Genomic DNA, 48,086 nt, shown 5'->3' on the forward strand with positions numbered 1-48,086 from the left:
ATTGGAGCCTGCCCGGAAGACCGATCTCCCGCTACTCCCATCAAGGGAGGCCGCCGGAGCCCCAATCATCCGATCTTTTTCTTTGGCACGGGCGGTAGGGATGGCGTTCTTCGTCAGGAATTGGCGTCGAGCGGTTCAGCGCTGATAGCAACCGGTTGCTCCTGGTCCTGCCGAAACGGGCGGAAGCTCATGCGATGCAACGAACAGGGTCCGTGGCTGTCGATGGCGTTTCGGTGCCGGACGGTGGCATAGCCTGCGTGCATGGCAAAGCCATAGGCGGGAAAGGTCGCGTCGGCGCGCGCCATCATCCGGTCGCGGGTGACCTTTGCGACGATGGAAGCGGCAGCGATCGACACGGAGCGGGAATCGCCCTTGATGATCGCCTTCGCGTGGCAGGCGAGGCCCTGCGGAACGTCGCGGCCATCGATGAGCGCGAAGCGCGCCGCAACCGAGAGGCCGTCGATCGCGCGGCGCATGGCGTCGAGGCTCGCCTTGAGGATGTCGGTTGCGTCGATATGTGCGGCCGAGGACGAGGCGATCGACACGGTCGCCGTCGCCATGATCTCGTTGAACAACACCTCGCGCTGCTCGGCCGTCAGCAGTTTGCTGTCGTTGAGGCCGGCCGGCACGGCATTGGAATCGAGGATGACGGCTGCGGCCACCACCGGGCCGGCAAGCGGCCCGCGGCCGGCCTCGTCGGCGCCGGCGACCGGCCAAAAACCATCCCGCTTGGCGGCGATTTCGAAGCTGAAGTCCGGAAACACCGGCTCGAGTTGAAAAAGCGGGGAATCGGGCGACTTGCGACGTGACATGCGGGGGACCCTCGCATATTCGCCCGATTCCCTTCAAGCCCCCCGGTACGTGTGCGGCGGTAAACCGGGAGGAAAGCCAGCGCCATCCTGAGGCAAGGGTGGCGCCGGAACTGAATTTGAGATGAAACGATCCTTGCGCTCACCCCATTCGCGCGGATCGTCCTCCTAAAGCAGCGACAGCTGCACACCCATTCCCAGCGGCGGTACGAAAAGATCGTGCCGCAATTGGCGACGGGTAAGGTTGAGCTCCAGACGCTTGGCGGCAAGTTCGAATCGGCGGCCGATCTGCCAGGCATAGGGGCCGGCGCCCTTCATCCGCTTGCCGAACTCGGCGTCATAATCCTTGCCGCCGCGCATCGAGCGGACGAGCGACATCACGTGTCTGTAACGATCCGGATAGTTCCTGAGCAGCCAGTCACGGAAGAGCGGGCTGACTTCGAGCGGCAGGCGCAGGAGCACGTAACTTGCTTCCGTAGCGCCTGCCGTTTTCGCGGCATCGAGCACGCGCTCGATCTCGTGATCGTTGAGAGCCGGGATGATCGGCGCCACCATCACGCCGGCTGGAATGCCTGCTTCGGAGATTGCGCGAATGGCTTCGAGCCGCTTCGGCGGTGTCGATGCCCGCGGCTCCATGGCCCGCGCCAGCTTGCGGTCGAGCGTCGTAACCGAAATGCCGACGCGCGCCAGACCCCTCTCCGCCATCGGAGCGAGGAGATCGATGTCGCGCGTCACCAGCGCCGACTTGGTGACGATCATCACCGGATGATTGGCGGCCCTCAGCACCTCGAGGATCTGGCGCATGATGCGCCACTCCTTCTCGATCGGCTGATAGGGATCCGTGTTGGTGCCGATCGCGATCGGCCGCACCTTGTAGTCCGGCCTCGCCAGTTCGCGTTCCAGCAAGCGGGGAGCGTCCGGTTTGGCGAAGAGCTTCGATTCGAAGTCGAGCCCTGCCGAGAGCCCCATATAGGCGTGCGTCGGCCGCGCGAAACAATAGATGCAGCCGTGCTCGCAGCCCCTATAGGGATTGATGGATCGATCGAAGGATATGTCCGGCGACTCGTTGCGCGTGATGACGTTGCGGGGTTTTTCGACCTGAACTTCCGTCTTGAACGGCGGCAATTCCTCAAGGCTCTGCCAGCCGTCGTCGAACACTTCGCGCGTCCGCGGCTCGAAACGCCCGCCCATGTTGAGCGCGGCACCGCGTCCCCGCCGGCGATCGACGTCCATTCTGGCACCCGTACCGGTGACGATCGCTTCGGCCAGCTCTGCGCTATTGCCGGGCGCAAAGGCGCCCTGCCTAAGTTGAGACAGCTCGGTCATGGAAATCTCCTCGGAACCGATTTGCGACTTCGTTCCGCTCTGATTATTTTCCTAGCCCACAAAGGAGAACATAGCAAGAACAAAATTCTGCTGCAGCGCGGGAATCGCCGAGACAGACCGCTAACCTCCCTTAAGAATTATGGTATCTGATGCAACGATACGCTAGGAGACGGTATGCTGACGATCATAATGGAGACACGCGACAACGAGGCGGAACTCGCGCAGACCTTGTCGGTGCTTGTTGCCGGGGCCGTCGAGGGGCTCGTCAGCGACGTGATCATCCTGGATCACGGCTCGAGGGATGGCTCCGTACACGTCGCCGATGCCGCTGGCTGCCGCTTCTGCGCCGAATGGGACCTCGCCGACGTCGTCCGTTCCGCGCGCGGTGACTGGCTGATGCTGCTTGAGCCGGGAGCCCGTCCGATAGGGCGGTGGGTGGACGAGCTCATCGAATATGTGGCGCTCAACAGGGAGCCGGCCCGGTTTTCGCCATCGCGCATGTACAGGCGGCCGCTCTTCAAGCGTTTGTCGCAGAAGGCGGCGCCGTTGGAAGCCGGGTTTCTGCTGCGCAAGCAGGATGCCGTGGCTGTCGCGCGTGCCGATATGCAGCTCAGCGACATCGCCAATGCGCGGGCGGTTCGCAAGCTGACGACTGAAATCGTTCCGGCATGGGTCGCTCTCGGCAATCGATCTCGGTCCGCGCCTATTTGAAACGGCTCTGCTGCGGCGTCCTTTGCGCTTCTGAAAAGACACGCGGCGCTGGGCACAAGAGGGAAGTGCCTTGCGGCACCCCCTGAAGCAACTCTCAAATGACCTTGTCTAGGAAAAGGGCTTGCCATGCTGCTCCATCTCCTTTGGTGGGGCATCATGTCGTATGACTCTATAGCTCTTTCCACGGGGAAAAGGGAAAGAGGCGTCTTCGCTTCGCCTGGTACGGATGCTCGCTAGGTGCATTGTTTCTGGTCGGCTGACGAGTAGTAATTTAGCGGGTTCAACCATGCGTGGCTGTTCCAAACGGAACAGGTGGTCAACCGCGTTTCAGGTGCTCATCCAGCCGCGGCATGATCTCAACGAAGTTGCAGGGCATGTGCCGGTAGTCGAGCTGCTGCTTCAGGATTCCGTCCCAGGCGTCCTTGCAGGCGCCGGGCGACCCGGGCAATACGAAGATGAAGGTGGCGTTGGCGACGCCGGCCGTTGCCCGCGACTGGATCGTCGAGGTGCCGATCTTGTCGTAGGAGATCCGGTGAAAGACTTCGGAGAAGCCGTCCATGCGTTTCTCGAATAGCGGCTCCAGGGCTTCGGGCGTCACGTCTCGGCCGGTGAAGCCGGTCCCCCCTGTGGTGATGACAACGTCGATCGCCGCATCCAGCGTCCAGGCCCTTACCTGATCGTAGATCTTCTGGCGGTCGTCGGACACGATTTCGCGCGCCTCGAGCCGATGGCCGGCGTCGCTTATGCGTGCCTCGAGCGTGTCGCCCGATTTATCGTCGGCGCGCGTGCGAGTATCGGAAACCGTGAGGACGGCGACCCCGACCGGAATGAAGGGACGTGTTTCGTCGATGCCAGCCATTGCCTATCCTCGCTCCCCCGCGGTTCGGGTGGCTAGAACGTACCACTCAGGATGATCGGCGGAAATGCGTTGCGCCGCCGCAGCCGCCCTTTCGTCGCTGTCGAAGAGGCCGAAGCTGGTGGCGCCTGAACCGGACATCCGCACCAGTTTGGCTTCCACGGTTTGCAACGCAGCCGACACCGCGTCTATCGTCGGCTCCAGCGCGCGCGCCGGCCGCTCCAGATCGTTACGCATTCCGGCAAGCGCCGTCAGCCAGTCCGCCGCCGTGCGGGCGACCGGTGGAAGGGTGAGGGGAGGGTTGCACTTCTCGGCTAGCATCCGGAAGATGACCGGGGTCGAGACGGCGACGAGCGGATTGACGAGGACGATCGCGAAGGACGGCAGATCGGCAACCGGGGCAATCTCTTCGCCGATCCCCTTCGCAAGCAACGGCCTGCCGTCGAGACACATGGGCACATCGGCACCAAGTGCAAGTGCGAGCTCCCCGAGCTTTTCCGGGGCGATCTCTGCTCTCCACAGTGAAAGCAGGCCCCGAAGCGTTGCAGCCGCATCCGCCGAACCTCCGCCGATGCCCGAGGCGATCGGCAGGTTCTTCTCCAGATGCAGATGGACGGGTCCCGCCGCATCGCCGCGCTCGATCAGTTCCCTTCGCAAGAGGTCGCGAGCCCGCAGCACCAGATTGCCGCTCTTGCCTTCCGCCGAAAGCGGCAGATCGCGCCCGAAAGGGCCAGACAGGGTGAAGCGGTCGGCCTCCGCCGGCGAGAGTGCGACCCGATCGCCGCACTCCGCAAAAGTGACGAGGCTTTCCAGAAGATGATGTCCGTCGGCGCGCTGTCCGACGACATGCAGAGCGAGATTGATCTTGGCCGGCGCCGCACGGGTCAGCGCGAAGCCGGCGATGCCGTCCGGCCGCATGCTGTCACGATTTCTTGTCCGGCGCGGCAACCTCGGGGCCCGGCTTCTTCGGCAGCGTCTCCTTGGCGTCCGCCGCGGCTGGAACGTTCTGCTTGAGCGGCGGCAGGCCCTTCTCGATCTTCGCCTTGATCTTCGGAACTTCCGCTTCCTCGGGCTTCATTTCGAGGGCCTGGTTCCACTGGAAAACGGCCTCAAGCTTGCGTCCGACCCGCCAATAGGCATCGCCGAGATGGTCGTTGATCGTCGGGTCGCCGGCCATCAGCTCGGCGGCGCGCTCCAATTCCGTCACCGCCTCGTCGAAGCGATTCATGCGGAAATAGGCCCAGCCGAGCGAGTCGACGATGTAGCCGTCGTCGGGTTTGAGCTCGACCGCCTTGCGGATCATATCCAGGCCTTTGCCGAGGTTGATGTTCATGTCGACCCACGAATAGCCGAGATAGTTCAGGACCTGCGGCTGATTCGGATTGAGCTCGAGCGCCTTCAGGAAATTCGGCTCCGCCTTCGCCCAGACCTTCTGCCGCTCATAGGCGATCCCCCGCTGGAAGAATACCGTCCAGTCGCTACGCTTCGGCACCGGGCCGATCGCCTCGACGGCGCGGTCGTAAAGCTCGCCCATCTCCTTGTACGCCTTGGCGTCGGAAAGGACGCTGCCATAGGCGAGATAGTTGCGGATGTTCTTCGGATCGACTTCGATTAGCGCCTGCAGGTGTTTCTTCGCCTCGTCGACCTTGCCGACGTCGGCCAGCGCCAGACCGAGCTGAAGCTCGGAGACGCGGCGCATTGGCGAATCTGCCGGCACACTCTTGTAAAGCGCGATCGCCTCTTCCTGCTTCTTCAGATTTTCCGCGATGCCGCCGAGCATCACCAGGATATCGGCGCTTTGCGGATCGAGGTGACGGGCGGTCTGCAGATAGAGCGTGACGATGTCTTCCGCTCCCTCGCGGTTGAGAGCGCCGCCGATCGAAAAGAGGACTGCGGCAGCCCCTTGTGCGGCGTTGCCCACCTGCTGCTCTTGCGCCTCGTCCTTTGCGATGCTCTCCCTGAGCGCCTCAAGCGGCGTGTAGTTGTTGACCATGCTCTCGCCGACGGCAACCGTATCCAGCGCCTTCTGCTTGTTGCCCTCGCGGGCTTCGAAGCGAGCCAGCGCCTCGACCGCGCGCATGAACGTGTCCGGCGCGGCACTGCCGCCCTCCCGGTCGAGAATGGCGTCGTTCAGCCGGGCCCGTGCTGTCGCCTTGTCGCCGGCCGCAAGCGCGATCGCGCCGGCGTGATAGTTCTTGAACACTCGGAACCATTCCGGCCCTTCGAGCGCCTTGATCTGGGCGACGGCCTCCTTGGGCCTGCCCTGGCCGGCCTTCGCCCAGGAGGAGAGCAGCGTGCTCATCAGCCGGTCGAGATCGTTCGGTCCCTGATAGTTCAGAAGCTTCTGGGCGCTGCGATATTCGCGCTTGCGGATCGCCTCGATGGCCCGGACGGTGGTGGTGATCCGCTCGACGGCCGGGTCTGCTTTCAGCGCCTCGGCAATCTTGACGCCTTCATCGAACTTGCCGCTCATCAGCAGCGTGATCATCAGCCGCTGTTTGACCTCGGTATTGTCCGGTTCGAACCTGAGGGCAATGCGGTAGAGTTCCGTCGCCGTTGCGAAGTCGCGATCGACGTCGGCCGTCCGCGCCGCCAGGAAGGCGCCGGCGAAGGTGTTGACGCTCCTGACGTCGAAAGGCCGGGCATCCTCGACGGCCGCCTTGTCTTCAGCAAATGCCTGATGGCTTCCGGTCACACACAGAAGAGCCAGCATTGCCGCTCCGCCGAGAAGGCGAAGGAATGTATTATGCCGCATGTCAAACCTTTCGTTGCCGATCGTCTCGGCTCGCCGCGTCTCTGCTGGTTCTTCCGGAGTCGATCGCAAGTTGCCGAACGCAAGTCTTGAAGAATAGAATGGCTTTTTTGGCGCAACGCGGCAAGAAATTCCTCCCGCGGAGAATATTGCTCCTCGCCCGGCGCTCAGCTCACCCGATCGATGCAGAAGTCGATCACCTCGATCAGAGCCGACTTCCAGGAAGACGACGGCAACGGCGCCAGAGCGTCGCGCGCAATCGTCCCATAGTGCTGGGCGCGGGCGATCGTGTCGGCCAGTCCGCCGTAGCGGCGAATGAGGCCGAGGGCCTTGTCGAGATTGGCCGCGTCGCTGGCGCCGCCTTCGATGGCTTCGCGCCAGAAAGCCCGATCCTCCGGCGTGCCGCGCCGGTAGGAAAGGATGACCGGGAGGGTGATCTTGCCCTCGCGGAAGTCGTCGCCGATATTCTTACCGAGATCGCTCGACGAGCCGCCATAGTCAAGAACGTCGTCGACGAGTTGGAAGGCGAGGCCGAGGTTCATGCCGTAGGATTTCAACGCATTGCGATCGGCGCGGCTGGCGCTCGCGACGATCGGCCCGACCTCCGCGGCGGCGGCAAAGAGCGCCGCGGTCTTGGCCCGGATGACCTGCAGGTAGTCGTCCTCGGTCGTCTCCATGTTCTTGGCGACCGAGAGCTGCAGCACTTCGCCCTCGGCGATCACCGAGGCGGCGGTGGACAGCACATCGAGCGCGTCGAGCGAGCCGACATCGACCATCATGCGGAACGCCTGCCCCAGCAGGAAATCGCCGACCAGCACGCTCGCCTGGTTGCCCCAGATCGTCCGCGCCGTCGACTTGCCGCGCCTGAGGTCGCTCTCATCGACGACGTCGTCGTGGAGCAGTGTCGCCGTATGCATGAATTCGACGCTGGTTGCGAGCTTGACATGGGCGTCGCCTTCGTGGCCGAACATCGAAGCGGCAGCGAGCGTCAGCATTGGCCGCAACCGCTTTCCGCCGGACGAAATCAGGTGGTTGGCGACCTCCGGGATCATCTGCACGTCGGAACCGGCTTTGGAGAGGATGAGCTGATTGACGCGCTCCATGTCGGACGCCGTCAGGTCGACGAGCGGCTTCACGGAAGCCTGTTTGTTTTTATTGTCTTCCAGCGGTATCACTACGCCCAACGCCCCGGACTCCTGCTTCGTTGTCGGGTTTGACAATAGAAAGCGGGGCTTCGGGCGGCAAGAGGCGAATTGCCTCGCCCGCTGCAATTTAAGACGGGATCACTGAGGCGAATGAAGGAACTGATCCGCACCAACGACGCCGTGCTGCTCTCCTTTGCGGAAAGCCTGATGAAGGATGCCGGCATTGTATGCCTGATTGCCGATCGGGACATGAGCATCCTCGAAGGCTCGCTCGGCCTCTTGCCGCGCCGCTTTCTGGTGGCAGATGAGGACGCCGATAGAGCACGGCGTATTCTCATCGATGCCGGCCTGGAAAAGGAACTGCGGCAATGACGCCTGCCCTGCCGACAAGCGGGCGCCGGTTCGCGACGCCGTTGCTGAAATGACGACAATGACGACAACGGCGGAAACCGTGGACGCGTTTCACCGCGGGAAATTTCATTTGATCCAGCCGCTCGGCCAGGGCCATCGCTCCGGCATGGACGCGATGCTGCTTGCCGCGCTCGTTTCGTGCGAGCGGCCTTGCCGCGTCGCCGATCTCGGTGCTGGCGCGGGGGCGGCCGGCATGGCGGTCGCCTCAAGGCTCGAAGAAGCAGAGGTCTTGCTCGTCGAGCGCTCGCCGATCATGACCGACTTTGCCCGCCGCAGCCTTGCGCTGCCAGAAAACGCGCGCTTCGCCGCGCGGGTCGCCGTACTCGAGGCGGATGTTTCGCTGAACGGCAAGGCGCGTGCCGCCGCCGGCCTTCCGGATGATGCCTTCGATCACGTGATCATGAACCCGCCGTTCAACGATGCCGCCGACCGCAGGACGCCGGATCGCCTCAAGGCGGAGGCGCATGCGATGAGCGACAATCTCTTCGAGACCTGGATCAAGACCGCCGGGGCGATCATGAAACCCGGCGGGCAGCTTTCGCTGATCGCGCGGCCGGAATCGATCGCCGAGATCATTGCCGCCTGTGGCCGCCGTGTCGGCGGCATCGAGATCACGCCGATCCTGCCGCGTGCCGGCGAGAATGCGGTGAGAATCCTGGTGACGGCCATCAAGCAGAGTCGCAAGCGTCTGGTGCTCCGGGCGCCGCTGATCATGCACGCCGAAGGGGCGCACCGTTTCTCGCCGCAGGTCGATGATTTCAACAATGGCCGCGCCGCCTATCGCCGCCGATGATTAACGGTAAGCGTGCCATTGCGTTTGTGGCGCCAATGCATACATGCAGGGTCGGGTTCGTATCGGGCAGGAGTTGAAATGGCCGGATTCTTCAGAAAACTGATGCCGAGGCGTTTTCGCAGGGATGGGGTTGCGATCCCGGCGATCCGGCTTCACGGCACCATCATGTCCGGAGGCGGACAGTTCCGCCCGGTCCTCAATCTCGCGACCGTCGCACCCCTTCTCGAAAAGGCATTCTCCGTCAAGGAGGCGCCGGCCGTTGCCATTTCCGTCAATTCGCCCGGCGGCTCGCCAGTGCAGTCCCGGCTGATCTATCAGCGCATCCGCGATCTGGCGGAGGAGAAGAAGAAGCGCGTGTTGATCTTTGTCGAGGACGTCGCTGCCTCGGGCGGCTATATGATCGCGCTCGCCGGCGACGAGATCATCGCCGATCCGAGTTCGATCGTTGGCTCGATCGGCGTCGTGTCCGGCGGCTTCGGCTTTCCGGAGCTCCTGAAGAAGGTCGGCGTCGAGCGGCGCGTCTATACCGCGGGTGAGAACAAGGTCGTTCTCGATCCCTTCCAACCGGAAAAGGAGCGCGACGTCGAGTTCCTCAAGAGCCTTCAGCTAGACATCCACGATACCTTCATCCAAATGGTCAAGGCCCGCAGGGGATCGCTGCTTGCCGATCATCCCGATATATTTTCGGGTCTGTTCTGGACCGGACGGCGCGGCCAGGAACTGGGCCTCGTCGATGGTCTCGGCGACATGCGCGGCGAGGTGAGGCGGCGCTATGGTGAAAAAGCCCGCCTCGAACTCATTCAGCCGAGCCGTAGTCTCTTCGGACGCCGCCAGCCTGGCGCGGCGGTGGACGGATCGATCGCCGCGCCCTTGGCGGCTTCGGCCGCTGCCGGCCTTATCGAAGCAATCGAGGACAGGGCGCTTTGGGCACGCTTCGGCCTATGAGACAATGGCAGTCGTGGGGGGGGCAGTCGTCGCGGGCAGCCGTGGGTCGGTCCGGGCATCTGGTCAGGCGTGTGAGGCCGCTTTAACAAAGGCTGCTGCATCTTCCGTCCGACATTCCTGATTCAAGGAGGAGCAGAGGAGAGACCATGCCGCAGATCATTCTGCTCTTGATCATTGTCTTCATCGCCTGGATCGGCTACCGCAAGTTCATAGCGGATGCCAAAAAAGTGACGCGTCAACAGGAACGCTTGCGCCGGGAGCGCCAGACCGGGGCCAACGGGACGCTCGTCAAGGATCCGAAGACCGGCGAATACCGCCTGAAGCGCGAGGACGAGTGACGTCTGCCGCGCTGGTCGGTCCGTCGGCGGGTCGGCCAAGGCGCTTGACCCTTGCCCTGTGGCATGGCACCTGTCCCGGCAAGATTTCGAAGAATTCGGACGTGATCCATGACCACTGCCTCCCTGCCGGACCATATGAACCCGAAGCGCTCCTTTCAGGCCCTGATCCTGACGTTGCACAATTATTGGGCCGACAAGGGCTGCGCCGTGCTTCAGCCCTATGACATGGAGGTTGGGGCCGGTACCTTCCATCCGGCGACGACGCTGAGGGCGCTCGGGCCGAAACCGTGGCGTGCGGCCTATGTCCAGCCGTCGCGCCGCCCGACCGACGGACGCTATGGCGAGAACCCCAACCGGCTCCAGCATTACTACCAATATCAGGTTCTCCTGAAGCCGAATCCGTCCAACCTTCAGGAGCTCTACCTCGGCTCGTTGGAAGCGATCGGCCTCGATCCGCTGCTGCACGACATCCGCTTCGTCGAGGATGACTGGGAAAGCCCGACGCTCGGCGCTTGGGGGCTTGGCTGGGAGTGCTGGTGCGATGGCATGGAAGTCTCGCAGTTCACCTATTTCCAGCAGGTCTGCGGCATCGAGTGCTCGCCGGTTTCCGGCGAGTTGACCTACGGCCTCGAGCGCCTGGCGATGTATGTTCAGGGCGTCGATAATGTCTACGACCTGAACTTCAACGGCCGCGAGGGTGCCGAGAAGATTACCTATGGCGACGTGTTCCTGCAGGCTGAGCAGGAATATTCGCGGCACAATTTCGAATATGCCAACACGGCGATGCTGCATCAGCACTTCATCGACGCCGAGAAGGAGTGCGTGGCGCTGCTCGCCGCCGGCGCGCCCGGCGATGCCAGCAACAACCGCCTGCACAAATGCGTCCTTCCCGCCTATGACCAATGCATCAAGGCGAGCCACGTCTTCAACCTTCTGGATGCGCGCGGCGTCATCTCCGTGACCGAACGGCAGAGCTATATCCTGCGGGTGCGCACGCTTGCCAAAGCCTGCGGCGAGGCCTTCCTGCTGACCGACGCTGGTGGTGCGAACGTGGCGAAAGACGCGGCCTGATCAGGCCAGGCGGAGCTTTCGTCCACACGGCATGGTGGCGTGCCTCTTCGCGGTCGACGCGCCGGAAGCCAGCATATGCTGCAGGCAGAAGAACTCGCTGCCATCGAGCCGCCACATCGGCTCTAGCCTCATCGAGGCGCTGTTCGTCAATTCGCCGGCATAGATCTGCAGTGCGCGACGAACACCGGCCGGTCTCTCGACCGGGGCTGCGCTCGCATGGGCAGCGAAGAGGGCTGTAAAGGCGACAGCGTTGATGAAAGTAGCGAGCGAGCTCATGGTCCTGTCTGCGTGCTGTGGTTGCTGGTGATCTGAGTATCGGCCATCGGCGGCCATCGTGCCGTTACCGGCGGAACAACTCGGCCCTGACGAGGTCGCTACATCGAAACTGGGCAAGGCAGCGCTTTTGACAGGCCCCTGCGGGTGGTCGGCAATCGTGCGGACGGGCCGGTTCGGCTGCCGAAAATCATTGGAATTGGAGCGGGGAAATCTGCGCTTTTTGCCTGCGCGTCCAGTATCTCGCAGGCGAAGTCGGTGTTAACCTCCGGCGGGTTTCGAAGGAGGGCATTCATGATCGGGCTGGCAATCGGGGTCGCCGTGATCCTGTACCTGGTGTTCGTCTACAACGGCCTCGTCAAGGCGCGGCAGATGGCCGAAGAGGCTTGGTCAGGGATCGACGTACAGTTGAAGCGCCGCGCCGACCTCATCCCCAACCTGATCGAGACGGTGAAGGGCTATGCGGCACACGAGAAATCGACCCTCGAGGAAGTCGTCGCCCTGCGCAATCGGGCCCAGTCTGTCCCCGAGGGCGATGTCGCCGCGCGAGCGGTAGCCGAGGGGGCGCTCTCGCAGGCGCTCGGCCGTGTCTTTGCGCTCGCCGAAGCCTATCCGGATCTGAAGGCGAACGAGAACTTTGCCGAGCTCCAGGGCTCGCTGGAGACGATCGAAGGCGAGATCCAGATGTCGCGCCGCTATTACAATGGTGCTGCCAGGGACCTGAACGTCAAGGTCGAAAGCTTCCCGTCCAACCTGATCGCCAACGCCTTCCGCTTTGCCAAGGCCAGTTATTTCGAGATCACCAACGAAGCGGATCGCGCTGTGCCGTCGGTCAAGTTCTGAGGCGGCAGGCAAGAGGAATTCCTGATGAAGCGGCTTCTGGCGGCGCTTGCATTCGTGCTTATTGTCCTTGCCGCACCATGTTCGGCCGTGGCGGAAGAGATCGTCTTCTCTTATCATTCGGTCATCGACGTCGCCAAGGACGGCACCCTCACGGTGACCGAAACGATCACCGCGAATGTCGAGGGCAAACAGATTCGCCGCGGCATCTATCGTGATTTTCCCCTGACTTTTATCGATCCGAACGGCCGGCGCGTCCGGGCAGATTTCAAGCTCGTTTCCGTCGAACGCGATGGCGAGCAGGAGGAGTACCGGACCGAAACGATCAGCGACGGCATCCGCATCTATACCGGAAACGCTGAGGTCTTCCTGCCGCGTGGCGAGCATATATTTCAGATCACCTATGAGACCGGCCGCCAGATACGCTTCTTCAACGATCACGACGAGCTTTATTGGAACGTCACCGGGACCGGATGGGCCTTCCCGATCGAGGAGGCGACCGCGACCGTCACCCTGCCGGATGGCGTCGTGGCGCAGGCGCTCGACGTCTTTACCGGCGGCTACGGCGCCACCGGCAAGGACGCGCGCGCGGTCGAGGAGGGAGGCGAGGTCTTCTTTGCCACCACGCGCAGGCTGCGCCCGCAGGAGGGCCTGACCATCGCGATCAAGCTGCCGAAGGGAAGCATTGACCGGCCGAGTGCCTCGCAGCAGAACATCTGGTGGCTGCGCGATCACCTGGCGCTGGTCATCGCCGGCGCCGGCCTTGTCGTCGTGAGCCTTTATTACGGGCGCGCCTGGCTGCGCGTCGGCCGCGATCCCGCTCGCGGCGTGATGGTGCCGCGCTGGGATCCGCCGGAGGGCATATCGCCGGCGCTCGTGAACTACATCGACAACAAGGGATTTTCCGGCGAGGGCTGGACGGCGCTCTCGGCTGGGGTGCTCCACTTGGCGGTAAAGGGATATGTCGTCCTCGACGACCTGAAGAGCGCCATCGTCGTCTCGGCGACGGGCAAGGGCGGCGACGGAAAGCTCCCAGCGGGCGAGGCGGCGCTGATGAAGGCGGTCGTGACGGCCGGCGGTACGCTCAAGATCGATCGGGCGAACGGCAAGGCGGTGGCAGCCGCCGGTTCCAGCTTTCGCAGCGCCATGGAGCGCGAACATCGCGGCAAATACTACCGGGCCAATATCGGCTATATCATCGGCGGCGTGGTGCTTTCGATCGTTGCGCTGGCGGCGCTCTTCATCTTCGGCGAACTCAGCGAAGAGACCATCCCTTTCCTCGTCGTTCCGGTCTTCGTCGCCGTATTCGTTTCCGCCTTCGCCGTTTCCGTCGGTAAGTCCATGAGGCGGGGAGCGAGCCTCATGCGACGCATCCTGTCGATTGTCGCGCTGGCCTCTATCGGCTTCGTCCTGTTCGCCGTCTTTTCGAGCATTCTGGCGGTCCTCTTCATTTCGGCAACCGAGCCGGACGACCTGCCGCTGTTCTTCGCGGTTGGCGGCATCGTGCTCGTCAACGGCCTCTTCTACTATCTAATGGGCGCGCCGACGCCGCTCGGCAGCCGGATGATGGACGGCATTGACGGGCTACGGCAATATATGACGCTTGCCGAGCAGGACCGGCTGAACATGCAGGGCGCGCCCGAAATGTCGCCGCGGCATTTTGAGACTCTCTTGCCCTATGCCGTGGCGCTCGGCGTCGAAAAGCCGTGGACCGAGACATTCGATCGCTGGCTGCTGGCGGCAGCCGGAGGGACGGCAGCCGCCGCCTACCAGCCGGGTTGGTATCACGGCGATTCTTTCGGGCCTGGATCTTTCACCGACACGATCGGCGGCTTCGCCGGCTCGATGGCCGATACCATGACGTCATCGCTGCCGCCTCCGCCCAAGAGTTCGTCCTCCGGCTTTTCTTCCGGCGGCGGCTTTTCCGGCGGCGGTGGCGGTGGCGGTGGCGGCGGCGGCTGGTAGAGCCGGCCAATTTCCTCGCCGCACTTGATGACATTCTCGCCCGGGCTTGCTAAGTCGAGGCCACCCACCGGAACAGAACAAAGTCTCGATTGATGCCCGATCTTCTTATTGAACTGCGCTCAGAAGAAATCCCTGCCCGCATGCAGCGCAAGGCGGCCGGCGACCTGAAGAAGCTCGTGACGGACGCACTGGTCGAGGCGGGCCTCACTTATGAAGGGGCGCGCGAATATTGGACGCCGCGGCGGCTGACGCTCGACATCCGCGGCCTCAATGCCCGCTCCGCCGATGTCCGCGAAGAGCGCAAGGGGCCGCGCACCGACGCCAACGAGAAGGCGATCGAAGGCTTTTTGCGCGCCGCGGGCCTCTCCTCGATCAGCGACGCCCATGTCCACAGCGATCCGAAAAAGGGGGAATTCTACGTCGCCCACATCGTCAAGCCGGGCCGCGACGCCGAGGACATCATCGCCGAGGTGATGCCGATGATCGTTCGCGACTTTCCCTGGCCGAAGTCCATGCGCTCCGGTGCCGCCTCCGCCAGGCCGGGCAGCTTGCGCTGGGTCCGCCCGCTGCAATCGATCGTCTGCACCTTCGGCGCAGAAACCGAGGAGACGCGGGTTATCTCCTTCGAGGTCGACGGCATTGTCGCCTCGAACGTCACCTATGGCCACCGCTTTCACGCGCCCGAGGCGATCACCGTGCGCCGCTTCGCCGACTATGCCGACAAGCTCGAAAAGGCGAAGGTCGTGCTCGACGCCGAGCGCCGCGAGGAGATCATCGGCGCTGACGCACGCAACGTCGCCTTCGCCAACGGTCTTGAATTGGTCGAGGACGAGGGCCTGCTCGAGGAAGTTGCGGGTCTCGTCGAATGGCCGCGGGTGCTGATGGGAAGCTTCGAGGAGAGCTATCTCGAGATTCCCTCCGAGATCATCCGCCTGACGATCAAGACCAACCAGAAATGTTTTGTGACACGACAGCCGGGCGCGGAAAGGCTGTCGAACCGGTTCATCCTCGTTTCAAATATCGAGGCGAAGGACGGCGGCAGGGAGATCGTCCACGGCAACGGCAAGGTCGTGCGCGCGCGTCTCTCCGACGCGGCGCATTTCTGGAAACGCGACCAGGGCGACCTGCCGGATCCCGACACGCTGAAGCCGTCCGCCGAGAAATTCGGGCTCGATCTGAAGAAGCCCCTCGACCAGCGCATGGCGAAGCTCGACGCGCTGAACGTCACCTTCCATGCCAAGCTCGGAACGCAGGGCGAGCGCGTCCTCCGCATCCGCTCGATCGGGTTGGCGCTTGCCGAGGTCACCGGCGCCGACCAGGCTCTGGTGGCGCGGGCTGCGGTGCTTGCCAAGGCGGATCTGCGCACCGAGGCCGTCGGCGAGTTTCCCGAGTTGCAGGGCATCATGGGCCACAAATACGCGGTTCTGCAGGGCGAGGACGCGGCGGTCGCCAATGCGATCGAGGACCATTACAAGCCGCAAGGTCCCTCCGACCGGGTGCCGACCGATCCCGTGTCGGTGGCGGTTGCGCTCGCCGACAAGCTCGATACGCTCGTCGGCTTCTGGGCAATCGACGAGAAGCCGACCGGCTCGAAGGATCCCTATGCCCTGCGTCGTGCCGCACTCGGGGTTATCCGGCTCATTCTGGAGGGCAAGGCGCGTCTGCCGCTGTTGCCGTTCTTCGACGTCGCGCTGAAAGCCCTGAGGACACAGCGCCCCGATCTGGCCGGCAATATTGCCACGGACCTTCTCGCCTTCTTCCATGATCGCCTGAAAGTCTATCTGCGTGATCTCGGAGCGCGTTACGATCTGATCGACGCGGTCTTGACGTCGGACGCCGACGACCTGTTGATGATCGCGCGCCGTGTCGAAGCACTCACCGCTTTCATCACGGCCGAAGAGGGCAGGAACCTGCTTGCCGGCACGAAGCGGGCCACGCAGATCCTCGCAGCCGAAGAGAAGAAGGGCACCGAAGTCGCGGACACCGTGGACGAGAAACTCTTCAGCCTCGATGCGGAGCGGACACTGCACGCCTCGATCCAGCTTGCCTCCGGCGATGCGCGCGAAGCGATCGTCAAGGAGGATTTTCGCTCCGCCATGGCAGCGCTCTCCAAATTACGCGAGCCGGTCGATGTGTTCTTCAACGACGTGCTCGTGAATGACGAGGACAAGGCGATCCGTGCCAACCGGCTGGCACTCCTGGGGCTGATCCGCTCGGCGACCGGTGAGGTCGCGGACTTTTCGAAGATTTCCGGATAAGTCCGTTCGGCTCACTGAAGAGCCCGTCGACAACCGGCGGGCGCCTTCCTATCTGTGCAGGATGACGAACCATCATCCGAGCGCAGGTGCAGGTGCCATCGAGCCTCCGGGCTCGAAGCGGCGCGGCGACTGGATCGCCCTCGCCGAGGATGCGATTCCCTTCGAGCGCATCGAAGCCTTCTTTGCCGGGCGGGCCTACGAGCCGCACCGACACGATACCTATGGCGTCGGCCAGACGCTTTCCGGCGTTCAGAGTTTTCGTTATCGCGGCGCCGAGCGCACGAGCCTTCCCGGGGCGACGATGGTGCTGCATCCGGACGAGTTGCATGACGGTCAGGCCGGCGCCGAGGAAGGATTCCGCTACCGGATGATCTATATCGAGCCAGCCGCCATTCAGACGGTGCTCGGCGGCCGGCCGTTGCCGTTCATCAAAGGCGGCATCTCGTCCGACCCGCGCCTGTTCGCCGCGGTTCACGCTCTCTTGCCGGGGACCGACACCCGCATCGATGCCCTGGAGTTCGAGGACGGCGTCTTCGAGCTTGCCCATGCGCTCGAGGCGGCTGCAGGCGGCCATGCGAAGGCGGGAGGGGCGCTCGACTATCGCGCCGCCGAACGCGCGCGCCTTTACCTCCATGAGCTGCCCGAAGGCACAGTGACGCTTGAGCGTCTGGAGGCGGTCAGCGGCCGGGATCGCTGGGGTCTCAGCCGTGACTTCCGCCGGCTGTTCGGGACGAGCCCCTATCGTTATCTGGTGCAGCGGCGGCTCGAGGCGGTGAAGGCCGATCTCCGACTAGGTGTCGGGGCAGCAGAAGCCGCCCTTGCTGCCGGATTCGCCGATCAGGCGCATATGAGCCGCCACTTCAAGAAGGCCTTTGGCGTCTCGCCGGGCCGATGGCTGCGCATGGCGGGGCCGGCTCCTTCTGAAATCCCGCCGCGCCCCTAAGTCCTGCACGATCGTTCAAGACCCCGGTCACCTAGACTGCTGTAGTCCTTGCCGAACAGCCAGAGGACGCAGTCAAATGAACCTATCCAGCCGCACCTACGCGCCAATCAATTTTGCCGAGAAGCTCACTAAGTTCGCCGATCAGTGGCAACCGCGCGTGATCGCCGAACTCAACGATTATCAATTGAAGATCGTCCGAATCGAGGGCGATTTCACCTGGCACGATCATCCCGAAACCGACGAGGCCTTCATCGTCATCGAGGGAACGCTTCGGATCGACTTTCGCGATGGTTCGGTCACGCTCGGCCCTGGCGAAATGTACGTCGTCCCGAAGGGGGTCGAACACAAACCCTATGCGGCAAGTGAGGTGAAGATGCTGCTCATCGAGCCGCGAGGCACGGTGAACACCGGGCAGTCGGGCGGCGACCGCACCGCTGCGAATGACATGTGGATCTGATGCAATGGTCCGTGACCTCGCGCTTCTCGCACTTGCAGCCTTGCCGCTGATGGGCAGCCCCGGCCCGGCGACGCTCAGCCTAGCCGGCATGGCGGCCGCCCACCCGCCGGCATCAATAGCGGCACGATCGTTGTCGTTCTGCTGATCGCGACGGGAACGACTGCGATCGTCCTCGGGCGGCCGGGAATGAAGACGGCAACGATGGTCCTTGCCGGGCTCTACATGCTTTACCTTGCCTGGCGCATTGCCACTGCGCGGCCGATCGGCTCCGGTGAGCAAGGATCGCACCGTCCCTCGTTCCTCGGCGGCTTTGCACTGGCGATCGCCAACCCCAAGGCCTATGCGGCGATCGGCTCGCTCTATGTGGGAAGCCTTGTCGAAGCAGAGCAAGGGGCATACACGACCGCTGCAAAAGTCCTGGTCCTGGCGATCGTCGCGGTAACGGTGAACACGACCTGGCTTGCCTTCGGCGCGGCCATTGCAGCGGTGTTGCGGGATCCGAGGAAGGCACGGATAGCCAACATCGTTTTTGCACTTCTGCTGCTTCTATCGCTTGCGCCGCTGCTGATCAGCTCGCCCCTTGAGCGTTAGCACCCGGAGGTCTATGAACGCGCCATGACCGCCAAGATCCTCGTCAGCGCCTGTCTCATGGGCCATGCGGTGCGCTATGATGGCGCAGCGAAACCGCTCCGTCATCCGGCGATCGAGCGATGGCGCGCGGAGGGGCGGCTCGTGACCCTCTGTCCGGAGTTGTCGGCAGGCATGCCGGTTCCGCGGCCGCCGGCGGAGATCGAGGGAGGCAGGACCGGTGCGGACATCCTTTCCGGCGCCGGGCGGGTTGTCGAAAAGACGGGCCAAGATGTCACCGAGGCGTTTCGCCATGCTGCGGAAAACGCGCTTGCCCTGGCGCTTGCCACCAACTGTCGTTTCGCACTGCTGATCGACGGCAGCCCGTCCTGCGGCTCCGGCTTCGTCTATGACGGCAGCTTCAGCGGCGAGCGCGTCAAGGGCGAGGGGGTGACCGCCGCGATTCTTCGCGCGAACGGCGTCGAGGTCTTTTCCGACCGCGAAGTCGAGATGCTTGTCGAGAGACTTGCTGGCGAGGATGACGGGGCCGCATAAAAGATTACGCCCCTGCTTCTCTCAGGGGCGCAACCTTTCGCCATTGCAGCGAAACGCCCGTCAGCCTGAATATTCCGGCCGATGGGGCAGGGAACTCTATGTATATGGTGTCAATCTAATCTAAGTTCGAAGGCCGACGGATCAAATTCTTGTGAACCGCTTGCCGCCATCGAGGCGCTGACCGGTTTGGCGTGCGACACGATTCCGACCGCGGCGGTCTTTGCCGTCCGATCGATGTCGGCGACTGCGGCGACTGTCGGCGCTGGGGCCGTCTTCATGGACGCGGCCCTGATGACGTCCTCGGAGGCCTTGTTGACGAAGACGACCGGCGATCCTCCGAGCCACGCTTCGGTGCGGAGCGCCTTCATTTCGCCGTCGATCTCCTTGAGCTCGAGCTTTGCGGTACCGGGTGCCAGTTCCGGCACGACATAGGAGGCTTTCTTCTTCGGCTGCAGCGGCGGGCACTGCGAGCAGGAAATCGTCGCGACGCTGGAATTGACGGCCGCCCCGGCGGTTACGTCCTCGACCGACGACGCTGCCGCTGTGCCGGCGGCAAAAGTCAAGGCGGCGGTGATCAGCAGGGAACGCATCGGTCTCTCCTCGAAAGTCTCGAGGAGGAGAATACGAGTTCTCCCTTACCTACCCGTCAGGAGAATTGGTAAAAATTGAATGACGCCGCGATTCCGGGCGATCACGCCTTCTCGCGTGCGAGCGCCCGCCACCCGATGTCGCGGCGGTAGAAGCCGTTGTCCCAGGATACGCTGTTCACGCCTGCATAGGCGGCGTCCTTTGCGTCGCTGACGGTCCGTCCCAGGGCCGTGACGTTCAGCACGCGGCCCCCCGTCGCGACGAGGCGGCCGTCCTTGAGCGCCGTCCCGGCATGAAACACTCTGGTCGTGGCGGATGCCTCGGGCAGGGCCGCGATCGGCGTGTTCTTTTCATAGGCCCCCGGATAGCCGCGCGAGGCCATCACGACCGTCAATGCCGCCTCGTCGTGCCATTCGATCTTCTTCCCGGCGAGCGTTCCCGTCGCTGCGGCGTAGAGCAGGGGCAACAGGTCGCTCTTCATGCGCATCATCAGCACCTGGCATTCCGGGTCGCCGAAGCGGACATTGTATTCGATAAGTTCCGGCCCCTTTGCAGTGATCATCAGGCCGGCGAAGAACACGCCGGTGAATGGATGCCCGCTTTCGGCCATGCCGCGTACGGTCGGCTCGATGATCGCCTTCATCGTCCGCTCGACCATTTCCGCCGTCATCACCGGGGCAGGCGAATAGGCGCCCATCCCGCCGGTGTTCGGTCCCGTATCGCCATCGCTGACACGCTTGTGATCCTGTGCCGAGGCAAGCGGCAGCACGGTCTTGCCGTCCGACAGGCAGAAGAAGCTTGCCTCCTCGCCATCGAGATAGGCTTCGACGACGACCTCTGCGCCGGCGGAGCCGAAGGCGCCGGAGAAACACTCGTCGATGGCGGCGAGTGCCTCGTCGAGGGTCATCGCCACCGTCACACCCTTGCCGGCGGCGAGCCCATCCGCCTTGATGACGATCGGGGCGCCCTGTTCGCGGACATAGGCCTTCGCCGGTTCGGCTTTGGTAAAGCGCCTATAGGCGCCCGTCGGGATCCCATACTTGGCGCAAAGATCCTTGGTGAAGCCCTTGGAGCCTTCGAGTTGGGCGGCAGCGGCAGAGGGGCCGAAGACGCCAATCTCGGCGGCGCGGAGTACGTCCGCGAGGCCGGCGACGAGGGGGGCCTCGGGACCGACCACGACGAAATCGATCGTCTTCTCGCGGCAGAAGTCGACCACGGCCGCGTGGTCGTCGATGTCGAGCGCGACGATCGTCGCCTCTTCGGCAATGCCGGGATTGCCTGGTGCCGCGTAGAGCGCGGTAAGCTGTGGCGACTGCGCGATTTTCCATGCAAGCGCGTGCTCGCGTCCGCCCGATCCGATCAGAAGAACCTTCATTGCCATCCTTGCCGTCAGCGCCTTGATGCGCTGCGGTTAGGACGCCGGGCGGGGCAAGGTCAAGGAAAAACCGGCTCGGCGCTCAAGATTCACCGGCGCGCTTCGCGGCTTGAGATCCGGCGCGCGCTGCCGGATCGCTCGTCGACGGGCCGGTCCTTGACGTGCTGCGCCGTCCGGGTCAGGGCCCAGATGGCCAGGTCGTCGAGCGAGAGCGGCTTGCTGATCAGATAGCCCTGGAAGCGGTCGCAGCCGGCCGCGGTGAGCATGGCGAGCTTTTCCGGCGTATCGACGCCTTCGCCGATCACCGCCATGTCCTTCGCATGGCAGAGTGCGACCACCGCCTTGAGGACGGAAAGGGAGTGCGAGGCCGTGAGGTTGGTCACCAGCGCCCGGTCCAGTTTGATCGTATCCGCGGCGTAGTCGATGATTTGCTGGATCGACGTATAGCCGGCGCCGAAGTCGTCGATCGACAGGCGGAAGCCCTTGTGGCGCAATTCGTCGATGTTCTGTCGGAGCTGATCGCTGATCTTGACCGCGAATGTCTCGGTGAGCTCGATGTCGATTGAGCGCGTTTCCAGTTGGTGGCGGGTTGCGCATTCCGACAGATAGTCGCCGAGCGCATGCGAATGTAGCTCTGCCGAAGAAATGTTGATTGCCACCACCGTGTCTTGCCCGAAGAGGGCCTTCAACTGGCGGCAGTCCGACATTGCCCTGTTGATGACCCACCAATCGATCTTCGTGAAAAGACCGGAGCTTTCGGCGATCGGGACGAATTCGTCGGGCGTCACGGCACCGAGCACGGGCGAGTTCCAGCGCAGCAGCGCCTCACAGCCGGTGACCTGGCCGCGTGCGTTCACGATCGGCATATAGACGAGATGGAATTGCTCGTCGGGATCGAGCCCCCGCAGTTCCTCCTGGATCTGGCGGAGCCGCGTGCGTTTATCGTGGAGCGCACGCGAGAAACGGGAGGAGCGATTCCTGCCGCCGGACTTCGCCTGGTACATGGCGGCATCTGCATTGGAGATCAGTTCGGCGATGTTCGTCGCATCGTCCGGGCAGATCGCCACGCCGATGCTTGCCGTCACCGGATAACGCTTGCCGGAAACTTCGAAGCCGCCGTCAAACAGGGCCAGGATCGCATCCGAGATCTCCCGGACGGTGCCTTTGCCGGGGTTCGACCGCACCAGAACCGCAAATTCATCACCGGAAAGGCGGGCGAGCACGGCAGGCTCCAGCTGTCTCCGCCGGGTGATCGCCTCCACCGTTTGCCCAATTCGTCCAGCAAGCGTCTTGAGCAGGTCGTCGCCGACATCGTGGCCGTGCTTGTCGTTGACGAATTTGAAATTGTCGATGTCGATGAACAGCAGGCAGCACTTCTCGCCGGAGGCGATGGCCTGCTCGACGACGCCGGCCGCAAGTGCGTTGAAGCGACCCCGGTTGTTGATACCGGTGAGCGTGTCGGCCCAGGAGCTTTGCTGCACGAGACGCAGGGAATGGGCGGACTGGCTGTGAAGCTCGCGGATATTATGTGTCAGCCGGCCGATCTCACCCGCCTCGTCCATGTCCCTGATGTCGTCACGCTCGCCGGCCATGACCGCCGTGACATCCGCATCGAGGCTGGCGATCGGTCCCGTGATAAAACGCCTGATCAACAGCACGATCAGGATGATGGAGATCAGGCTCATGGCGAGAGCGCCGCAAGCAAGCAGCACCTTTCGGCGCCACACTTGAGCCTCGAAATAGGCATCCGGGACGACGATCGTGGCATAAAGCTGCGTCCCGAGGGGCGTGCTTGCCGAAAGCGTGTCGGTGACGGCGAGCGGCCATGGCTGGAGAACGATGTCGGCCCCGTACTCCTTCTTCAGAGCGGCCTGCATTGCCAGGAATCGGTCGGGCAGGACGGCGATCTGCATCAGCAATGCATTGGCCTTGTTGCTCGGCATGGGACGGCCGAACGTGACGGGATCGACAAAGAGGGAATAGACGATCCGCGGCCGGTCGCCGGTGGGCTCAAGATAGGTCAAGTCGCTGAGCCGCTTGCCAGCGATCAACTTCCGTGCAAGATCGCGCTGCGGCTCGTCGATCTCGGCAAAGGGATCCCAACTGTTCTCGTAATAGTAATCCGCTTCGTTTCGCGCGTTGAGGACGGCGAAGGAGATGTAGGCGATCGGATCCTCCGACAGCGATTTTATGCTCTCCTGCAGGCGTGCGCCGAGCGCCGTGACGCGGTATCGCTCGTCGGTCTCGGCGACGAACTGGTGCAGAACGCCTCCGTTCAGCAGGGCGTTCAGAAAACTCTTGCTGCGCTGGACCTCGTTCTGGAAAACCGCGGCCGCGTGCTCCAGCCGTTGGGAGAGCTTCGCCTTCTCCAGCGCCTGGATGGAGCGCTCCTGGGCAACATAGACCGATAGCGCTGCGAGGATGTAGCCGAGCAGCACGACGGGGAAGATGAGAAAAAGTGCGCGCTTGCTGAGGGTCACTGAAAATTCGCCAGAGTGCTGATGATGCGTCGGCGAGCCTGGACCGACGGGATTGAAAGTTCCTGCTGGTACTGGCTTTTCGCCAGGGTCGCGGCCGGCGGATAGATCTCCGGATCGGAGCGCATCGCTTCCGGAAGAATCTTCAAGGCCGCGCTGCTCGTGGTCGGCATCGTCAAGGCAAGGGCGTTTGCGGCGGCGCCTTCCGGCGAACCGATGAAGTCGAGGAACTCCAGGGCACGCTGCTTGCGAGGCGAGCTGGCCATGACCGATACGCAGTCAAGCCAGGAAAGCGTCCCTTCCTTGGGGACCGAATAACGCCACAACCCCGGCGTGCCGACCTTGTCGTTGAGGACGTGCTGATCGCCGCTGTAGCCGAGTGCCATATAGATCTCTTTGCCGGTCGCCTGGTCCTGGATGGCGGTGATGACATAGTCGTAGGTCAGCACGGCCGGCGCCTGTGCCTTCAGAAGATCGAAGGCGGCCTTCAAGGTTCCTGTTTCACTGGCATTGATGGATGCGCCGAGCAGCATCAGCGGCGGCACGAAGAGTTCGGTATGGTCGTCGAACATCGCGATGTGCTTCTTGAGCGACACGGACGGCCGCATCATATCCTCCCAGGAGGTCGGCGCCTGCGCGATGATATCGGAGCGATAGAGAATGCCGACCGTGCCGGAGAAATAGGGTAGTCCGCGTCCGGCGCAGCGATCGCGCCACTTGGGCTCATAGTCCTTGAGCGCCGGCAAATTCGCCTCTTCGAGGGGCTCAAGAACGCCTTTCTTGCCGAAAAGATGCGCACCGTTCTCATCGACGACGACAAGATCGACATTGTTGCTGGGATCCGCGAGGATCTCGTCGCGGGCATCGTCGCTGTCGAAATTGATCTGCCGGATTGCGATGCCGGTCTCCTGCGTCCAGCGGTCGATCAGGCCCTGGTCGATGTAGGCTTCCCAGATCAGCAGGTTCAGCGTTTCGGCGCGACTTGCGGCCGCGCAAAGAAACGTCGCCAGGAAGACGGATGTAGCCGCGCGCCGTCTCATTCTCTGCCCCCCGCCAAGAACAACCCCCACTGGCAGACGGTAACCGGCAAAAATTTAGGAATGCTTACGGGCAGCGCGAGCCATGCATCTCTTCGCCCGAACGCCGACTATCGCGATGGTATTTTCGGCAGCAACACCGTGAAGATTCCGAGTAGCGGCAGGTAGGAGCAGATCTTGTAGACGAATTCGATGCCATGGCTGTCGGCAAATATGCCGAGAACCGCCGCCCCCATGCCGCCGAACCCGAAGGCAAAGCCGAAGAAGACGCCGGCAATGAGCCCGACGCGGCCGGGAACGAGTTCCTGTGCGAAGACGACGATCGCCGAGAAGGCCGACGAAAAGACGAGGCCGATCACCACGCTGAGCACCCCCGTCCAGAACAGGTTCGCATAGGGCAGCATGAGCGCGAAGGGAATGACGCCGAGTATCGAGAACCAGATGACGAAACGGGCGCCGTAGCGGTCACCGATCGGTCCGCCTAGGAAGGTTCCCGCCGCCGCGGATCCGAGGAAAAGAAACAGCATCAGTTGCGCCTGCTGCACGCTCGTGCCGAACTTTTCGATGACGAAGAAGGTGAAATAGCTCGAGACGCTGGCGAGATAGACGTTCTTGGTCGCTGTCAGCAGGACGAGGATCGCGACCGCCCAGAGGACGCGGGCCTTCGGCAGCGGCAGCGCCCGGCTCGGCGCGGCGCGGCTCATGGTCGAGCGGCGATGCCGCACATACCAGGCGCTGACCCACGACAGCACGAAGAAGCCGGTTATGGCGACGATCGAGAACCAGCCGAGGCTGCCCTGGCCGAAGGGCAGAACGGTGAAGGCGGCAAGGAGCGGACCCAATGCGCTGCCGGCATTGCCGCCGACCTGGAACAGCGATTGCGCCAACCCGTGGCGACCGCCCGAGGCGAGCCGCGCGACGCGCGACGATTCGGGGTGGAAGATCGCCGAGCCGACGCCGATCAGGCTTGCCGCGAGCAGCAGCATCCAGAAGTGATCGGCATGGGCGAGAAGAAGAAGCCCCGAACAGGTCGACAGCATGGCGACCGGCAAGGTGTAGGGAAGGGCCCAGCGATCGGTGACGATCCCGACGGCCGGCTGCAGCATCGAGGCCGTGACCTGGAAGGTGAAGGTCAACAGACCGATCTGCACGAAGTCCAGTGCGTAATTCGCCTTGAGCAATGGATAGAGCGCCGTCAGCAGCGACTGCATGATGTCGTTCAGCATGTGGCAGAAGCTGACGGCAAGAATGACGGAGAAGGCCGTCTTTTCCGGATTGATGCTGCCCGCCGTGACCGAAGACATGAGGTGGTTCCTTCCGCGCGGCTCGCTGCGGAGCCCTTTCATCCATCTGTAGACGCCTTGTCGATGGCCTGCTTTTGTGATTTGGTCGGATTCTTTCGCGAGCGGGCCAGATGCTGAAATCCGACCGACATTACCTGCCGGAACTGCCGGACGACGATCACTTCCGAAACCTGGAGTGGATCGAAAAAGCGAATGCTCCCGTCCTGGCGATCGGAAGAGACTATGGCTGCGGGCTCATCGTGCCGCCGCACAGCCACACGCGAACCCAACTCTGGTGGGCCCGCTCGGGCGTGGTTCTCGTGCATACGGCAGAGGGGCGATGGATGATCCCTCCCGGCCACGCCCTGCTCATTCCTGCCGGAATGGAGCACTCGGCCGAGATGGTCAGCGACGTTCGCATGCACTCGATCTATATCGCGGCGATGAGCCGGGCGCGCCGGCCTTTGGTGCTGGAGGTGTCGGCGTTGGCCGGCAGCCTCATCGACGAACTGATCCGTATCGAGAATGAAACGTCGTGCGGTCGGCGCGAGCAACTGATCATGGAGCTGTTGCTCGAGGAAATTCCGCGCCTCGCTGAGCGGCCGCTGGGCCTGCCCTTTCCGCAAGACCGCGCCCTTGCCGGCCTCTGCCGGAAATTCCTGGAGGCGCCTTCGGCCGCCGCCAATATCGATCAATGGGCCGACAGCCTCGGCATCAGCCGGCGTTCCTTCACGCGGTTCTTCCGGCACGAGACGGGCATCAGCTTCGTTACCTGGCGCCAGCAGGCTTGCATCTTCGCCTCGCTGCCGCGCATTGCCGACGGCGAGCCGATCACCACCGTCGCTCTCGATGCCGGCTATGAGAATGTGGCGGCCTACACCACCATGTTTCGCCGCATGCTCGGTGCGCCGCCGAGCCTTTACCTGCGCGGCCGTGATGCCTGACTGCAGCGGATCATTTGGGCGCTTGACCGGCTCGCTCCGCGGGGCCAAACAGGGGCCATGAACAGCTCATCCGTCGATTCCGGCCGCGTGCACGATGCACCGTCGAAGAACTGGGTCTACCGCGTGCTGCCGCGGGCGCTTTGGCCCTATGCGCAACTCGCCCGTTGGGACCGGCCGATCGGCTGGCAATTGCTGATGTGGCCATGCCTCTGGTCAGCGGCACTCGCGGCCGGCGCCGCAGCCCCGCTCGACAGTTTCTCCCCGGCTCGCTTCCTCTTGCACGTCTTTCTGTTCGTCGCCGGGGCGATCGCCATGCGCGGTGCCGGCTGCACCTATAACGACATCGTCGATCACGAAATCGATATGGAAGTGGCGCGGACCCGATCGCGGCCGCTGCCGTCCGGCCGCGTGACGCGCGCCCAGGCGAAGGTCTTCATGGTGCTGCAGGCGCTGGTTGGCCTCGTCATCCTGCTGCAGTTCAACGCCTTGACGATCATTCTCGGCATTGTCTCGCTGAGCCTGGTGGCAATCTATCCATTTGCCAAGCGCTTCACCGATTGGCCGCAATTCTTCCTCGGCCTGGCATTTTCCTGGGGCGCTATCATGGGCTGGTCGGCAGAATTCGCATCGCTGTCCCTTGCCGCCATCCTGCTCTATGCCGCGGCAATCGCCTGGACGATCGGTTACGACACGATCTATGCCTATCAGGACCGGGAGGACGACGCATTGATCGGCGTCCGCTCGACCGCACGCCGCTTCGGCGACAATCCGCGGCCATGGCTGATCGGGCTTTACGGCTTGACCGTTCTCCTGATGGTTTTCGCATTCCTGGCGGCCGGCGCGGGATTCTTCGCCTATGCTGGACTGATCGTGGCGGCTGTCATGCTCGCTTACCAGATCCTGGTGCTGAACATCCACGATCCTGAGCAGTGCCTGGCGCTCTTCAAGTTCAACGGCGTCGTCGGGCTCATCATCTTCGCCGGGCTGGTGCTGGCGCTTCTCCTGCGCCTGATATGAAAAATCCTTCGGAAGGTCCGGAGGACATCTTATTCGACGGGTAGGGCGATCACGCCCAACTTGCTTCGGCGTCCGCCTTGCGCCGGTTGGCCGCGATGTGGGTGCGAAGAGCGGCCCAAAGGGCGACGAGGGTGGCGAGCAGGTGCTTGCGCATCGGTATCTCCTTCATTCGTTGCCTTGGCTATGTGCCGCTTGTGGCATGATGAAGGCCGAGACCGCTGTATCCGCCGTAACATTTGCCGCGGCCGCCTGTACGTTCTCCCGCACGACAACAAAAAGCCGGCCGCAGGGATTGGCCGGCTTTTGCACTGGAGATGGAGATAGGCGGTCAGGACCGGGCGATGATCTCGCGGCCGTCGATTTTCATCTGCACGCCGAGCTTGCCGGTGGAGCGGCGCACCAGGAAGCGCGGCCGGCGCTCGGCAAAGAAGGAGTGGCGACGGCGCGGCTTTACCGGCGCCGTGCGGATTTCGCCGAGATGTTCTTCCAGCGGCCGGGCGACACCATCGGCTTCGACCATCAGCATCGGGATGCGATAGGCATCCGCCCAGGCACGCCAGTCCGCCGCAATGTCGGAAAGATCATGCGCGACGAGCAGCGGGATGCAAAGATCCGGATCGTCATGATGAAGCTCGAGCGTCACAGTTACCTCCCCGTCGCCGTGGTCGATGGCCCGCGCTGCGACACCCTTGAAAGCTCGCGCAGGCAATGCGATCGAAAGGGGCAGGCCGCTGGATGGTAGCACCTTGCGCAGGACAGCGCCACGGTGGTCGAGGCTGATGCTCACATTGCCCACATCGCCGCGCAAGACGTAGGTCGCCTGCTGCGGAAAACGCTTCGGATCGAGCCGCAGCGTATTTCCTACCCACGCCGGTTGAGAGAGTGTGTTGCGCATTTTCATTTCGCCCTTGTTTTCCTTGAGAGCCGCTTCCCGGTCTTCTTCTCGGGACGTTTTCGTCCTCTGTGGGCTGGAGGATAGGCGGCCGCTCTTCCGGACGACTTAAAAATCGCGGTTAAAAAAACTTTGCGTCTCCCGATGGTTAGCAAAAGCCGAGGTGGTAAGGTTTCTCCTTCGTCAACGAAATCGCCGGCATTTTGCGCGTCGGCCGAAAAGCCACGCACAAGCCTGCTGATCCAGTTTCGGACGATCGGAATAACCATCGGGGATGTCGCGCGCCGGCTGTCCCCGATCCTTGCTGGCGGGGCAACGCGCATGGTTTCGACCTATCTCGACTACAATCTCATCGCGCGGGACATGAAAGTCAGCCTGAACCGCGTCTCGGAACAGACGGTCGTCGCGCGCGATACGCAATACTACCGGGATAACATCGGCAATGTGAGCTCGGTGGACGACTTCCTCGACGACTACCGGCTCTATTCCTACGCGATGACGGCCTTTGGCCTCGGCGACATGATCGATTCGGTCGCCTTCATGCGGAAGGTGCTCGAAAGCGACCTCTCCGACACGAGCAGCTTCGCCAACAGCTTGACGGACGATCGCTATCGAGAATTCGCCCTCGCCTACAGCTTCAGCGGCGGGACCGCCGTGTCACAGACCGAGGCGCAACTCGAGATCATCGGCCTTTACGATACGAGCATTCTCAACATCGCGGAGACGCAGAAGGAGGAGTCCCGCTACTACAACGTCATGAGCGACAAGATCACCAGCGTCGATCAGCTCCTCAACAACGATCGGCTGAGAGCCTATGTCTTCACCGCCTTCGGCATCGACGAGAGCACCTACTCCCGCCAGACGATCCGCAGCGTCCTTTCCAGCAATTCCGGCGATGCGAGCAGCTATGAAAATACGGTGATTGCTCCGAAGCTTTCCGAACTCGAGACCGCAAGGGCAGCGGCAGAAGCACAGTTGACTGCGGGCGGCCTCACCGACGAGGAAGAGGCGGAACTTGAGAGCAAGATAACGACTTACACGAATTCCATCGCCACGCTGAACAACTATATCGACCTCGCCGCAGCCTTCGACTTCACCTCCGATGGCACCGTGACCGCCGGTGCGGCGCAGACCGACGAAAACAAGCTGGCCGTCAACGACCTCTATATCTCCAGCAATTCCCGCGTTACCTCGCAGGCGGCGCTGCTGAACAAGGCCTATTTCGAGGAGACGGTCGCGAGTATCACGACCGTCGATGAACTCATCGCGGATACACGCCTTTACAACTACATCAGGACCGCTTTCGACCTCGACGAGGTGACGATCGTTTCCGCAACCATCAAGAACATCCTGACGAGCGACCCCGATGATCCGGACAGCTATGTCAACACGATCGGCGGCGGCGACGAGAACTACCTGGCGCTCGCAAATGCCTTCAATTTCCAGGAGGACGGCACGCTGGCGGACGGCGACAGCGCGCAGACTTCGACCCAGACGACGCTCACCTCCAACCGCTACATGACGCGATATAACGACAAGGACGACGAAGCGGACGAGAAGGCGGTTAGTGCCTATAAGTCCGCTGTCGCCGGCATGACGTCCGTCGACGACTTCATCGGTTCCGCTTCGATCTATGACTTCGCCCTGCAAGCCGTCGGCCTCGATCCCGACACGGAGAGCACCCGCACCATCAAGCGGGTGCTCACCAGCGACCTCACCGATCCGAAGAGCTTCATCTACACGCTCAAGGACGAGCGATACGTGACCCTTGCCAAACTGTTCAACTTTACGACAGAGGGCGAGGTCGGCGCACCGGCACTGGCTCAATCGGAAACGCAAATCCAGGAAACCGCGAAGAACTATATCGTCATCAAGTCCCGTTTTGGGTCGGATGAGGACAAGACCAAGGCTCAAGAGGAAGGCGAATATTATACGGCCGGGATCGCCAAACTTTCCTCGCTCGACGAATTCCTGGCTGACGAGCGTCTCGTCACCATCGCGCTCGAGGCGAACGGCATCGACCCCGAGGGCGTGACGGCCGATTTCCTCCGTGGAATCTTCACCTCCGATCTCGACGATCCGGAGAGCGCCATCAACGAACAGGAAAATTCCGCCGCCTATATCTCGCTCGTTACCTCGTTCAATTTCGACAGCGAAGGAAACGTGCTGCGCGAGGACAGGGACAGCATCGTCACACGCCACGGGCTTTACGAAACGCTTGACCAATATCTGCACCAAACGCTCGAGGAACAGGCGGGCGAGAACAATGAAGGCGTTCGCCTGGCACTCTATTTCGAGCGTAAGGCCGGCACGATTGTCGACGCCTATGATCTCCTGGCAGACGACGCGCTCGCCGAGGTATTCCGCACGATCTTCAGCCTGCCCGACGAGTTCAGCACCATGGACATCGACCAGCAGGCGAAGATCGTCGAAAAGAATCTCGATCTCGAGAAACTCAGCGACCCGGCCGAATTGAAGAAGCTGCTGGCACGCTTTGCCGTGCTTTACGATCTGGAGAACAACACCGAAGTCGATCCGGCCGTCTCGGTGCTCACGAGCAGCGGCAGCAGCGTCGGCATCAGCGCCGACACGCTCTATACCCTGTCGCAGCTCAGGATGGGCGGGTAAGCGCCGCTTCGTCTTAGTCCTGCCGCAGCACCTTGTCCGGGTTCATGATTCCGGCTGGATCGAAGACATGCTTGATCCGCCGCATCAGCTCGATCTCGATCGGCGAGCGGATTGCTGCCAGTTCGTCGCGCTTCAACTGGCCGATGCCGTGTTCGGCCGAAATCGACCCGTTATATTTCAGCACGATGGCGTGGACAATGGCGTTCATTTCGTGCCAGCGGGCCAGAAAGGGCTCGCGGTCCACACCGACGGGCTGGGAAATGTTATAATGGATGTTGCCGTCGCCCATATGCCCGAAGGCGCAGATGCGTGCATCGGGGATCGCCGTCATGACCGCCGCATCCGCTTCCGCCATGAAGGCGGGAATGCTCGACACCGGCACTGACACATCGTGCTTGATCGAGCCGCCTTCGGGTTTCTGTGCCGGAGACATGCTCTCGCGCATGTGCCACAGCGCCTTTCGCTGCGCTTCGCTCTGGGCGATGACCGCATTCTCGATCAGGCCGTCCTCTAAACCTGCTTCGAGCAGGCTTTGCACCATCCGCTCCGAGCTCTCGGCAGAGTCGGAGGTGGAGATATCGATCAGCGCATACCAGGGATGACATGTTTCCATCGGGTCGCGAACGCCCGGTATATGGCGGGTGGTGAACTCGATGCCGAGCCTCGGCATCAGTTCGAAGCCGGTCAAGGCGGGGCCGCAGAGGCTGGATGCCCGCTCGAACAGAGCGAGTGCGTCTTCGACGCTTGCGAGCCCGGCAAAGGCGACCTGATGGCCGCGCGGCTTCGGGAAGAGCCTCAGGACGGCGCCGGTGATGACCCCGAGCGTCCCTTCGGCGCCGATGAACAGATCGCGTAGGTCGTAGCCGGTATTGTCCTTCTTGAGGCGTCGGAGGCCGTCCCAGATTTCTCCGGTCGGAAGCACGACCTCGAGCCCCAGGCAGAGCTGTCGCATGTTGCCATAGGCAAGCACGGCGGTGCCGCCCGCATTGGTGGAAAGGTTGCCGCCGATCCGCGCTGAGCCTTCCGAGCCGAGCGATAGCGGGAAGAGCCGGTCGACGTCGTCCGCTGCCTTCTGGATATCTGCGAGAATGCAGCCGGCGTCGGCGACGATGACATTGCCGACGGGATCGATGTCGCGGATGCGGTTCAGCCGCTCGAGCGAAAGCACCACATCGGCCTTTCCTTCGCGCGGGATCTGGCCCGCCACATGCCCGGTATTGCCGCCCTGCGGCACGATCGCCGTCTGCGCCCGGCTGGCGAGTTGCAGGATGCGCGAGACTTCATCGACCGAACCGGGCTTGAGCACGAGCGGCGTGGTGCCGCGGTAGAGGCCACGCGATTCGACGAGATACGGCGCCGTCTCTGCGGGGCCGGTCAGAGCATTGCCGGGTCCGACGATGTCGGTGAAGGAGGCGATCAGTTCGGGAGAAGGAATTGTCGTCATGGCCCTGCCTTCGGTCAGTTCCGCGGGGCGGCCGCCCGCTGCATGCGGTCGAGGATCGCTTCGCCAAGCCCCTCGCTCGGGACCGGGCTGAAGGCGATCGTCCTGGCGCCGCTCGCATCCGCCTTTTTCATGTAGTCGAAGAGATTGGCGGCCGCCTCCCGGAGATCACCGCTCGGGCTGAGGTCGAGCACGAGGGCTGCCGCGTTTTCGCCGGGCAGCGCCTTGCCGCCGAAGCGGATCAGCGCCTCACCCGTGTGGACGTCCGTCGCATTGAGCCGCACCGCGGCGCCCGGCGCATAATGGGACGGGAGCATGCCGGGGGCTTCGATCGTCGCGCCCGCCGCTTCCGGCCGTTCAACAGGGAGGCCGGTAAGCGCCTCGATCTCGGCGGCGTCGAGACCGCCCGGCCTAAGCAGCCGGAGCCGGCCATCCTCGACCTTGAGGATCGTCGATTCGAGGCCGATTTCCGCCGGGCCCGCATCAAGGATCAGCTTCAGCTTCGCGCCGAGATCCGCTTCCACATGGGCCGCGCTGGTCGGACTGATCTTGCCCGACGTATTGGCGCTCGGGGCGGCCAAGGGTTGACCGAACCGTGCAATCACGCGCCGGGAGAAACCCTCCGGCATGCGGATACCGAGCGTGTCGAGACCGGCGGAGGCCAGCGCATGCACGGTGCCCTCGGATCGCTGTGGCAGGATCAGCGTCAGGGGTCCCGGCCAGAAAGCTTCCGCGAGACGCCGGGAGATGGGATCGAACGTCACGTGCGCTTCGGCCATTGCCATATCCGAGACGTGGCAGATCAGCGGGTTGAAGCGCGGCCGGCCCTTCATCTCGTAGATGCGGCTGATGGCATCGGCATTCGTCGCATCGGCGGCGAGGCCGTACACGGTCTCCGTCGGGATCGCCACAGGCTCGCCTCCGGAGAGCACGGCACAGGCCTTCTCGATCGCTCGATCCGGTTCGATACGCGTGTCGATGATTTCGGCCATGGCGGTTCTGATCCTTTCCGTCGCATCCTTAGCGGAGGGGGAGGGAAAACAGAACGATTTTCTTGGCCGGTCGGGCGGTGTCAGAGGCTGCGAATGATCCGCCGTAAGGCTTCGTCGCGGGCGCCGAGCATCAGGACGTTCTTGAGCGCCACTGTCGGGTCCTGCGTCCGGAAGATCAAACCGTTGCCACGCACGTTGCGATTGATGGCAATTTGTCCGTCTTCGGAGTCCGGCTCGATCGCAACGGCGAAATACATGCGCGAGTAGCTTGTCTGTATCCGCTCGAAGAAATGTGTCTCGTCCCCGAGGTCGGAAAAGAAGTTCGCGAAATAGAACGCCCATGTAATTTCGCGCGACTGGTTGAGCTTGGCTTTCGCGGCGGTCACATGGCAATAGCCGAGATGGGGGCTGTCGGCGAGCGTCCGGTGGAAGATCATCCTCGGAAACTGGATGGAGGCGTGAAAGCCGTTGATCCGCTTGTGAGTCGTCTCGCCCGCCGCCTGCAATCGGCGGCCCGTCCTCTCGGCCACCTCTTCATGGGTCATATAGCGGCGCTGTTCGGGCAACCACGGCCGGCGCCGGTCGATTCGGCCCGTGCGCAGGAACTCTGTATGGCCGCCCGCCGTTTTCGGTGCCGGCGCCTGCGCTTTGCCTGAGGCGTCGTAATATCTGAGCTTTGCCATCGGCTTCTGCGTCACCTGTCGCCAAACGGATTGATCTGTCAGCGAACGCTAAATCACCAGGGTTAACAGAGTATTTCGCGCGCCGCTCCGGCCGCAGCATCCCTCGATGTCGCAAAATGGCCCGCCGCGTTCGCGCCGGAGATGGCGCTGCGGAAAAATGCGCCATCTGCTCGAACGTTCACCTATCTTGTTGTTTGACATATAAAATGTCACATACGCAAGAATGCAAAGGCCCGAAAATCGCTGTCGTCTTTCCGGAATGGAATGTCGCGCATCGGCAATTGCCGAACCGGTTCACCCGCTTAGATTGGATGCTCAAGGTGCCGCCTCTCGGCGAGGGGCGGAGAATTGGGAAGCCGGTCAAATCCCGGCGCTGCCCCCGCAACGGTGGTGGAGTGAACTCCGGCAAAAGGCCACTGGACAATCGTCCGGGAAGGCGCCGGGGCAGGGCCTTCGGGCCACTCCAGAGCCCGGAAACCAGCCTTGAGGAAAACGACCGTAACTGGTTGCGGCGGGCAGCCGGATCGGAGCCAAGGCGCACGGCATCTCTCCGGCGCGGTTCCTGTCCTGCCTGCCCGAAACAGGGCTAACGAGGACATGGGCATGGACATCCAGAACGAAATGCTGCGCAAACTGAAGACCCGCCGCGAGGGCTACAGTCTCGACCGGGCCTTCTACATCGACCCGGACTATTACCGTCAGGACCTGGAGAATATCTGGTACAAGGATTGGCTCTTCGTCGGCCACGACTGCGAAATCCCGCGTCCCGGCAACTATTTCACGCTGCAGGTCGGCGACTATCCGATCGTCATCGTGCGCGATCGCCAGGGGGCGGTCCGGGCGCTGCACAATTCCTGCCGCCATCGCGGCTCGCGCGTTTGCACCCAGCACAAGGGATCCTCGGCCAAGCTTGTTTGTCCCTATCACCAGTGGACCTACGAACTCGACGGCAGGCTGCTCTTCGCCCGGCAGATGCCGGAGGATTTCGATCCGGCCCAGCACAGCCTGAAGCCGGTCAGTTGCGAAACGGTCGGCGGCTATATCTTCATCAGCCTTGCCGAGCGGCCCATGGATTTCCAGCCCTTCCGCGACACGGTCGCAGCCTATCTCGCGCCGCATCGCCTCGGCGAAACCAAGGTCGCCTATGAAAGCACCATCGTCGAGAAGGGCAATTGGAAGCTCGTCTGGGAGAACAACCGCGAGTGCTACCATTGTGCCGCCAACCATCCGGAACTCTGCCGGACCTATCCCGAGGCTCCGACTGTGACGGGCGTCCAGGGCGCCATGGACGATCCGGAAATCGGTGCCCATTGGGAGAGATGCGAGGCGGCGGGGCTGCCAAGCGCCTTCAAGATCGGGCCGACCGGCCAGTTCCGCATGACGAGAATGCCGCTGATCAACGGGGCGGAGAGCTATACGATGTCCGGCGAGAAGGCGGTCCGCAAGCAGCTTTCCGGTGACATAAGCGCGAATGGCGTCGGCACGCTGCTGCTCTTCCATTACCCGACGACCTGGAACCACATCCTCGGCGACCATGCGATCACCTTCCGCGTGCTGCCGCTCGGGCCGGAACTGACGCAGGTCACGACGAAATGGCTCGTCAGCAAGGATGCGGTCGAAGGGGTCGACTATACCCTCGAAGACCTCACCCATGTCTGGACCGAGACCAACGACCAGGACCGTCAGATCGTCGAGGAAAACGCCTTCGGCATCCGTTCGCCGGCCTATGAGCCGGGCCCCTATTCGGCCGAGCACGAGGGCGGCGTCATGCAGTTCGTCGACTGGTATTCGCGCTTCATGCTGGATCGCCTGCAGGGCAGCGCCGCTCCTCTGTCGCGGGTGGCATGACGATGGAAATGGCACGCTCCTTTCACCACTTCGACGAACTGCAGCCCTGGAAAGATCGCCAGTTCCTGCTCGAATGCATCTCCGCGGTTGCCGAGACCGCGGATGTGATGACCTTCACCTTCCGGTCCGACAGGCCGGCCTGGTTCCGCTACCTGCCCGGGCAGTTCGTCACGCTCGAACTGCCAGTCGGCGAGGAACCGGTGATGCGCACCTATACGCTGTCGTCCTCGCCGTCCCGCCCGCTCTCCGTGGCGGTCACGGCCAAGGCGCAGTCGAACAGCATCGGCACGCGCTGGATGTTCGACAATCTGAAGCCCGGCATGACACTGAAGGCGCTGGGGCCGCTCGGCGATTTCAGCTTCGTTCGCCATCCGGGCGAAAAATATCTGTTCGTCTCGGCCGGCTCTGGCATCACGCCGATGATGTCGATGACCCGCTGGATGGCAGACTGCGCGCCGGCAACGGATGTCACTTTCATCTCCTGCGCCCGGCAGCCGGAGGATCTGCTGTTCAAGGCGGAGCTTGAGATCCTCGCCCGCCAGATGCCGCGGCTCAATCTCGGCTTCCTGGTGGAAGGGCACGAGGCGCGGCACGGCTGGCACGGCCTGCGCGGCCGTATCGATGCGACGAAGCTGCCGCTGCTTGCACCGGATTTTCTGGAGCGAACGGTTTTCTGTTGCGGCCCCGAACCCTTCATGCGCGGGGTCCGGGAGATGCTGGAGGGGGTGGGTTTCGACATGGCTCGCTACCACCAGGAAAGCTTCCAGCCGGCGGCGGCGCCGGCGGCCGAGGAACTTGCCATACGCGCCGGGCCGGCTGCCGGGGCTCTGGCCGAGGCGGCGCGGGTAACCTTCACAATGAGCGGCAAGGACGTCTCGACCGTCCCCGGCCAGACGATCCTGCAGACGGCGCGCGCCAACGGCGTCAGGATCGGTGCCGCCTGCGAGGGCGGCATCTGCGGCACGTGTCGCGTCTTGAAGATCGCCGGCGAAGTCGAGATGAGCCACAATGGCGGTATTCTCGATGACGAAGTCGACGAGGGCTACATCCTCGCCTGCTGCTCGCGGCCTATCGGCGACGTTCAGATCGAAGCGTAGACAGCTACAGGCGCCGTCCGGCTTTTTCAGCGGCGCTCGGGCTGGTTGGGCAGGTGCGCCTCGGCGGCCTTCACGCTGATCGCTCCTGTGACCGTTCCGTCGACGCCGGCGCCCGAGCCGCTCTCGGCCTCGGCCCGGCTGATGAGCAAGGGTTTTGCGAGCGGGACGGAGACCGCGGCGCTGGCTGCCGGCGCCCTGCCGGCCTTCGCGGAGGCGATGACGGTGACGATCGGCGGCTTTTCCGGGAGCAGCGCGCCGTGCGGCCACACCTTCTTCAACTCCGAAACGGTCATTGCGGCGACGTTGACGTCGATGTCGTTGAGCGTCCCCGGCACCCGATAGGGGCAGCGTTTCTTTCCGCAATTATGCGACGACGAGAACTGCCACAGCGCATAGCGGTCCCAGTTGCCCATCGGAAAGACGTCGCGAATGTCAGGCTTGTAGCGGGCATACCAGAGCGGCAGGCGGGAAAGCAGCCGATGCTGGGCGCGGTTGGCGGCGATCTGCTTGGCGGTGATGTGGTTGGTGTAGAGAATGGGATAGCGGCCGGTGCGGGCCTTGATGTGGCCGGCAAAGATCGCAGCGTCCTCGAGCGACATGTAGTCCTTGGGATCGATGCCCTCGATGTCGAGGACCATCAATTCGTCCTCGCGCGGCTCCGCATAGTCGAGGAAGTGATTGGCCTGATCGACGGGATTGCCCGGTCGCGCCAGGTGATAGGCGCCCCAGAGCAGGCCCTGGGAGCGGGCGATCATCCGGCGCGTCTGGTAGAGTTCGCGGCTGACCGCATATTTTCGCCACATCGTCTTGCAGTGGGCGACGGTGTCTCCGCCGTGATCGCCGGTGCAGGTGTAGCTTTCCGGAAGTCCGTCGGAGGCTTTCGCGATGAAGCCGGCGATGCGCTTGTCTTTCAGCATCGCTTCCCAGTCGATGCTGTTCAGTTCGTAAGCGTCGACGATGATGGCGTTCTGCCGCGCTTTCCACGGTTCGACATCTGCGGCGCGTGCGTTCGCCGCCGCAAAGGTCAGGCCTACGAAGGCCGCCAGGCGCAAGATCATCCCCGAGATCGAGATTCCCCGCTTTTCCATTCTCTGAGATTGCCGACTTAACGTTAAAGGGTCGTAAATCTCAGCCCCTCAGCCAATCTGCGCGAGAGCGTCGCTCCTGTACACTGACTCTTGGCGGTAAAGTGCGGCGGCACTCGGCTCTGGATTGCAGCGCGAAACGTGGCGTGTTGGTCGTATCCGCTCTAAAGGATGCCGACGCGTCTGAGGATCAGCCAGGCCAGGCCCATGGAGGCGGCGATGATCAGCCCGGCATAGAGGGTGCCGCCGCCGTTGGCGAAGGGCAGGGCACCCGTGTTCATGCCGAAGAAGCCGGTGACGAGCGTCGGCGGCAGCAGGAAGGCGGTCATCAGCGAGAGAATGTAGAGGTGGCGATTGGTCTCCGAGGAAATCTTGCTGTCGATCTCCTCGTGCAGCAGCCTGGCGCGCTCCTGAAGCGCGAACACGTCGCGATCGACCGCCTCCAGCCGATCGGAAAGCCGTTCGGCGACGTCGATGAAGCCCGGCGGCACCTCGTCCTCATCGGACGTGCCGGCGCGTCGCAGCAGCGCGAGGACCGTTCTCAGATGCCGATGCAGCCGCACGACGGTTCGGCGCAAGGGCGCCAGCCCCGGCTGCTGCCGGTGTCCCGCCTCGCCATAGACGCGGTCCTCGATGACGTTCAGTTCCTCCGTCAATTCAAGCACCAGCGTGATCAGCGTCCGCTGGAACTCGGTGACGAGCATTTCGAAGAGATCGATCGGCCGTCCGCATTTGGCGCTCTTCTCGACCGCCGCCTTGACGCGGTCGATGCTTCTGAGAGGATGCAGGCGGCTGGTGATGATCATCCGGTCGCTGACGGCGAAGTGCAGCCAGCCGATCGTCTTCGTCATCGTGTCGAAGGTCCGTTCGAAATCGACGAGCGTGCCATAGACAACGTCCTCAGCCACGGTGATCGCCGCCTGGGTGTCATGGCTAGTAAGGGTCGCTATCGCCGCCGGCGGGAGATTGCCAATGCGCTCGATCAGTGCCGGCGTGCGCGCATCGCTCAACGCCAGATGCAGCCAGACCCAGCCGTCGCCGGCCTGCAGGCTCTCAATCGGTGAATCGGTCGCGATACGCAAGCACCGGCTTTCTCCGGGCAGGAACCGGTAGGCCCAGACAAGGCCGGGTATTTCGGGAGAAATCAGGTTCATTTGGGCGCCGCGACGAGGGTCATGCGAAGTGGCTTCTATTCGCGCGCCATGACAGTTTTGTTACAGTCCATCGCCGTCGTGGCGTCCAGAATTGACGTTGACGTTTACGTAAAAACAAATAGTGTGCGGCCGATAGGAAGCCGAAGCGAGCCTGCGCCGACGGCCGCAAGGGAGGAGCACCATGTACAAGGCACCGGTGGACGAGATCGCATTCACCCTGAAGCACGTGGCCGGTATGGCCGATGCCGCGAACGCGGGCGTCTTCGGCGAACTCGGCGAAGATCTCGTCGATGCGATCCTTTCGGAAGCCGGCCGCTTCGCCACCGACGAGGTGGCGCCGCTCGGTGAAGTGGGGGACCGTCAGGGATCGCGGCTTATCGACGGCGCGGTCAAGACGCCGGAAGGTTGGCGCGACCTCTACCATAACTGGATTCAAGGAGGCTGGAACGGCCTGACGGCGCCAGAGGTTTTCGGCGGCCAGGAACTGCCGCACATGCTGCATGTCGCCGCCATGGAGATGTGGAACAGCGGCTCCATGGCCTTCGCGCTTGGCCCGACGCTCACCATGGGCGCGATCGAGGCACTGGACAGGCACGGTTCCGATTTCCTGAAGGCGACCTTCCTGTCGAAGATGGTCTCCGGCGAGTGGATGGGGTCGATGAACCTGACCGAGCCGCATGCCGGCTCCGACCTCGGCGTGCTGAAGACCCGTGCCGAGCGCTGCGGCGACGGCAGCTACCGCATCTTCGGCCAGAAGATCTTCATCACCTGGGGCGAGCACGACTTCACCGACAACATCATCCACCTCGTCTTGGCCCGCCTGCCGGATGCGCCTGCGGGTACGAAGGGCATCTCGCTGTTTCTGGTGCCGAAATTCCTCGTCAATGAGGACGGTTCGCTCGGCGCCCGCAACGATCTCTTCTGCCACTCGCTCGAACACAAGCTCGGCATTCATGGTTCGCCGACCTGCACGATGATCTATGGCGACGGCAAGTTCGGCGACGAGAAGGGCGCGATCGGTTATCTCGTCGGCGAGGAAAACCGCGGGCTCGCCTGCATGTTCACGATGATGAACAACGCCCGGCTGGCCGTCGGCATGCAGGGCGTGGCGATCGCCGAGGCAGCGACGCAAAAGGCCATCGCCTATGCCAAGGAACGCACCCAGGGCCGGGCGCCCGGCTGGAGCGGCCAAGGCATGAGCCCGATCGTCGAGCATCCGGATGTCGCCCGCACGCTCTTGACGATGAAGGCGCTGACGCAGGGCTCGCGCGCCATCGCCTATGCCTGCGCGCACGCCGTCGACATGGCGCATGCGAGCGAAGGGGAAGCGGCCCGCCATTGGCAGGAGCGCTCGAGCCTCTTGACGCCGATCGCCAAGTCCTTCGCCACCGACGCCGGCGTCGACGTCGCCTCTATGGGCATTCAGGTGCATGGCGGCATGGGCTTCATCGAGGAAACCGGTGCGGCCCGCTATCTGCGGGACGCCCGCATTGCGCCGATCTACGAAGGCACCAACGGCATCCAGGCGATCGACCTCGTCACCCGCAAGCTGCCGCTTTCCGAAGGTCGCCAGGTGCGCGGCTTCATCGGCGAGCTCCGCGACGTCGCCCAGGCGGTGGCGGCTTCGAACAGGCAGGAGTTCGGCGAGACCGCGGCGCGCCTCGAGACGTCGATTGCCGATCTTGAAGAGGCAACCGACTGGCTGCTTGCAGCGCTCGGTGACGGACGAACCGCCGAAGCGCTTGCCGGCGCGACCGCCTATCAGCGCCTCTTCGGCCTGGTGCTGACGGGGGCCTACCTTGCCAAGGGCGGCCTGGCGGGCGCCGGTGACGGGAAAGAGGAGGCGCGCGTCGCCCTCTGCCGCTTCGCCGCGGAGAACCTGCTCGCCGAAACGGCGGCGCTCAAGGATCGTGTGGTCACCGGGGCGGATAGCCTCGCCGCCGCCCGCTTCATTCTCGACTGAAGCAGAAACAGGAAAATCCTTATGACCGATCATGTGCTCGTCGAACGTCCGGAGGCCTATCCCGGCGTACAGGTGATCCGCTTCAACCGGCCGGACAAGAAGAACGCCATCACGCGCGACATGTACGCGAAGATGACGGCGGCGTTGACCGTCGCCGGATCGGACCCGGCGATCCGCGCCACCGCGTTTCTCGGTACGGAAGGGTGCTTCTCGGCCGGCAACGACATGAATGATTTCCTGGCTTTCGCCATGGGCGGAAGCATGGGAGGCGAAGTCCTCGACTTTCTCCGCGCCCTGGCGAGCGCGACGAAGCCGGTCGTTTCCGGAGTCGACGGCCTGGCGATCGGCATCGGCACGACGATCCATCTCCATTGCGACCTGACGGTCGCCTCAGCCCGATCGGTGTTCAAGACGCCCTTCGTCGATCTGGCGCTCGTGCCGGAAGCCGCCTCGAGCCTGATCGCCCCGCGCATCATGGGCCACCAGCGAGCCTTCGCGCTGCTTGCCGCCGGCGAGCCGCTCGAACCGGCCGCTGCCCTTCAGGCCGGACTGATCTGGAAGGTGGTCGACGAGAACGCCGTCGAGGAAGAAACGCTGTCGCTGACAGGACGACTCGCGAAGAAACCGCCGGAGGCGCTGCGCATCGCCCGCGATCTGATCCGCGGCGACCGGAATGACGTCCTCGCCAGGATCGACGAGGAGGCCGAGCATTTTGCGGCGCAGTTGAAGAGCGCTGAAGCGCGGGCGGCGTTCGAGGCCTTCATGCGCCGCTGAGGCGCCGCGCGCTCACGAACTTGCACATACGTTGAATCGCTGCAGCAAGTTCGTCATGCCACATCAATCAGCGTGCACCCGTCCACCGCGGACGCCCATCGGCTCGGTAATGCCCTCTGGATGAAATGCCTGGAGGCAAGTGCCCATATTTGGTGTTTAATAATGGAGTTACCGTATGGACGAATTTGATCAAGCATAGGTCTGCGAACGACGACGGGTTTGTCCGGACTGTCCATTTGAACTTCGTCATATGGCGAGGCATCACCGGAATGCCGCCGTCGAGGAACGAGAAGGCACTGGCTGCGTGGATGGCCACGGCGGGGTGAACCGATGGAACGACGGGACAAGGAAAGCGACAAGGAACAGGAAAACCTTTCCCGGCTCGAACGGGCCGCGCAACAAACTGCTGATCCAAAAACCATGCAACAGAAGGCGAAGGAGCCCGAGAAAGAATTTCGCTTCAGCCTTCGCAAGGAAGACATCTGGTGGACGGTTAGCTTCGCTGGCGCTGCCTTGCTGCTTTTTGGCATCCAAGTGCTGGTCAACTGGCGCTTGGAATGGCTTGACGCGCCTTCGCGCCTTCGCGTGCTGAATTACGTCAGGGGCGGCCTTCTCATTTTCACTATGTTGACCGTGGCGAAGGTCGTTGAAGTCTTTCTCATTGGCCGAATTCCCAATCGTGTTGCGCGTTTTAACCTTAAACGTATTTTTCGATTGGTGGTCGTCGTCGCCATCGTATTCGTCGCCATTTCAGTCTTGTTTGTGAACTGGTACGGCGCCGTCGTTTCGCTGGGCCTGATTTCTCTGATTCTCGGTTTTGCGCTGCAAATGCCGATCTCCAGTTTCATCGCGTGGATTTATATTCTGGCCAGGGCGCCTTATCGCGTCGGCGACCGCATTCGCATCGGCGATGCCCATGGCGATGTCATCGATGTCAGCTATCTCGACACGACGTTATGGGAATTCGGCGGCGAATATCTTTGGACCGATCATCCGAGCGGACGCATTATCAAGTTTCCGAATTCCACCGTGTTTGACACACCGGTCTTCAACTATTCCTGGCCGCTGTTTCCCTATGTCTGGAACGAAATCAAGTTCCAGCTCGCCTATGAAAGCGATCTGGAATTTGTAGCGCGAACCATGAGAGAGGTCGTGGAAGAGCAGATCGGCGACATCATGAGCCAGAAGGTGAAGGTCTATAAGCACATCCTGTCGGAAACGCCGGTGGACGAACTCGAGGTGAAGGAGCATCCCGTGGTTCATTTTCGCGTCAGCGAAAACACCTGGCTGGAGGCCATCGTGCGTTACCTCGTGCCGCCGAAGGAAGCGGGGCGCACCAAAACACGCTTGATCAAGGAAATGCTGGCGCGAATGAATGCAAAACCTGATCGCGTGCTGTTTCCAAAGAGCAATTTGAGGTGAGCTTCCTCACGCCACGAGTCGCACCTGGCCGGATGAATAGCGGCCGATAAGAGATCACCTTTCCAGCGTCGCAACCGTCTCGACATGCGCCGACCAGAGGAACTGGTCGATCGGGGTCGCCGATGTGATGCGGTAGCCGGCGGCAACGAGGATCGACAGATCCCTCGCGAGTGTCGTCGGATTGCAGGAGACTGCGGCAATCTTCTTCACGCCCGACCGGGCGAGTTCGTGGCATTGCGCCTCGGCGCCGGCCCGCGGCGGGTCGAAGACGACGGCGTCGAAGACCTTCAGCTCCTGCGCCATCATCGGCCGGCGAAAGAGGTCGCGCTTCTCGACCGTCACCGGCTTCAGGCCCTGCGTGTTGCGTGCGGCGAAGTCGAGCGCCTTCAGCGCCTTGTCCTCACCCTCGACGGCATGCACCCGCGCCGTTCGGGCGATCCGGAGTGCAAAGGTGCCGATGCCGGCGAAGAGATCGGCCACGCGCTTCGCCTTGCCGAGATGGTCGAGCACGAGCTTCGCCATCGCCTCCTCGGCCGGCCGTGTCGCCTGCGTGAAGGCACCCGGCGGCGGCGACACCGGCACGCCGCCGAAATCGATCAGCGGCTTGACCGGCTCGATGATAATCTCGCCGTTCAGGCTGACGCGCGCGATGCCCCGCGCGCCGAGAACGGCTTCCACGGTCGAACGTCGCTGCCGGTCGCCGAGCTTGATGTCATCGAAGGCGAGGTCGAGACCGGTGTCGGTCTCGAGCACGGTGATCCGGAACGGCTCGCTGCCAGACGCCATAGCCGACGCGATCTTGCGGATGGTCGCGAGCCGCGAGACGATGCCCGGGCTGGTGATCGGACATTCGCCGATCGCGACGATATGGTGGCTTTGCGCCTGATTGAAGCCGAGCAGCAGTTCCTTTTCGGTTCGCCGGGCGGTGAACACGGCGCGCCGGCGCTCGCCGGACCGGGCGATGATCAACGGCGCGACCTCTGGCGTCAGGCCTTTCGACTTCAAGGCGTCGATGACGAGATTGCGCTTGAAGGCGTGATAGAGCGGGTCGGAGGCGTGCTGCAGGGTACAGCCGCCGCATGTGCCGTTGATGCCGTCCGGGCCGAAGTGCCGACACTTCGGTTCGGTCCGCTCCGTGGAAGCCTCCTTCAGCGAAATCAGCGTACCATGCGCCTTGTTGACGGCCAGCGCGACGCTTTCGCCGGGCAGGGTGAAGGGCGCGTAGACGGGTCCGGCTTCGGTCTGCGCGATCCCATCTCCCTGGGCACCGAGCCGGCTAATGGTGACGATCTGAGTGCTCATGGCTTCAGCCCCGCAAGCAGAAACTCCTTGTTGCCGTCGCCGCCGGCAATGGGCGAGGGGACGAGGCCGAGGCTTTGCCAGGCCATGTCCTCCACTAGCCAGCGCTCGAGTTCTGCCGCGACAGTCGGGGCGCTCTCCGGATCCTTGAGGAGCCCGGCCTTGCTGATCGCATCGCGTCCGGCCTCGAATTGCGGCTTGACGAGCAGGATGCAATTGGCGCCCGGCTCGGCCAGCGACAGTGCCGGCGGGAGAGCCAGCTTCAGCGAAATGAACGAGACGTCGGAGGCGATGAAGGTGATCGCCCGGTTGCCGATATCGTCCGCTGTCATGGCCCGGGCATTCAGCCCTTCGATATTGGTGACCCGCGGATCTTCCGCGATACGCGGATGCATCTGTCCGTGGCCGACATCCACGGAAACCACATGCGCGGCGCCGCGCTTCAACAGCACCTCGGTGAAGCCGCCCGTCGAGGCGCCGATGTCGAGGCAGGCCTGGCCTGCCGGATCGACGCCGAAATGGTCAAGCGCGGCGACCAGCTTCAGCGCTGCGCGGGAGACATAGGCCTGCGCCGGATCGTCGATGGTGATCGCCGCGCTTTCGCCAAAGCTGGCGGCTGGCTTGGTCACGGTGCGGCCGTCGACCTTGACGGTGCCGCGCTGGATCGCATCGCGCGCCCGGGCGCGGCTGGCCACCAGGCCTTTGTTCAGGAGCAATTGGTCGAGGCGGATCATGGGCGTTTCGTTGGACATGGTCCGTCATGGCGCGTCGTGCCGCGCAATGCAAGGGACCCGGACGAGCCGGGTTGAATTAAGCGAAATTAAATCAAAGGATGCGAATCCTTCGCGTCGGCAGGACTCCCACGCCGCACCATGATCGGTGCGTTTCCCTGCCATATCCATGTACATGTTTGGAATGGTGAAGAGCGTCGGCCGTCAAACACGGCCACGATCTGCCGCCCTCCAGCTTGCCGTCGCTTCCTTGCAGGATCTTACCCATGTCCCTGAAGTCCAATCCCCTTCGTCGCAAGCTCGGCCTGACCTTTCTCGGCCTGATTGCCCTCTTCCTGGCCGTTTCCGCCGTCGTCTATTGGAAGGCCGAAGACGCCAGGCGGGCCTCCGTTCGCCAGCGCGAATCGGCGCGCGTCGTAAACCTCATCGACGAAGCGTCCCAGGCGATGCTGGAGCAGGCCGTCAACCTGCGCGGCTTTCTGCTCTTCCGCAGCGACAGCACCTATAACGACGTCTTTGCCAATCGCAAGCGGATGGAAAAGAGCATCGCGGCCGCGCGCGATGCGGTCTCCGCCGAGCCGCAACTCGTTGCTCTGATCGACGACATGCAGAAGGCCGCCGACGTCTATTTCAACGAGCTCGCCAAGCCTCAGATCGAGGCGCGCCGCACGACCGAGATGCCGATTCCCGAAATCATCGAAATTGGCCGCAAGGCTACCAAGGGGCAGCTCGACATGTTCCGTGAGGCGGCTGCGAAGATCAAGCAGCAGGCGAATGCCTGGTCGGCGGAGCAGCAGGTCCTGCAGGCAAACGCCATGTCGGTTCTGGCAGCCACGCTCGTCATCGGCGCGGTGGTTGCAACAACGCTCGCCATCCTCATGGCCTGGGCGCTGTCGCGAGCGATCGTACGGCCGATCATCGGCATGACAAACGCAATGGGCAGGCTCGCCGGTGGCGATCACCAGATCGATGTGCCCGCCCTCGACCGCAAGGATGAAGTCGGGCAGATGGCCCGGGCGGTGGTGGTGTTCCGGGAGGCCGCGGTCGAGAAGCTGAGGCTCGCCGGAGAAACCGAAAAAATGAAGAACGAGGCCGAGGCCGACCGTACCCGGACCGATGCTGAAAAGGCGCGCGAGGCTGCCGAAATACGATCTGCCATGGACGCGCTCGGCAATGGCCTGACCGCTCTCGCCGAGGGCAACGTCGCCTATCGCATCGACGTGCCTTTCGCGGCGCGCCTCGACCCGTTGCGCCTCGATTTCAACCAATCGCTGGAAAAGCTGCAGGCGACATTGCGTGCCGTCGGTCAGAATGCCGGCGCTATCAGCGCCGGCGCCCACGAGATCCGCGAGGCTGCGAACGACCTCGCAAGACGCACCGAGCAGCAGGCAGCTTCCGTCGAAGAAACGGCGGCCGCCCTGGAGGAGATCACGACAACGGTTCGCGATTCCACCAAACGCGCGGAAGATGCCGGCATTCTCGTCGAGCGGGCGCGGGCAGGGGCGGAAAAATCCGGAGACGTGGTCCGCAGCGCCGTGAGCGCCATGCATGCGATCGAAAAGTCGTCGGGTGAAATCTCCAACATCATCGGCGTCATCGACGACATCGCCTTCCAGACCAACCTTCTGGCGTTGAACGCCGGTGTCGAAGCCGCCCGCGCCGGCGAGGCGGGCAAGGGCTTCGCCGTCGTGGCGCAGGAAGTGCGTGAGCTCGCCCAGCGTTCGGCCAACGCCGCCAAGGAAATCAAGGCGCTGATCATGACGTCTGGCGATCAGGTTCGCACCGGTGTGCAACTCGTCGGCCAGACGGGCGAGGCACTCGAAGCGATCGTTGGCGAGGTGCACGAGATCAACGGTCACATGCGTGCGATCGTAAAAGCGGCGCGCGAACAGTCGACCGGGTTGCTGGAAATCAATACGGCAGTCAATGCGATGGACCAGGGCACTCAGCAGAATGCTGCCATGGTCGAGCAGTCTACGGCGGCCAGCCATGGGCTCGCTCGCGAGGCGGCCGCATTGGACGAACTCATCCGCCAGTTCAAGCTAGGCGATCGAAAGGAAGGAGCCGCACTCGCCGTCGCGTCGGCGGCTTCAAAGCCGGTTGCCTCTCCGGCCCGGCTGCTTGGGCAGAAGGTGACGCGCTCCTTCGGCTCGGCGGCCGTGGCGCAAAGTCAGGAGTGGAGCGAGTTCTGATCGGATACGATCTCTGTAGACGCTCGGCCCGGCCGGTTGGTCGGGCCTTTTTCTTTGACCGGTCTCGACTAGGTCGTGTGGACTCTTGGGATTCCCAAGGCTGAGCAAATCAGATTATGGGATGGCCCGCCCCTCTCCGGAGCGATCGG

Annotated in this window: 43 protein-coding genes and 1 riboswitch; of the genes, 23 read left to right on the forward strand and 20 right to left on the reverse strand. The window is 63.1% G+C overall.

Translation table 11 applies throughout. From position 1 onward, the window contains the following. Window positions 1–113 precede the first annotated feature (113 nt). Together ATC00_RS01110 and ATC00_RS01115 are read right to left on the reverse strand one after the other, a co-directional pair. Entirely contained in the window at window positions 114–812 is a 699-nt protein-coding gene (locus ATC00_RS01110; protein ID WP_064251703.1) for a ribonuclease HII, read from the reverse strand. 165 nt (window positions 813–977) lie between these two features. Further along, window positions 978–2,135 (reverse strand): PA0069 family radical SAM protein, encoded by a 1,158-nt coding sequence (locus ATC00_RS01115; protein ID WP_064251704.1) that lies wholly within the window; start codon window positions 2,133–2,135, stop codon window positions 978–980. 174 nt (window positions 2,136–2,309) lie between these two features. Here ATC00_RS01115 and ATC00_RS01120 point away from each other — a divergent pair, with 174 nt between their 5' ends. Further along, a complete protein-coding gene (locus ATC00_RS01120) occupies window positions 2,310–2,846 on the forward strand; it encodes a glycosyltransferase family protein (RefSeq protein ID WP_037379184.1) in 537 nt (178 codons plus the stop codon). Window positions 2,847–3,162: 316 nt separating this feature from the next. Here the strand turns inward: ATC00_RS01120 and moaB are convergent, their stop codons facing one another. The 4 genes from moaB to ATC00_RS01140 all read right to left on the reverse strand — a co-directional run bounded on the left by moaB (window position 3,163) and on the right by ATC00_RS01140 (window position 7,638). Further along, complete coding sequence (gene moaB, locus ATC00_RS01125; protein ID WP_037379186.1) at window positions 3,163–3,705, reverse strand: molybdenum cofactor biosynthesis protein B; 543 nt, start codon at window positions 3,703–3,705, stop codon at window positions 3,163–3,165. A 3-nt stretch (window positions 3,706–3,708) separates the two neighbouring features. Continuing rightward, complete coding sequence (locus tag ATC00_RS01130) at window positions 3,709–4,620, reverse strand: 4-(cytidine 5'-diphospho)-2-C-methyl-D-erythritol kinase (protein ID WP_037379189.1); 912 nt, start codon at window positions 4,618–4,620, stop codon at window positions 3,709–3,711. A 4-nt stretch (window positions 4,621–4,624) separates the two neighbouring features. Continuing rightward, entirely contained in the window at window positions 4,625–6,457 is a 1,833-nt protein-coding gene (locus ATC00_RS01135; protein ID WP_064251705.1) for a tetratricopeptide repeat protein, read from the reverse strand. A 164-nt stretch (window positions 6,458–6,621) separates the two neighbouring features. Further along, window positions 6,622–7,638: a polyprenyl synthetase family protein gene (locus ATC00_RS01140; protein WP_037379195.1), complete on the reverse strand. Its 1,017-nt coding sequence runs from the start codon at window positions 7,636–7,638 to the stop codon at window positions 6,622–6,624. A gap of 111 nt (window positions 7,639–7,749) precedes the next feature. Between ATC00_RS01140 and ATC00_RS01145 the strand changes: the two genes are divergently transcribed. From ATC00_RS01145 to ATC00_RS01165, 5 genes are all read left to right on the forward strand, one after another. Next, complete coding sequence (locus tag ATC00_RS01145; RefSeq protein ID WP_037379196.1) at window positions 7,750–7,971, forward strand: putative signal transducing protein; 222 nt, start codon at window positions 7,750–7,752, stop codon at window positions 7,969–7,971. A 58-nt stretch (window positions 7,972–8,029) separates the two neighbouring features. Then, window positions 8,030–8,803 (forward strand): tRNA1(Val) (adenine(37)-N6)-methyltransferase, encoded by a 774-nt coding sequence (locus ATC00_RS01150; protein WP_037379198.1) that lies wholly within the window; start codon window positions 8,030–8,032, stop codon window positions 8,801–8,803. A gap of 78 nt (window positions 8,804–8,881) precedes the next feature. Further along, entirely contained in the window at window positions 8,882–9,748 is an 867-nt protein-coding gene (locus tag ATC00_RS01155) for a S49 family peptidase (RefSeq protein WP_037379201.1), read from the forward strand. Window positions 9,749–9,894: 146 nt separating this feature from the next. After that, the gene (locus ATC00_RS01160) at window positions 9,895–10,086 is read left to right on the forward strand and encodes a hypothetical protein (RefSeq protein WP_037379204.1); all 192 of its coding nucleotides are present in this window, start codon (window positions 9,895–9,897) and stop codon (window positions 10,084–10,086) included. A gap of 108 nt (window positions 10,087–10,194) precedes the next feature. Beyond that, window positions 10,195–11,157, forward strand: coding sequence for a glycine--tRNA ligase subunit alpha (locus ATC00_RS01165; protein ID WP_037379206.1), 963 nt, complete (start codon window positions 10,195–10,197; stop codon window positions 11,155–11,157). On the opposite strand, the gene ATC00_RS01170 is transcribed toward ATC00_RS01165, so the two are convergent. Then, window positions 11,158–11,433 (reverse strand): hypothetical protein, encoded by a 276-nt coding sequence (locus ATC00_RS01170; protein WP_037379207.1) that lies wholly within the window; start codon window positions 11,431–11,433, stop codon window positions 11,158–11,160. 291 nt (window positions 11,434–11,724) lie between these two features. On the opposite strand from ATC00_RS01170, the gene ATC00_RS01175 reads away from it, so the two are divergent. From ATC00_RS01175 to ATC00_RS01205, 8 genes are all read left to right on the forward strand, one after another. Further along, window positions 11,725–12,273 carry a LemA family protein gene (locus ATC00_RS01175; RefSeq protein WP_037379209.1) on the forward strand — a complete coding sequence of 183 codons (549 nt, stop codon included), beginning with the start codon at window positions 11,725–11,727 and terminating at the stop codon, window positions 12,271–12,273. 24 nt (window positions 12,274–12,297) lie between these two features. Next, window positions 12,298–14,235 carry a DUF2207 domain-containing protein gene (locus tag ATC00_RS01180; protein WP_064251706.1) on the forward strand — a complete coding sequence of 646 codons (1,938 nt, stop codon included), beginning with the start codon at window positions 12,298–12,300 and terminating at the stop codon, window positions 14,233–14,235. A gap of 92 nt (window positions 14,236–14,327) precedes the next feature. Beyond that, window positions 14,328–16,493, forward strand: coding sequence for a glycine--tRNA ligase subunit beta (glyS, locus tag ATC00_RS01185; protein ID WP_064251707.1), 2,166 nt, complete (start codon window positions 14,328–14,330; stop codon window positions 16,491–16,493). A 61-nt stretch (window positions 16,494–16,554) separates the two neighbouring features. Further along, window positions 16,555–17,436, forward strand: coding sequence for an AraC family transcriptional regulator (locus ATC00_RS01190; protein ID WP_082911922.1), 882 nt, complete (start codon window positions 16,555–16,557; stop codon window positions 17,434–17,436). Window positions 17,437–17,512: 76 nt separating this feature from the next. Continuing rightward, window positions 17,513–17,893: a cupin domain-containing protein gene (locus tag ATC00_RS01195; protein WP_037379215.1), complete on the forward strand. Its 381-nt coding sequence runs from the start codon at window positions 17,513–17,515 to the stop codon at window positions 17,891–17,893. A gap of 4 nt (window positions 17,894–17,897) precedes the next feature. Further along, window positions 17,898–18,038 carry a hypothetical protein gene (locus ATC00_RS33310; protein WP_234782231.1) on the forward strand — a complete coding sequence of 47 codons (141 nt, stop codon included), beginning with the start codon at window positions 17,898–17,900 and terminating at the stop codon, window positions 18,036–18,038. A gap of 20 nt (window positions 18,039–18,058) precedes the next feature. After that, on the forward strand, window positions 18,059–18,484 hold the full coding sequence (locus ATC00_RS01200) for a LysE family transporter (protein WP_234782232.1): 426 nt from the start codon (window positions 18,059–18,061) through the stop codon (window positions 18,482–18,484). Between the two features lie 24 nt (window positions 18,485–18,508). After that, a complete protein-coding gene (locus tag ATC00_RS01205; RefSeq protein ID WP_064251709.1) occupies window positions 18,509–19,015 on the forward strand; it encodes a 2-thiouracil desulfurase family protein in 507 nt (168 codons plus the stop codon). Window positions 19,016–19,125: 110 nt separating this feature from the next. Here ATC00_RS01205 and ATC00_RS01210 read toward each other — a convergent pair whose 3' ends face one another. The 5 genes from ATC00_RS01210 to ATC00_RS01230 all read right to left on the reverse strand — a co-directional run bounded on the left by ATC00_RS01210 (window position 19,126) and on the right by ATC00_RS01230 (window position 25,796). Next, window positions 19,126–19,605 (reverse strand): plant virulence effector HPE1-like domain-containing protein, encoded by a 480-nt coding sequence (locus ATC00_RS01210; protein ID WP_064251710.1) that lies wholly within the window; start codon window positions 19,603–19,605, stop codon window positions 19,126–19,128. A gap of 101 nt (window positions 19,606–19,706) precedes the next feature. After that, complete coding sequence (gene purD / locus ATC00_RS01215) at window positions 19,707–20,978, reverse strand: phosphoribosylamine--glycine ligase (RefSeq protein WP_064251711.1); 1,272 nt, start codon at window positions 20,976–20,978, stop codon at window positions 19,707–19,709. 89 nt (window positions 20,979–21,067) lie between these two features. After that, window positions 21,068–23,458 (reverse strand): putative bifunctional diguanylate cyclase/phosphodiesterase, encoded by a 2,391-nt coding sequence (locus tag ATC00_RS01220; protein ID WP_037379227.1) that lies wholly within the window; start codon window positions 23,456–23,458, stop codon window positions 21,068–21,070. Next, window positions 23,455–24,495, reverse strand: a complete 1,041-nt coding sequence (locus ATC00_RS01225; protein WP_064251712.1) for a polyamine ABC transporter substrate-binding protein — start codon at window positions 24,493–24,495, stop codon at window positions 23,455–23,457. The genes ATC00_RS01220 and ATC00_RS01225 overlap by 4 nt, the downstream gene beginning before the upstream one ends. A gap of 107 nt (window positions 24,496–24,602) precedes the next feature. Continuing rightward, the gene (locus tag ATC00_RS01230) at window positions 24,603–25,796 is read right to left on the reverse strand and encodes an MFS transporter (protein WP_064251713.1); all 1,194 of its coding nucleotides are present in this window, start codon (window positions 25,794–25,796) and stop codon (window positions 24,603–24,605) included. A gap of 110 nt (window positions 25,797–25,906) precedes the next feature. Between ATC00_RS01230 and ATC00_RS01235 the strand changes: the two genes are divergently transcribed. After that, window positions 25,907–26,719 carry an AraC family transcriptional regulator gene (locus ATC00_RS01235; protein ID WP_064251714.1) on the forward strand — a complete coding sequence of 271 codons (813 nt, stop codon included), beginning with the start codon at window positions 25,907–25,909 and terminating at the stop codon, window positions 26,717–26,719. A gap of 57 nt (window positions 26,720–26,776) precedes the next feature. Then, complete coding sequence (gene ubiA / locus ATC00_RS01240; protein WP_064251715.1) at window positions 26,777–27,736, forward strand: 4-hydroxybenzoate octaprenyltransferase; 960 nt, start codon at window positions 26,777–26,779, stop codon at window positions 27,734–27,736. Window positions 27,737–28,064: 328 nt separating this feature from the next. On the opposite strand, the gene ATC00_RS01245 is transcribed toward ubiA, so the two are convergent. Beyond that, window positions 28,065–28,631 carry a DUF6101 family protein gene (locus tag ATC00_RS01245; protein ID WP_037379343.1) on the reverse strand — a complete coding sequence of 189 codons (567 nt, stop codon included), beginning with the start codon at window positions 28,629–28,631 and terminating at the stop codon, window positions 28,065–28,067. Between the two features lie 318 nt (window positions 28,632–28,949). Here ATC00_RS01245 and ATC00_RS01250 point away from each other — a divergent pair, with 318 nt between their 5' ends. After that, on the forward strand, window positions 28,950–31,256 hold the full coding sequence (locus ATC00_RS01250) for a DUF1217 domain-containing protein (protein WP_064251716.1): 2,307 nt from the start codon (window positions 28,950–28,952) through the stop codon (window positions 31,254–31,256). Window positions 31,257–31,269: 13 nt separating this feature from the next. Here the strand turns inward: ATC00_RS01250 and ATC00_RS01255 are convergent, their stop codons facing one another. From ATC00_RS01255 to ATC00_RS01265, 3 genes are all read right to left on the reverse strand, one after another. Beyond that, window positions 31,270–32,700, reverse strand: coding sequence for an FAD-binding oxidoreductase (locus ATC00_RS01255; RefSeq protein WP_037379240.1), 1,431 nt, complete (start codon window positions 32,698–32,700; stop codon window positions 31,270–31,272). 14 nt (window positions 32,701–32,714) lie between these two features. Next, window positions 32,715–33,689: an L-threonylcarbamoyladenylate synthase gene (locus ATC00_RS01260; RefSeq protein ID WP_064251717.1), complete on the reverse strand. Its 975-nt coding sequence runs from the start codon at window positions 33,687–33,689 to the stop codon at window positions 32,715–32,717. 80 nt (window positions 33,690–33,769) lie between these two features. Next, window positions 33,770–34,372 carry a DUF6656 family protein gene (locus ATC00_RS01265; RefSeq protein ID WP_064251727.1) on the reverse strand — a complete coding sequence of 201 codons (603 nt, stop codon included), beginning with the start codon at window positions 34,370–34,372 and terminating at the stop codon, window positions 33,770–33,772. Window positions 34,373–34,673: 301 nt separating this feature from the next. Then, window positions 34,674–34,872: riboswitch (cobalamin riboswitch) on the forward strand. Window positions 34,873–34,975: 103 nt separating this feature from the next. On the opposite strand from ATC00_RS01265, the gene ATC00_RS01270 reads away from it, so the two are divergent. Then, on the forward strand, window positions 34,976–36,220 hold the full coding sequence (locus ATC00_RS01270; protein ID WP_064251728.1) for an aromatic ring-hydroxylating oxygenase subunit alpha: 1,245 nt from the start codon (window positions 34,976–34,978) through the stop codon (window positions 36,218–36,220). Then, window positions 36,217–37,317 (forward strand): FAD-binding oxidoreductase, encoded by a 1,101-nt coding sequence (locus ATC00_RS01275; RefSeq protein WP_064251718.1) that lies wholly within the window; start codon window positions 36,217–36,219, stop codon window positions 37,315–37,317. The genes ATC00_RS01270 and ATC00_RS01275 overlap by 4 nt, the downstream gene beginning before the upstream one ends. A 26-nt stretch (window positions 37,318–37,343) precedes the next feature. On the opposite strand, the gene ATC00_RS01280 is transcribed toward ATC00_RS01275, so the two are convergent. Together ATC00_RS01280 and ATC00_RS01285 are read right to left on the reverse strand one after the other, a co-directional pair. Further along, a complete protein-coding gene (locus ATC00_RS01280) occupies window positions 37,344–38,405 on the reverse strand; it encodes a glycoside hydrolase family 25 protein (protein WP_037379247.1) in 1,062 nt (353 codons plus the stop codon). A gap of 161 nt (window positions 38,406–38,566) precedes the next feature. Continuing rightward, window positions 38,567–39,556, reverse strand: a complete 990-nt coding sequence (locus ATC00_RS01285; protein ID WP_064251719.1) for a transporter — start codon at window positions 39,554–39,556, stop codon at window positions 38,567–38,569. Window positions 39,557–39,737: 181 nt separating this feature from the next. Between ATC00_RS01285 and ATC00_RS01290 the strand changes: the two genes are divergently transcribed. The 3 genes from ATC00_RS01290 to ATC00_RS01300 all read left to right on the forward strand — a co-directional run bounded on the left by ATC00_RS01290 (window position 39,738) and on the right by ATC00_RS01300 (window position 43,715). Next, on the forward strand, window positions 39,738–41,519 hold the full coding sequence (locus ATC00_RS01290) for an acyl-CoA dehydrogenase (protein ID WP_064251720.1): 1,782 nt from the start codon (window positions 39,738–39,740) through the stop codon (window positions 41,517–41,519). Between the two features lie 21 nt (window positions 41,520–41,540). Further along, window positions 41,541–42,293 carry a crotonase/enoyl-CoA hydratase family protein gene (locus ATC00_RS01295; RefSeq protein ID WP_064251721.1) on the forward strand — a complete coding sequence of 251 codons (753 nt, stop codon included), beginning with the start codon at window positions 41,541–41,543 and terminating at the stop codon, window positions 42,291–42,293. 330 nt (window positions 42,294–42,623) lie between these two features. Beyond that, window positions 42,624–43,715, forward strand: coding sequence for a mechanosensitive ion channel family protein (locus ATC00_RS01300; protein WP_064251722.1), 1,092 nt, complete (start codon window positions 42,624–42,626; stop codon window positions 43,713–43,715). Window positions 43,716–43,769: 54 nt separating this feature from the next. On the opposite strand, the gene ATC00_RS01305 is transcribed toward ATC00_RS01300, so the two are convergent. Both ATC00_RS01305 and ATC00_RS01310 read right to left on the reverse strand, forming a co-directional pair. After that, window positions 43,770–45,017, reverse strand: coding sequence for a class I SAM-dependent RNA methyltransferase (locus ATC00_RS01305; protein WP_064251723.1), 1,248 nt, complete (start codon window positions 45,015–45,017; stop codon window positions 43,770–43,772). After that, window positions 45,014–45,766, reverse strand: coding sequence for a TlyA family RNA methyltransferase (locus ATC00_RS01310; protein WP_064251724.1), 753 nt, complete (start codon window positions 45,764–45,766; stop codon window positions 45,014–45,016). The genes ATC00_RS01305 and ATC00_RS01310 overlap by 4 nt, the downstream gene beginning before the upstream one ends. 245 nt (window positions 45,767–46,011) lie before the next feature. Here ATC00_RS01310 and ATC00_RS01315 point away from each other — a divergent pair, with 245 nt between their 5' ends. Beyond that, entirely contained in the window at window positions 46,012–47,937 is a 1,926-nt protein-coding gene (locus ATC00_RS01315; RefSeq protein ID WP_064251725.1) for a methyl-accepting chemotaxis protein, read from the forward strand. The last annotated feature ends 149 nt before the right edge of the window (window positions 47,938–48,086 follow it).

It is taken from the genome of Sinorhizobium americanum (genome assembly GCF_001651855.1).
GTDB lineage: Bacteria > Pseudomonadota > Alphaproteobacteria > Rhizobiales > Rhizobiaceae > Sinorhizobium > Sinorhizobium americanum.

Excerpts from the sequence above, each read along its gene's own strand:
- ATC00_RS01180 (WP_064251706.1), top strand. The coding sequence starts at position 12,298 with ATGAAGCGGCTTCTGGCGGCGCTTGCATTCGTGCTTATTGTCCTTGCC.
- glyS (WP_064251707.1), top strand. The coding sequence starts at position 14,328 with ATGCCCGATCTTCTTATTGAACTGCGCTCAGAAGAAATCCCTGCCCGC.
- ATC00_RS01305 (WP_064251723.1), bottom strand. The coding sequence starts at position 45,017 with ATGAGCACTCAGATCGTCACCATTAGCCGGCTCGGTGCCCAGGGAGAT.
- ATC00_RS01260 (WP_064251717.1), bottom strand. The coding sequence starts at position 33,689 with ATGGCCGAAATCATCGACACGCGTATCGAACCGGATCGAGCGATCGAG.
- ATC00_RS01130 (WP_037379189.1), bottom strand. The coding sequence starts at position 4,620 with ATGCGGCCGGACGGCATCGCCGGCTTCGCGCTGACCCGTGCGGCGCCG.
- ATC00_RS01165 (WP_037379206.1), top strand. The coding sequence starts at position 10,195 with ATGACCACTGCCTCCCTGCCGGACCATATGAACCCGAAGCGCTCCTTT.
- ubiA (WP_064251715.1), top strand. The coding sequence starts at position 26,777 with ATGAACAGCTCATCCGTCGATTCCGGCCGCGTGCACGATGCACCGTCG.
- ATC00_RS01205 (WP_064251709.1), top strand. The coding sequence starts at position 18,509 with ATGACCGCCAAGATCCTCGTCAGCGCCTGTCTCATGGGCCATGCGGTG.
- ATC00_RS01295 (WP_064251721.1), top strand. The coding sequence starts at position 41,541 with ATGACCGATCATGTGCTCGTCGAACGTCCGGAGGCCTATCCCGGCGTA.
- ATC00_RS01170 (WP_037379207.1), bottom strand. The coding sequence starts at position 11,433 with ATGAGCTCGCTCGCTACTTTCATCAACGCTGTCGCCTTTACAGCCCTC.
- purD (WP_064251711.1), bottom strand. The coding sequence starts at position 20,978 with ATGAAGGTTCTTCTGATCGGATCGGGCGGACGCGAGCACGCGCTTGCA.
- moaB (WP_037379186.1), bottom strand. The coding sequence starts at position 3,705 with ATGGCTGGCATCGACGAAACACGTCCCTTCATTCCGGTCGGGGTCGCC.
- ATC00_RS01265 (WP_064251727.1), bottom strand. The coding sequence starts at position 34,372 with ATGGCAAAGCTCAGATATTACGACGCCTCAGGCAAAGCGCAGGCGCCG.
- ATC00_RS01225 (WP_064251712.1), bottom strand. The coding sequence starts at position 24,495 with ATGAGACGGCGCGCGGCTACATCCGTCTTCCTGGCGACGTTTCTTTGC.
- ATC00_RS01275 (WP_064251718.1), top strand. The coding sequence starts at position 36,217 with ATGACGATGGAAATGGCACGCTCCTTTCACCACTTCGACGAACTGCAG.
- ATC00_RS01300 (WP_064251722.1), top strand. The coding sequence starts at position 42,624 with ATGGAACGACGGGACAAGGAAAGCGACAAGGAACAGGAAAACCTTTCC.
- ATC00_RS01235 (WP_064251714.1), top strand. The coding sequence starts at position 25,907 with ATGCTGAAATCCGACCGACATTACCTGCCGGAACTGCCGGACGACGAT.
- ATC00_RS01210 (WP_064251710.1), bottom strand. The coding sequence starts at position 19,605 with ATGCGTTCCCTGCTGATCACCGCCGCCTTGACTTTTGCCGCCGGCACA.
- ATC00_RS01290 (WP_064251720.1), top strand. The coding sequence starts at position 39,738 with ATGTACAAGGCACCGGTGGACGAGATCGCATTCACCCTGAAGCACGTG.
- ATC00_RS01145 (WP_037379196.1), top strand. The coding sequence starts at position 7,750 with ATGAAGGAACTGATCCGCACCAACGACGCCGTGCTGCTCTCCTTTGCG.
- ATC00_RS01310 (WP_064251724.1), bottom strand. The coding sequence starts at position 45,766 with ATGTCCAACGAAACGCCCATGATCCGCCTCGACCAATTGCTCCTGAAC.
- ATC00_RS01135 (WP_064251705.1), bottom strand. The coding sequence starts at position 6,457 with ATGCGGCATAATACATTCCTTCGCCTTCTCGGCGGAGCGGCAATGCTG.
- ATC00_RS01285 (WP_064251719.1), bottom strand. The coding sequence starts at position 39,556 with ATGAACCTGATTTCTCCCGAAATACCCGGCCTTGTCTGGGCCTACCGG.
- ATC00_RS01255 (WP_037379240.1), bottom strand. The coding sequence starts at position 32,700 with ATGACGACAATTCCTTCTCCCGAACTGATCGCCTCCTTCACCGACATC.
- ATC00_RS33310 (WP_234782231.1), top strand. The coding sequence starts at position 17,898 with ATGGTCCGTGACCTCGCGCTTCTCGCACTTGCAGCCTTGCCGCTGATG.
- ATC00_RS01175 (WP_037379209.1), top strand. The coding sequence starts at position 11,725 with ATGATCGGGCTGGCAATCGGGGTCGCCGTGATCCTGTACCTGGTGTTC.
- ATC00_RS01110 (WP_064251703.1), bottom strand. The coding sequence starts at position 812 with ATGTCACGTCGCAAGTCGCCCGATTCCCCGCTTTTTCAACTCGAGCCG.
- ATC00_RS01155 (WP_037379201.1), top strand. The coding sequence starts at position 8,882 with ATGGCCGGATTCTTCAGAAAACTGATGCCGAGGCGTTTTCGCAGGGAT.
- ATC00_RS01115 (WP_064251704.1), bottom strand. The coding sequence starts at position 2,135 with ATGACCGAGCTGTCTCAACTTAGGCAGGGCGCCTTTGCGCCCGGCAAT.
- ATC00_RS01270 (WP_064251728.1), top strand. The coding sequence starts at position 34,976 with ATGGACATCCAGAACGAAATGCTGCGCAAACTGAAGACCCGCCGCGAG.
- ATC00_RS01280 (WP_037379247.1), bottom strand. The coding sequence starts at position 38,405 with ATGGAAAAGCGGGGAATCTCGATCTCGGGGATGATCTTGCGCCTGGCG.
- ATC00_RS01160 (WP_037379204.1), top strand. The coding sequence starts at position 9,895 with ATGCCGCAGATCATTCTGCTCTTGATCATTGTCTTCATCGCCTGGATC.
- ATC00_RS01190 (WP_082911922.1), top strand. The coding sequence starts at position 16,555 with ATGACGAACCATCATCCGAGCGCAGGTGCAGGTGCCATCGAGCCTCCG.
- ATC00_RS01250 (WP_064251716.1), top strand. The coding sequence starts at position 28,950 with ATGGTTTCGACCTATCTCGACTACAATCTCATCGCGCGGGACATGAAA.
- ATC00_RS01120 (WP_037379184.1), top strand. The coding sequence starts at position 2,310 with ATGCTGACGATCATAATGGAGACACGCGACAACGAGGCGGAACTCGCG.
- ATC00_RS01195 (WP_037379215.1), top strand. The coding sequence starts at position 17,513 with ATGAACCTATCCAGCCGCACCTACGCGCCAATCAATTTTGCCGAGAAG.
- ATC00_RS01315 (WP_064251725.1), top strand. The coding sequence starts at position 46,012 with ATGTCCCTGAAGTCCAATCCCCTTCGTCGCAAGCTCGGCCTGACCTTT.
- ATC00_RS01230 (WP_064251713.1), bottom strand. The coding sequence starts at position 25,796 with ATGTCTTCGGTCACGGCGGGCAGCATCAATCCGGAAAAGACGGCCTTC.
- ATC00_RS01150 (WP_037379198.1), top strand. The coding sequence starts at position 8,030 with ATGACGACAACGGCGGAAACCGTGGACGCGTTTCACCGCGGGAAATTT.
- ATC00_RS01245 (WP_037379343.1), bottom strand. The coding sequence starts at position 28,631 with ATGCGCAACACACTCTCTCAACCGGCGTGGGTAGGAAATACGCTGCGG.